Genomic DNA, 55,011 nt, shown 5'->3' on the forward strand with positions numbered 1-55,011 from the left:
GGCGAACAGCAGCGGGAGCGGGAGCGGCGCGTCGAACTTCGTCCCGATGCCGGGGTGGGCGGCGACGAGGCCCGTCCCGGCGAGCAGGAAGGCGAGCGCGGTGCTCGCGAGTGTGACCGGACGCGCGAGGGACGGACGACCCATGCCGGCGACTCCTCGCGGGACGGGCATGAGGATGCTGGTCGGGCGGTGTGTGGCGGCGCTGGTCCGGTCGTCGAACGCCGCGAGGGAGTGGACAGCGACTTTAGCGCCGCGGCCCTACGGGACCCGTGCGTCTCCCGACCGTCCTGGCGCTGGTCGCGCTGGTCGTCGTCCTCGGCGGGGTGGGTGCCGTCGCCGTCGTGGACTCCGGGTCGACCCTGAACGAGCGCTGGGTGAGCGACACGCCCAGCGACATCGAGGGGAACCACCACGCGGTCGCCGCCGCGCGCATCGACGGGCAGGGGTACGTCTTCGCCCCCATCGGTGGCCGGTCGGGCGAGACGGGGTGTATGCTGGCCGCGCTCGACGACGAGGGGGCCGTGCTGTGGGACGACCCGGTCCCGCCCGCCGACTGCACCATCCACGCCGTCGCCGACCCCGCGGTGGCGACGTGGCCGGGCGAAGAGCCGGCGGTCCTCTCCTCGACGACCGAGGACCGCGTCTACGCCCACGACCCGGCGAGCGGGACCCTCACGTTCTCGTTCGCCCTGCGCGACTACGGCTACACCAAGCCCGTCGTGGCCGACGCGACGGGCGACGGCGACCCCGAGCTGGTCGTCCTCGACGTGACCGGGTCGGTGTTCGTGGTCCGTGCCGACGGCGACGGCCGGGAGCGCCCCGCGAACGGCACGACGGTCTGGGACCGGCGGTTCGGCGCGTACACGTGGGCCCAGCCGGTCGTCGCCGACCTCGACGCCGACGGCGACCCCGAGGTGGTCGCGGGGTTCGACGACCGACAGGTCCGGCTGCTCGACGGTGCGACCGGGCGCACGGAGTGGAACGCCTCCGCCGGCGGCGCGGTGACGTGGATGACGACCGGCGACGCCGACGGGGATCCCGCGACCGAGGTGTTCGTGGCGACCAGCAACGGCCACGTGGTCGCGTTCGACGGCGCGACCGGCACGGTCGAGTGGAACCGGACGTTCGACCGACTGGCCGCGGTCCGGGCGTTCGGCGACGCCGACGCCGACGGCCAGCCCGAACTCTACGCCGTGGCGCGTGACGGCGTCCTGCGGGCGCTCGACGCGAGCAGCGGCGAGACGGAGTGGACGACGACGCTCACCACCGGCGACGTGCAGATGACGCCGCCGCCGTCGCTGGGCGACGTCGACGGCGACGGGGACGACGAGGTGGTGGCGGTCACGAACGACGGCATCGTCCGGGTGCTGGACCCGGTCGACGGTGCCGTCCTCGCCACGTACGAGCGGGACTCGACCGTCTACACGCACGTCACGCTGGCCGACCTCGACGGCGACGGGGCCGACGAGGTCTACGTGCCGTACGGCGACGGGCGGGTCGTGTCACTCGGACTCGGGTGAGTGGTCGCAGAGAAGTGAGTACGGTCGGCCGCTACGTGAGGTCTATCTCCTCGTCCTCGTAGAGTTCCTCGAAGTCGACCTCCTCGTCCCCACGTTCGAGAGCGAGTTCGATCTCGCGTTCGGTCTGCCGGCGCTCTTCGCGGTGGTACTTGCGCACGCGGCCACGCTTCGTGTCGGCCATACCCACCACACATCCGCTCCGAACTTAACCCTGTCGGACGTTATCACACTGCGTGAAACGGGGGCCGGGGTTCGTCAGCGTCTGGCGACCTCGCTGGTGCTATCTGTGTGGTGTGTCTACATCTCTGGTCGAACGTCACATTCGGTGCCGAACGCGCCGGTTCGACACTCGGGGCGCAGTCCGGTCCGTCCAGTCGCTCGTCTCCGTTCAGTCGCCTCTCGGCGTCGGCGCCAGTTCCGCCGGCGGGCCTCCCGGGAGTTCGTCCCGGCCGTGGGGCGCCTCGAAGTCGAGGTCCGGACCCACCGCGACGAACCCGGTCGGGTTGATGTCGGTGTGGGTCGTGTAGTAGTGCTCCTTGATGTGGTCCACGTTGACCGTCTTCGCGATGCCCGAGGTCTGGTAGAGGTCGCGGACGTACGGCCAGAGGTGGTCGTACTGGCTCACGAGCCTCCGGTTGCACTTGAAGTGCGTGTGGTAGACGTGGTCGAACCGGACCAGCGTGGCGAACAGGCGGAGGTCCGCGAGGGTCAGGCGTTCGCCGTCCGCGACGAGGTAGCGCTGGTCGGCCAGTCGCTCGTCGAGGGCGTCGAGCGCGTCGAACAGCCGGTTCACGTTCTTCTCGTACACCTCCTGCGTGCCCGCGAAGCCCGCCCGGTAGACGCCGTTGTTGATGGGCTCGTAGATACGGTCGACCATCTCGTCCACCTCCTCGCGGACGTCTTCGGGGTAGAGGTCGACACCGTTACCGAGCTCCTGCATCGCCGTCGAGAACGTCTCCATCACCTCGATGGACTCGTTGTTGACGATGGTCTCTCGCTCCCGGTCCCACAGCACGGGCACCGTCACGCGCCCGGTGTAGTTCGGGTCCGCCTCGGTGTAGAGTTCACCGAGGTAGTCCGCCCCGAGGATGGAGTCCTCGGTGCAGTCGTCCTTCTCGGGGGTGAACTGCCAGCCCATCTCGTCGCGGTACGGGTCGACGATGTCCATGGAGACGTGGTCCTCGAGTCCCAGCAACGAGCGGACCATCGAGGCGCCGTGGGCCCACGGGCAGGCCCGCGAGATGTAGAGGTGATAGCGGCCGGACTCCGCAGGGAACGCCTCGGTGCCGAGTCGGTCACGGAACGACGTGGGCTGGCGGTCGAACTCACCCTCCTCGTCGTTGAACTCGTAGGTGTCCGTGCGCCACTCGCCGTCGACGAACATGTTGACCATCGGTGGTCGTGCGTTGGGCTGGGAGACGCATAGGTTCGGTGGCGACACCGGTGTAACTCGGTGTACCCGGGGCCGGTGGGGTGGTGGGTTCGCCCCGGCGGCGGGTGCGCGAACCACGGTGCGGTGTCTCGGGTGGGGTGGTCACGTGGTGTCTCGGGTGGTGCGGCCAGCAGGCAAATGCGCGAGTCACGGTACAACTGACTCCGCCGCCGGACCAGCGAGCGGCCGGTCGCCCGCGAACGCGGGCGATACGGCTGCCGACCCTTCCCCACCTCGGACACACGCGGCGGCGCCGCGTGGTCCTCGGCGGCCAGTCGTGTCGGAGAATCGAATCGAACCCGGTGGCCCGCGGCGGCGCTCGTGCCGCCGCGCGGGGGAGGGCAGGGCCAGCCGTGTCAGCCCGGCAGGGCTGACCGGCCGCTCGACTGGGCGGGGCTGGGCGGTACACGTTGTACCGCGCTAGCTCCTCCGCTTCTCGACACGGGAGAGGGGATAGCCACTTCTCGACCGGGAGACGCGGCGACAGCCGCACTCCACGCCACGCCGCCACACACCACGCAGCCCCTAGACTTCGAAGCGTTCATTAACGCGCTTGCCGTCCGATTCGACAATATGAGCGACAAACCCGCCTCGATGTACCGGGACATCGACAAGCCGTCGTACACGCGACGGGACTACATCACCGGCATCCCCGGCTCCAAGGTCGCACAGTACAAGATGGGACGAATCGACAAGGACCCGGAGGAGTACCCGGTCCAGATCAGCCTCATCGTCGAGGAGGCCGTCCAGATCCGCCACGGCTCGCTCGAGTCCGCGCGCCTGTCGGCCAACCGCCGCCTGCTGAAGGTGCTCGGTGAGGAGGGTGACTACAAGATGATCCTCCGGAAGTTCCCCCACCAGATCCTCCGGGAGAACAAGCAGGCGACCGGTGCGGGCGCCGACCGTGTCTCCGACGGGATGCGCCAGTCGTTCGGCAAGATCGTCGGGACCGCGGCCCGCATCCAGGCCAACGAACAGCTGTTCACCGCGTGGTGCCACCCCGAGGACGCCCCCGAGGTCAAGGACGCGTTCCGCCGCGCGTACAACAAGATCACGCCGCCGTGCCGCATCAAGGTCGAGCGCGGGCAGGACCTCCTCGTCTCGTAATCCGGCTCGTTTCTCTCTCCGTTCTTCGCGTCTCCCAGCGGTGCGACCGTCCCGACTGCCGCACTCGCCGTCTTCATATCCTCGCCGGCCGAGTCACCGACCCGTGAGCGACCCGGACGCCGACACGGACCTCAGACTCGCGGTAGCCACCGACGCCGAGACGCTGGCCCGGATCCGCGACCCGCTGGCCGAGCGTGGCATCGAGGCCGAGTTCGTCCCCACCAGCGAGCGCACGCTCGCGCTGACCGCCGACCTCGGGGCGTTCGACGTCGGCTTCGTCTTCCCCTCCAGACTGGCCGAGGGCGGCGTGGTCGACGCCCTGCTCGAGGTGCCGTGGGTCAACGGCCGCGAGGCCATCCAGCGCTCGCGGTACAAGGCCGAGACGCTGGCGCGGCTCTCGCGGGCCGGCGTCCCGACACCCGAGACGACGATGGTGTCGAACCCCGTGAGCGAGGCCGACCTCGTCGCGGTCTGGGAGTCGTTCGACCCGCCCGTCGTCGTCAAGCCCAACTCCACCACGCGCGGGACGGGCGTGGCGAAGTGTGCGGACCTCGACTCCTTCCTCGGCGTCGTCGACTACCTCGACCTGGTCCACGACTACCGCGCGACCGGCGACCGCTCGTTCCTCGTCCAGGAGTACCTCGCCGACGCCGTCGACTACCGCGTGATGTGCGTCGAGGGGGAGTACGTCGGCGCCGTCGAACGCCGGCTCACCGACGCGGCGCTCGCCGAGGGGCGCTGGAAGCACAACGTCCACCGCGGTGCCGAGGCGGCTGGCGTCGCCCTGCCCGCCGACCTCCGCGTGCTCGCCGAGGACGCGGCCGACGCGCTCGGCGTCGACTGGCTGGGCGTCGACCTGCTCGTCACCGACGACCGGGCCGTGGTCAACGAGACGAACGCACGGCCCACGGTCGACAGCGCGACGAAGTACGAGGACGGGTTCTACGACCGGCTGGCGGGGCTGATCCGGGCCACCGCTCGGGGCGAGCGGTAGTCAGCCCTCCCGCGCGACCAGCAGGAAGATGCCGGCGAACAGCCACGAGAGCAGCGCGACGTACCAGCCGACGCCGGCGTCGACCACCACGAGCGCACCGGCGCCGACCGCGAGGAAGAGGACGGCGAGACCGACGCTCACGCCCCTGACCGCCGGATTCGGGTCGCGTCCCGCCCGTGCCTCGCGCTCCGCCCCGGCCGCGACGGCCTCCAGCGCGTCGGCCACGCCGTCGAGCCGGGTGACCGGCACGCGCACGAGCGACGGCGTGACGAACTGGCCCGGTCGGTTCGGCGTCCGGAGCGTGACGAACGCCACCGGCCCGACCCGGCGGGCCCGGTAGCCCGTCACCCGACCGAGGTCGAACTCGCGGGTCGGGGTCTCCAGCGTGGCCGTCGCCGGGTCGAGTCGCCCGCGCGTGGCGAACGCGAGGTACGTCACGCCGGCCAGCGCAGCGAGGCCGGCGAGGCCCGCCGCGAGCGCGGGCGACAGCCAGAGCGCCCCACCCAGGACGGCTGCCCCGGCCACGCCGAGTGTCACCCGGCCTCGCCGGGTCAGTGGCCGCTCGACGCCCTCGACACCGAACGACGGGCGCCCCTCGGGGTCGGCGAACGCCGGGACGAGGTAGAGCAGGGAGAACGGCCCGCCGACGAGCGCGAGGACGACCACCACCAGCCGGAGCGTCCACGACCCTCGCCACAGTACCCACACGAGTGCCGCGAGTGCCGCGGCGAGCAGGAGGGTGAAGGCGCCGTAGAGGAGCGCCCCGCCGGTCAGGAGTGCCACCCGGAGCCACGGCTCCGTGGTCGCGTCGTGGCGCCACTCGACCGCGCCGCTCATGCCTACCGCTTCGCGCGCGTGAGGTGAAGAGTCCGACGCCGGTGGCGGCTCAGCCGTCTGCCGACTCGATGCCCGAGACGACGAACCGGGCGCCGCCGAGCGAACTCCCCTCGACGCCGACCGTCCACCCGTGGGCCTCGGCGATCTGTTGGACGATGGCGAGCCCGAACCCGGTCCCCGACACGCTGGTGGTGTGGCCGGCCTCGAACACCTCCCGCCGGCGCTCGGGCGGGACGCCGGGGCCGTCGTCCTCGACGACGAGGCGGTCCCCCTCGAGGGCGACCCGGACCGTGGGTACGGGGTCTGCCTCTCCGTCGGCCGCAGTGCTCGTCGCCCCGTGTTCGACCGCGTTGGCGACGAGGTTCTCGACGAGCTCGGAGAGTCGCTCGGGGTCCGCGAGCACGGTTCGCCCGGCCGGGCAGTCGACGGTGACCTCGGCGCCGTCCGTGTGGACGCTCTCGACGGCCCGCCGGAGCACGGCGCGCGCGGTCACCGACTCGGGGTCGTCGACGACCCGCCCGTCGGCCGCGAGCGCGAGGACGTCCTCGATGAGGTCTCCCATCCGCTCGACGGCGGATTGGGCCTGCCCGATGGACTCCTCGTTCGGGTCCTCGCGCGCGAGTACGAGGTGTCCCTCGGCCGCTCCCAGCCGGTTGCGCAGGCCGTGGCTCAACACGCCCGCGAACTCCTCGAGGCGCTCGTTCTGCCGGCGGAGTTCGCGCTCGCGGGCTTTCAGTTCCGAGATGTCGCGCCCCTCGAGGACGAGCAGGTCGACCTCGCCGTCGGCGTCGTAGAGCGGTCGCGCCGAGAAGTCGACGATGGCACGGTCCTCGGCACCCTGCACCTCGAGTTCGTCCCTGACGAACTGCCCCTCGGCGGCCCGCTGGACCGCCTCCCGTGCCCGGTCGCGGGTCGCGGGAATCTCGCTGAACCACGGCGCCGCCCACATCGGCTCGCCGACGACCGTCTCGCGCTCGAAGCCGCCGAACTCGAGCGCCGTCTCGTTCGCCTCGAGCAGCGTCCCGTCGGGGGTGGCGAGCCCGGTGAACTGGTAGGTGTTGTCGAAGATGGCCTCGAACCGGCGTTCGCGCTCGCGCCGGTCCGAGAGGTCACGGCCGACCCCGACCAGTCCCACCGGGTCGCCCGCGGCGTCGGTCAGGAGCGCCCCCGTGAACTCGTAGGGGATCCGCTCGCCGTCGGCGGTCAGCAACTCGCTCTCGACAGTGGTCGCCCGTCCCTCCTCGAACACCGTCTCGATGGCCTCCGCGACAACGCTGCGCTCGTTCGGGGAGACGAACTCGAGCGGGCCCATCGCGTCGATCTCGGTGGCGTCGTAGCCCGTCACCGCCTCCAGTCGGTCGTTCCAGCGGAGGAGCGTCCCCGAGTGGTCGAACGCGTAGAGGACGTCCGGCAACCCCTCGAGGAGGGCGTCGGTGAACGCCCGCTCCTGGCGGAGGTCGCGTTCGCGCTCTCGCCGGTCGGTCACGTCCCGGAAGTAGACGGAGACGCCGTTCTCGTCGGGGTAGGTCCGGAACTCGTACCAGCGGTCGACCGCCTCGAGGTGTGCCTCGACCGTCGTCGGCTCCTGTCGCTCCATCGCCTCGCGCATCCCCGTCCCGAGGGCCGTCCCCTCGAGGAACGGGAAGAGGTCCCAGATGCGCTCGCCGAGCAGCGACTCGGCCGCCCGGTCGACCAGGTCCTCGGCTCGCTCGTTCATGTAGGTGTAGCGCCACTCGTCGTCGAGGGCGACGACGGCGTCGGTGATGCGCTCGTGGACCTCTCGCGCGCGGCGTTCGGCCCGGCGCTGGGAGACGGTGTTCTCGACGCGGTTGGCGAGGACGGTGAACTGCTCGTTGCTCGTCCCCTTCTGGAGGTAGTCGGTGACGCCCGCCGAGATGGCCCGGCCGGCGATCTCCTCGCTCCCCCGGCCGGTGAACAGGACGAACGGGAGGTCGGGGTAGCGCTCGCGGACCGCCTCGAGGAACTCGAGTCCGTCCATCCCCGGCATCTGGTAGTCACTCACGACACAGTCGACGTCGCCGGTCTCGACGTGTTCGAGTGCCGTCTCGGGGTCGGTCGTCGACAGGACGCCGAGACGGTCTGACTCGGCTTCGAGGCGGTCGGCCGCCAGCGCGAGGAACGCACCGTCGTCGTCCAGCTGGAGCACCGTTATGTCCTGGTCTGCCCAGTGGCTCCCCTCGGCCCCCACCGCTCCCCTGGTGTGCATCTGCCACAGGTAGAGCATCTGCTACTGATAAGGGGTCGTCGACACTCGAAATCTGAGTCGGCCGAGCGTCCGGCCGCCGTCGGCCGGCCTCAGCCGAGGTTGATGCTCTTCGAGGAGTCGGTCCGCGCGAGCTCCACCTCGAGGACGCCGTTGTTGAACGTCGCGCGGGCGGAGTGTTCGTCCACCTGCGCGGGGAGGTCGATGCGCTCCTCGTAGCTCTGGCGGTCCGTGTCCGCGACGACGGTCACCCGACGGCCGTCGCACTTGATCTCGATGTCGTCTTTCCCCATCCCGGGCAGATCGCCCACCACGCGGAGCCGGTCGGGCTCCTCGTAGACCGTGAAGTGTGCGTCCGTCCCGAACCCCGTCTCGTCCATCCGGACGTCGCCGCCGGTCATGTCGTCCATCATCCGCTCAAGCTCGCGGAAGAAAGACGAGAAGTCGGTGGTGTCGTCCCGGTCGTCGTCGAATGGCCTGCGACTCATTGTTGTGTACTACCTCGCCGCTGCGCGACGGTTCCACGATTCCCACCCGTCCGGAGCACGTCCGAGACCGGCTCGTGTTCGCGGTCGTCCCGACGCATAGGTTTCGATAGGGTCCGCCCAGTTCAAAAGGGTTCTGTCCGTTACACCAGCAGAACGTCCGTCTCCGCCGCCACGGCGTCTGACGGGCGACCGACAGGTGTGGCGTCGCGTCGTCCCGCGTTCCGTCGCTACGGCAGACCGACGCCCATCGTCTCGTCGGTCCGGGCCATCGACTCGCCCCGGTCGGCCTCGCCGAGGACCGCGCGGATGGCGTCGACGTTCTCCGGCACCACGTCGGACTCCTGGTGGATGGCCTGGAACAGGTAGAGGTCGTCGCCCTCGATGGAGACCGACTCCTCCCAGATGCAGTTCTCCCAGAGGTCACCGCGCGGCCGGCCGATGTCGTAGGCGTACTCCTTCAGTTTGCCCGCCCCGTCGATGTCGTGACGCTCGGGGATGAGGAACAGGCGCGACTCCTCGGCCAGCAGGTCGCGGACTTCGTCGGCGGCGTCGGGCGCGTCCTCGAGCGTGACGTTCACCGAGTGGGTGTGCATCAGCGTCGCGGGCACCTTCATCCCGAGCGTGTCGATGTCCAGGTCCGGGAAGATGGTGTTCACGTCGGGGCCGTGGTGCGAGGGCAGGGTCACCGGGTTCGGCAGGATGTCGTTGATGGGACCACGGCCGGTCTGGCCGGGGTCGCCGCCACGCCGGACGAGGGTGACACGGGCCTTCTCGACGCCGTAGGCCTCCTCGACGGGGGCGAGCAGGCGGGAGAGCCCGGTCGTGTTGCAGGAGACGACGCGGACGTGGTCGGCACCCTCGGCCTCGTCGTAGTTGCCCCGTGCGTTGAACGAGACGTCCACGAGGTCCGCCGACTCGCCGCCCTGGTACAGGGCCGGCGTGTCGTAGGCCTCGTACATCGCCTTGTTCTCCGCACCGATGCCGGAGGGGCAGGCGTCGACGACGACGTCGGCGGCCTCGACGAGTTCCTCGACGGTGCCGGCGAGTTCGATGCCCGCCTCCTCGAACAGGTGGACGCGGTCCTCGATGGCGGCGTAGAGCGGGTAGCCCTTGCGCACGGCTGTCTCGGCCTCGTGGTTGGGTCGTGTCTTGGCGACGCCGACCAGTTCCATGTCCGGCTGGAGGGTGACGGCGTCCGCCACGCGCTTGCCGATAGTTCCGTACCCGTTGACCGCGACTCGAATCATACCTGACGGTGAATCGCCCCGGAGGGTAAGCGTTTCGAGGGTTAGGCAGTGACGAAATAAGCCCCCGGGCGCCGAAGTCGGACGGGCCACGCACACCGGAGTGACAAGGGCTAACCGCGCGCCGGTCGGAGACGGGGTATGACCGAGGACGAACTGGGGGCGGCGGCGCGCACGGCCGTCGAGCAGTGTCTCGCGCTCGAGGCCGACGAGTCGCTGGTCGTCGTCACCGACGACGAGCGCGAACCCATCGGGGAGGCGCTCTACCGCGCCGGCCGCGACGTGACCGACGACGTGACGATGGTCCGCTACCCGCCGGGCGGGGAACACGGCGAGGAACCGCCCGCGGCCGTCGCGAGCGCGATGCGACACGCCGACGCCTTCCTCGCGCCCACCTCCAAGAGCCTGAGCCACACCCGTGCCCGCGGGGACGCCAGCGATTCGGGCGTCCGTGGCGCCACGCTCCCGGGCATCACGGAGGCGGTGTTCACGGCCGGGCTGGACGCCGACTACGACGCCATCGCGGCCGAGTGCGAGACGATGCTGGAGCAGGTGGCCGAGGCCGAGGAGATACGGGTCACGTCGCCGAGCGGGACGGACATCACCTTCCGGCCCGGTGACCGCGAGTGGTTCGCCGACACGGGCGTCATCCACGAGGCGGGCGAGTTCGGCAACCTCCCCGCCGGCGAGGTGTTCGTCGCCCCCGAGGACGCGAACGGGACGTACGTCGTCGACGGGACCATCTCACCGCACGGCCTGCTGGAGGAGGGCCACACCGTCGAGATAACCGTCGAGGACGGATGGGTGACGGCCGTCTCGGACGACGAGGTGCGGGCCGCGCTGGAGGCTGCCGCGGAGAAGGGCGGCGACGGCGCGTACAACCTCGCGGAACTCGGCATCGGGACGAACACCGCCGTCACCGAACTGGTCGGGAGCGTCCTGCTGGACGAGAAGGCCGGCGGCACCGTCCACATCGCCTTCGGCGACGACATGGGGCTGGGCGGGGACACGGACGCGGCCATCCACGCCGACGGCGTCCTGCGGGACCCGACCGTTCTCGCCGACGGTGTGGAGGTGGCGCTGCCGACCGTCGAGTAGTCAGCCGAGGCGCAACACCACCCCCAGCCCCGCGAAGCCGACGACGACGAGACCGAACAGCGCGACCAGTCCGAGTGGGCCGCCGACGCTGAACAGGACGAACGCGCCCGCGACGGCCAGCAGGCTGGCCAGCGAGTAGGCGACGTAGAGGCGGAGGCCGGTACCGAGGAGGGACACGGTGGGAGGTGTCGGTGGGCGGTGATGGCTCTTGTGGGGACCGAACGGCCAGCGTCGGCCGCGCGAGCGCAGGGAGCGCGTGGCGGCGCAGGGGGCAGGCCCGCCGTGGCGCGGTCCCGTCGCCCTCGGCATCACCGCGGTGCGGTCGCTGTCTCCCGTGTACCGTGACTCGCCCGCCGCTCGCCGTCACAGCGTTCCGTACCGCGCACCACCACGGCCCACGCCCACGCACTGCTCACCCCACTCGCCACACCATAGCACCCGCGTACTCGGAGCCACGGGCTTATACGTCCCGACGAGAAACGAGTGGCAATGAGCCACGCTACGGACCGCGTCGCGGTCCCCTGCCCGTCCTGTTCGCCGGGCGCCGAGACCGCCCACGAGGTGCTGAACGAGGGGGGCCACGCGACGGTGCGGTGTTCCGAATGCGGCCACGTCCACAAGACCGAACTCGAGGAGGAACCGAGCATCGAGCGCCGGGTCGTCGTCTCGCAGGACGGCGACTCCTTCACGGCCTACGGTGAGATGCACCCCGACGACGAACTGGAGCGGGGCGACGAGTTCCTGCTCGAGACCGACGAGGCCATCTTCCAGGTGCGCATCACGGACATCGAAGTCGCGGACGGGGGCCGGACCCACCGGGCCGACGCCACCGACGTGAAGACGGTCTGGACCCGTGCGGTGGGGAACGTCGCCGTCGACCTGACGCTCCACCCCCGGAACGGGAAGCACGACTCCTCGCGGAGCGTCAAGATACAGGTCCCCGGCGACGACGAGTTCGTCGTCGGCGAGACGACCGAGTACGGCGAGGAGGAGTTCACCGTCCAGCAGATACTCGTCCGCGACGACATCTACGACTACAAGTTCCAGCGACTGGAGCAGAACGGGGACGCCGTCCTCGCGAAGGACGTCAAGCGCGTCTACGCCATCGACGAGAACGCCACCAGCGCCTGGTCGGCCTGGTGAGGTGAGCCGATGGCGGGCGACCCGAACCCGGACGCCGGCGGCACCGACCGGGCGACCGACCGTGACCGGATGGTCGACCGACTGGTCGGCGCGGGCCACATCGAGCGCGAGTCGACCGAACGCGCCCTCCGAGCGGTCCCGCGCCACGCGTTCGTCCCCGAGGGCCACAGGGACGCCGCCTACGCCGACCGACCGCTCCCCATCGGCGGGGGGCAGACCATCTCTGCGCCGCACATGGTCGCCGCGATGTGTGATCTCCTCGGCCTCGACCCGGGCGAGCGCGTCCTCGAGGTCGGGACCGGGTGTGGCTACCACGCCGCCGTCACGGCCGAACTCGTCGGCGACGGGAACGTCTACAGCGTGGAGTACGACCCCGAGCACGCGCGGGCGGCCCGCGAGCGACTCGCCCGGCTCGGGTACGACGTCCACGTCCGGGCCGGCGACGGCCACGACGGGTGGCCCGAGGGCGCGCTCTACGACGCGGCGTACCTGACCTGCGCCGCGGGCGAGTTCCCGTCGGCCGTCGTCGAACAGGTCCGACCGGGTGGCCGACTGCTCGGCCCGCTCGGCGGGCAGGTCCAGACGCTGGTGCTCGCCCGGAAGCGTGCGGACGGCAGGCTCGAGGAGACCGAGCACGGCGCGGTCAGGTTCGTCCCGATGCGCGGCGGGGGGTGAGGGGCGCCCACGGCTCCCGCCGCAGGCGCGCGGTTCAAGTGCCTCCACACCAATCCCCGAGCAATGGACCCCGCGGTGCTCCGTGACGACATGGTCGACAGCCTCGAACACGAGGCCAAGCGGTGCATCCGCTCGGCGACGGTCAGCGTCGCCATGCGGGAGGTGCCGCGCGAGGCGTTCGTCGGAGACGAGTACGCCTACGCCGACCGGACCGGCGAGTGTCACGGGACACGCGTCCTCGCACCCAGCACCGCGGCCCGCCTGCTCGAAGCGCTCGCGCCCGACCCGGACGACAACGTCCTCGTCGTCGGCGTCGGCGTGGGGTACACCGCCGCCGTCCTCGCCGAGATCGTCGGGGCGGCGAACGTGCAGGCGGTCGACATCGACCGGCGACTCGTCTACGAGGCGCGCTCGAACCTCGAACGCGCGGGCTACGGTGCCGTCCTCGTCGACTGTGCCGACGGCGCCGACGGCCTGCCCGCCTACGCCCCCTACGACAGGGTGCTCGTGGAGGCAGCGGCCATCGAACCGCCCGCGCGACTCGTCCGCCAACTCGCATCCGACGGCCGCCTCGTCCTGCCGCTCGGCGGGGGCGAACAGACCCTGAGCGTCGTCGAGCGCGGCGACGGGTCTGGCGAGGTGGTCGAGCGACTCGGGACGACGGCGTTCTCCCCGATGCTCGTCGACGGCGAACAGGCCAACACCGTCGAGCGCAACCGGACCCACCGCGAGGACCGCGAGTTCGCCCAGCGCGCCCACGAGCGGCGCAAGGGCTGGGAGCAGGACTGGATCGACTGGGACCGCTACTGAGTCCCCGTCCCGGCCGTCCCGCGCTCACTCCCGGACCACGAGCACCGCCGTGTTCTCCCGCCGGTCGGCGTAGCTCCCACCGGCGGGTGGTTTCACCTCGAACCGGAGCGTGCCGGTCGCCCGGTTCGGCGGGAGCGAGGGGGCGAGCTCGAGCGTCGCCCCCCCCGACCCGTTCGTCCGAGCGGTCGCTACGCCGTCGATGCGGGCGGTGTCGCCGCGCGCGACGACGGTGGCGTTCGAGACGGCCCGGCCGTCGCTCCCGACCACCCGGACGGTCACGGCCTGCGCACCGGGGCTGGTCACCTCCGGGGTCGGACGGACGTCGAGTTCGGTCACGCCCAGCCCCGAGAGCCCCGACAGCATGTTCAGCATCACACTCAACCCCGCGACACCCACCACCAGCGCCACGACGAGTCGGATGGGGAGCCCCTCGATGGCCCGTTCGTCGCCCGCGAGTCCGTCGGTTCGGAACACGGGCGGTCTGGTCCCGCCTTCCGGTATGAACCCTCGGTCCGGGGCCGGCGAGGGTTCTTGTCGGATGCCGAGCCAGCCCCGCCGTGCACGTACTCGGGCGACGTGAGGGGACGGCGCGCGAGAGGGTGAGGAGCGACGGGCCGGCCGGGCGACTCGGCACCTTCCGCGCGCGAGACGGGAGCGCGGGTGCCCCCGTCGGCGTCGACTTCGACCGGCCGCACGCGGCCTGCGTGGTCGGCAAGCGCGGGTCGGGCAAGTCACACACCCTCGGCGTGCTGGCGGAGGGGCTCGCCGCGACACCGGGGGTGACACCGCTCGTCTGCGACCCGATGGGGGCGTTCGACGGTCTCCAGGCGGGTGGCTTCCACGTCCGCGAGCCGCAGGTTCGGGCGAGCGCGCTCCCGCCGCGAGCGTGGCCGCCGCTCCTCGGGCTCGACCCGGCCGGCGGCCCGGGCGCGCTCGTCTGGCGTGCCGCGGCCGACCGCGAGACGCTCCCTGGAATGACCCGATTCGTCGCCGGGAGCGACGCCCCCGACCGGACGCGGCGCGCGGCCGCGAACCACCTCGCGCTGGCCGACGCGTGGGGGGTGTTCGCCCCCGACGCGCCACCTGCCGAGGCGTTCCTCGAGCGGGCGACGGTCTGCGCACTCGCCGGGCTGTCGGCGGCACCCGCGAACGCCGTCGTCCGGGTGCTCGCCACGGCGTGCTACCGCGCCCGCCTCGACGGTCGACTCGACACCCTGCCGTGGCTCCTCCTTGACGAGGCCCACGTGTTCCTCGATGGGCTCGCCCGCCCGGCACTCGAGCGACTCCTCACGCGCGGGCGGGCGCCGGGCGTGAGTCTCGTCCTCGCCACGCAGCGCCCGACGGCGCTCCCCGCGGTGGCGCGCTCACAGACCGACCTCGTCGTCGCCCATCGACTCACGGCGGCGGTCGACCGCGAGACGGTGCGTGAGGTCCGGCCTGCCGGCGGCGAGGCGCTCGACGGCCGGTGGCCCACCGAGCGCGGGACGGCGCTGGTGTTCGACGACGCCGCCGAGCGTGTCGTCTCGGTCCGCGTGCGCGAGCGACGGACGCCCGGTGGTGGGGCGAGTCCGCGCGCGAGCGAGGTCGGCGACGCGGCCACGAGCGACGATACCGGCCCGTCCGCCCCGGAACCGACACGCACAGGTCACCTCGGGGGACACGGTGGGCCGTGAGCGACCACGCCCACCGGGTCGAACCGCTGGTCCTCGTCGCCCTCGGCGGGTTCGCGGGGGCCACCTGCCGGTACCTCGTGGACCTCGCCGCTCCCGTCGGCTTCCCGTGGGGCACCCTCGCGGTGAACGTGGTCGGCTCGTTCCTGCTCGGCGTCCTCCTCTACGAGTCGCGGCTCGTGGGGGCGCTCTCCGCCGAGACACGACTCGTCGTCGGCACCGGCTTCCTCTCCTCGTTCACCACCTACTCCACGTTCGCGGTCGAGACGGCGGCGCTCGGCCCGACGCTGGCGGTCGTGAACGTCGCCGCGAACTACGCGCTCGGCCTGCTGGCCGTGCTCGCCGGCCGACTGCTCGCCCGGGTGGTCGCCTGATGCCCGCCGTCGACCCCGTCCTGTTCGTCGGCCTGGGCGGCACCGCGGGCGCGCTGGCGCGCCACCTCGTCGGCGAGCGCATCGAGCGCGGGACCCGCGACACGCTGCTGGTGAACGTGGTCGGCTCGTTCCTGCTCGGCCTGCTCACCGCGCTCGCGGTCCCGGAGGTGGCGCTGCTGGCGCTCGGGACGGGGTTCTGCGGCGCGTTCACCACGTTCTCGACGTTCGCGTTCGAGACGACGCGGCTCGTCGAGGAACGCGACCTCCGTGGCGCGGCGCTGAACGCGGGGCTGAACCTCGGTGGGGGACTCGCCGCGGTCGCGCTGGGCGCGCTGCTCGCGGGACTGCTCTGAACGAGTGGTGCGGTGGGCGAGTCGCTACGAGCTGTTGGCGACGAGTCGCCGGAGTGTGACCTCGAAGTCACGCGCGTCGAGCTCGGCGACGGTCTCGTCGAGTTCGCCGCGTAACTCCGCGAACCGCTCGTCGAGTCGCTGGTAGGCCTCGTTGGTCTCGAGTTCGGTGGGGTCCTTCTGGGTCATCAGCGCGGCGCGTTTCGACGCCAGCGAGAACAGCTCTCTGACCTGCGCGTCGTAGGTGCCGCGCGTGAGCAGTCGGCCCACGGTCTCGCGCAGGTCGTCGCGCAGGACGGGCTTGACGAGGTACGCGTCGAACCCCATCTCGATGATGTCGAAGTCGGGCTCGACGGCCGTCACCATCGCCACCTGACAGTCGTAGCCCCGGTCACGGACCGTCGCGAGCACCTCGTCACCAGAGCGTTCGGGCATCAGGCGGTCGATGAGCGCGACGTCCACCGTCTCGTCGACGAGGCCGACGGCCTCCTCGCCGCCGTAGGCGGTCCGGACCTCGTAACTATCCCCGAGCCAGGCTGTGTACAGGTCCGCCAGGTCTGGCTCGTCGTCCACGACGACCACCACGGGCTGGTCGTTCACGGACTCTCCCCCTCCCCGGTGGGCCGACGGCCGGCCCTGGGCGACTCGATTCGCATCTGAATTGGACCGTTCGATTACTGAGACATTAATCTGTGGGCCGTTACGGGAGAGAAAATTCAACTCTGTGACAATTGAATGTTACGTCTAGCGGCCGCCAACGGGGCGTTCTGTGGAAGCGCCCGGATGGGGATTCGAACCGGAGCCAGACGGGCTCACTCGCATTCGCTCGTTGCGCGCGACTGGGAGGGTCCAGACTCCTTCAGGTGGCGTTCTGCGACTCACCGACGGGGCGAGCGAACGTGACGCGTCGCTCGCCGGGTAGTTCGTCGCGAGAAGCGCCCGGATCGGGATTTGAACCCGAGTCACGACCGTGACAGGGTCGTATGATAGGCCACTACACCATCCGGGCGTTCGCATCTCTACGTATCGGGGTGTTACGCTTAAGCCTTTCCAAGACAGGGCGCCGGCGGGCGTGTTCCCGTGACGCACGGTCGCACGACGTTGATGCCGACGGTACCCCTTCGACCGGGGGTGCGACGCCGACGCTACCTCGCGGCGCTGGGGCTGGCCGGAGCGACCGGACTCGCCGGCTGTGCCGGCTACGTCGGGTCGACGGCGGAGGAGACACCGACTCGTTCGCCCTCGTCCGAGCCCGTGCAGGTCGGGGACGTGACCCTCCCAGTCGACCGTTCGGAGCTGTTCACCGCCCTCCACCGGGACGGCATCCCAGCTATCACCGACCCCGCGTTCGGCGCGGACTGGACCGACTGGTCGGCGGTCGCCGTCGAACACCGCCCACCCGCCGCAGAGCGCCCGACGCTCCCGGACGAGTTCGCGGTCGTCGGCGTCGAGCGCGGTGGGGAGGCCCGGGCGTACCCGCTGGCGGTGCTGGACTGGCACGAGGTGGTGAACGACGTCTTCGAGCCACCGTCGACGGCTCGTCGGCCGACGGCCGACGGTGCGCTCGGCGGGGCGCTGCTCGTCACCTACTGTCCGCTCTGCGGGAGTGGGGTGGTGGCCGAGCGGGTCGTGGACGGCGAGCCGACGACGTTCGGGGTCAGCGGGATGCTCTGGCGCGACGACCTCGTGCTGTACGACCGGGCGACCGATTCGCTGTGGTCGCAACTGTTGGCGACGGCCATCCGGGGGCCGAAGACGGGGACACAGCTGCGCCTCGTCCCGTCGACGCTGTCGTCGTGGGGCGAGTGGCGGACTGCGCACCCGGAGACGCGGGTGCTCCTCCCGCCGCCGGGGTCGGTGGCCGTCGACGGTCGGCGTGGGCAGGTCCGGGACTACGGCGACTCGAAGTACGGCTACGAGACCCAGTCGCAGCTGGTCGGGTTCGACTCGGATGGCGAGGGACTCGGGGAGCGGACGCTCGTCGCGGGTGTCGACCACGAGGGGGTCGCGCGAGCCTACCCGTTCCCGGTGGTCCGAGGGGAGGACGTGGTGAACGACCGGGTCGGCGGGCTGCCGGTCGTGGTGGCGCTCGCTCCCGGAGGGACACTGGTCGCGTACGATCGGCGGGTCGACGGGGGGACGCTGCGGTTCGAGGCGGCCGACGACCGGCACCTGTGTGCGGGTGGGTCGCGCTGGGAGCGGACGACCGGCCGTGCCGCCGACGGGCCGTACGACGGCGCGAGACTCGCTCCCACGGCAGCACACACCGCGATGTTCTGGTCGGCGTGGGTGGCCTTCCACCCCGACACGACCGTCTACGGCCGGTGAGCGGTCGTTCAGCCGGGACGAACCGCCGATTCCGGCGTCTGACGGGGCGCCACGTTTTTTACACTCCCCCACCTGATAGGAGGTGTGTCCGTTCCGGGCCGCGTCCGGCGGCCCGGTCGTCGGTAGCGGTAGCCGTCGCACCCGCGATAGGAACTCTTATGTTCGGCGGCCCTGTACCGCGCTGTAGTATCCTGTGACAGCTTCTCCGAGTCAGCACACATGGTAGACGTAAGCCAACACGAACTCGTCCCCGAGCACACGCTCCTCGACGAAGAGGAGCTCGCCGAGGTGCTCGACGAGTACGACATCGACAGAACCGACCTCCCGAAGATCAAGCGCAAGGACCCCGGTACCCCGGAGGGTGCGGAGCCGGGTGACGTCGTGAAGATCGTCCGGGACTCCCGAACGACCGACCGCGCAGTCGTCTATCGACTGGTGATCGAATGAACAGAGAGAAACGACGCTCAATCTCACGACAGTACTTCTCCCGCGACCGACTCGCGGAGCACCACTTCCGCTCGTTCAACGCCTTCCTCAACCGTGGTATGCAGGAGGTCGTCGACGAGAAGGAGACCATCGACACCGACATCGGCGACAAGGAGGGCCAGGAGCCGGTGTGGGTCGAACTCGGCAACGTGCGCATCACGACCCCGCGGGTGCGCGAGGCCGACGGCAGCGAGGAACTGCTCTACCCGCAGGAGGCACGCCTGCGCAACATCACCTACTCCGCGCCGGTGTTCATGGAGATGACCATCATGCGCGGCGGCGAGGAGGAGGAACCGCACATCGTCGACCAGTCCGAGACGAAGGTGGGCCGGATGCCCATCATGATCGGCTCGGACGCCTGTAACATCGTGGAGTTCGACGACGACGAACTCATCCAGATCGGCGAGGACCCCGCCGATCCCGGTGGCTACTTCATCGTCAACGGCTCCGAGCGCGTCCTGATGACCAGCGAGGACCTCGCGCCGAACAAGATCCTCGCGGAGTACGACACCAAGTACGGCGACGAGATCCAGGTCGCCAAGACCTTCTCCCAGCGCCGTGGCTACCGCGCGCTCGTCCTCTGTGAGCGCAACCGCTCGGGCCTGCTCGAGGTCTCGTTCCCGTCGGTCTCGGGGAGCATCAACTTCGTCACGCTGGTCCGGGCGCTCGGGCTGGAGTCCGACGAGGAGATCGTCCACCGCGTCAGCGAGGACCCGGAGGTCGTGAAGTTCATGCTGGAGAACCTGGAGGCCGCCGAGGTGGAGACGACTCACGAGGCCATCGAGACGCTGGGCAAGCGCGTCGCCAGCGGCCAGGGGAAGAACTACCAGCTGAAGCGGGCGAACTACGTCATCGACCGCTACCTCCTGCCGCACCTCCACGAGGAGGGCGTCGACGAGGAGGAGACCCGGTTCAACAAGGCGTACTACCTCTGCCGGATGGCGGAGGCCTGTTTCGAGCTCGCGCTGGGACGGCGCGAGTCCGACGACAAGGACCACTACGCGAACAAGCGCCTGAAGGTCAGCGGCGACCTGATGCGTGACCTGTTCCGCACCGCGCTGAACAAGCTCTCTCGCGACGTGAAGTACCAGCTCGAGCGCGCGAACATGCGCAACCGCAAGCTCTCGGTGAACACCGTCGTCCGTTCGGACGTGCTGACCGAGCGGCTCGAACACCCCATCGCCACCGGGAACTGGGTGGGTGGGCGCTCCGGCGTCTCCCAGCTGGTCGACCGCACGGACTACATGGGGGTCCTCTCTCACCTGCGGCGCCTGCGGTCGCCGCTCTCCCGCAGCCAGCCCCACTTCGAGGCGCGTGACCTGCACGCGACCCAGTGGGGTCGTATCTGCCCCTCCGAGACGCCGGAGGGACCGAACTGTGGGCTGGTGAAGAACTTCGCCCAGGCGATGGAGCTGTCACAGAACGTCGCCGACGAGCAGGAGCTCAAGCGAGAGCTGTCGAACATGGGGGTCCAGGGTATCCCCGGCATCGAGACGCCGCAAACACCCGCCGACGATTAGCATGAGTCAGGGACGACAACGAGAAGCCAAGATCTACGTGAACGGTTCGCTGGTCGGCACCCACCCCGACCCGCACGAGCTCGCCGAGAACATCCGGACGGCCCGCCGACGCGGCGAGGTCAGTCAGATGGTCAACGTCTCGGTGAAAGACCGGACGAACGAGGTCATCGTCAACGCCGACGCCGGCCGGGCGCGCCGCCCGCTGCTGGTCATCGAGGGCGGTGAGCCGCTCATCTCCGAGGAGGAGATACAGGCGGTCAGCGAGGGGGACCTCGAGTTCGAGGACCTCGTCGACCGCGGCTACATCGAGTTCATCGACGCCGAGGAGGAAGAGGACATCCTCGTCGCCGTCGACGACGACGACCTCACGGAGCGCCACACGCACATGGAGGTCGACCCGCAGCTGATGTTCGGTATCGGCGCGGGGATGATTCCCTACCCGGAGCACAACGCCAGCCCGCGCATCACGATGGGGTCGGGGATGATCAAGCAGTCGCTGGGGCTCCCCTCGGCGAACTACCGCATCCGGCCCGACACGCGCCAGCACCTGCTGCACTACCCGCAGCTCTCGATGGTCAAGACCCAGACCACCGAGCAGATCGGCTACGACGACCGCCCGGCGGCCCAGAACTTCGTCGTCGCGGTCATGAGCTACGAGGGGTTCAACATCGAGGACGCGCTCGTGCTCAACGGCGGCTCCATCGACCGGGCACTCGCCCGCTCGCACTTCTTCCGCACGTACGAGGGCGAGGAACGGCGCTACCCCGGTGGGCAGGAGGACCGCTTCGAGATGCCGAGCGACGACGTGCGCGGTGCTCGCGGCGAGGACGCCTACGCACACCTCGACGAGGACGGCCTCGTCAACCCCGAGACGCGCGTCGGCGAGAACGACGTGCTCCTCGGGAAGACGTCGCCGCCGCGGTTCCTCGAGGAACCGGACGACATGGGCGGCCTCTCCCCGCAGAAGCGCCGCGAGACGAGCGTGACGATGCGCTCGGGCGAGAGCGGTGTCGTCGACACCGTGACGCTGATGGAGGGTGAGGACGGCTCGAAGCTCTCGAAGGTCTCCGTGCGCGACGAGCGCATCCCCGAACTCGGGGACAAGTTCGCGTCGCGCCACGGCCAGAAGGGTGTCGTCGGCCACATCGCGCCGCAGGAGGACATGCCGTTCACGGAGAACGGCGTCGTCCCGGACCTCATCGTCAACCCGCACGCGCTGCCGTCGCGGATGACGGTGGGCCACGTCCTCGAGATGCTCGGCGGCAAGGTCGGCTCGCTGGAGGGTCGCCGCGTCGACGGGACCGCCTTCACCGGCGAGGACGAGGCGGAGCTCCGCGACGCCCTGACCGAACACGGGTTCAAGGACTCGGGCAAGGAGGTCATGTACTCCGGGGTGACCGGGGAGAAGATCGAGGCCGAGATCTTCGTCGGCGTCATCTTCTACCAGAAGCTCTACCACATGGTCTCGAACAAGATCCACGCCCGCTCGCGTGGGCCGGTGCAGGTGCTCACGCGCCAGCCGACGGAGGGGCGCGCCCGCGAGGGTGGCCTCCGTGTCGGTGAGATGGAGCGTGACGTGCTCATCGGGCACGGCGCCGCGATGGCGCTGAAGGAACGACTGCTCGACGAGTCCGACCGCGAGCAGATCCACGTCTGCGGCCAGTGCGGGATGACGGCCGTCGAGAACGTGGAACAGCGACGTGTCTACTGCCCCAACTGCGGGGAGGAGACGGACGTCCACCAGGTGGAGATGAGCTACGCGTTCAAGCTCCTGCTGGACGAGATGAAGGCGCTCGGCATCGCCCCGCGCATCGAACTGAAGGACGCAGTGTAACCATGGCAGGACAATCACCCAAGGACATCGGGTCGCTCAGTTTCGGGCTGATGGACCCCGAGGAGTACCGCGACATGTCGGCCACGAAGGTCATCACGGCCGACACCTACGACGACGACGGGTTCCCCATCGACATGGGGCTGATGGACCCGCGGCTGGGGGTCATCGACCCCGGGCTGGAGTGCAAGACCTGCGGCAAGCACAGCGGGTCGTGTAACGGACACTTCGGTCACATCGAACTCGCGGCGCCGGTCATCCACGTCGGCCACGCGAAGCTCATCCGGCGACTCCTGCGCGGGACGTGCCGCGAGTGCTCGCGGCTCTGTCTCACCGAGGACGAGCGCGCGGAGTTCCGCTCGCGGCTCGACCGGACCCGCCAGCTCGGCGAGGACGTCAACGACGTGACGAAGGCGGCCATCCGGCAGGCGCGCAAGAAGAAGCGCTGTCCGGAGTGTGGCGAGAAGCAGTACGACATCAACCACGAGAAGCCGACGACGTACTACGAGGTCCAGGAGGTGCTGGCGGCGGACTACTCCGAGATGATCGCGGCGGCGATGCAGGGCAAGCCCGTCGGCGACGAGGACGAGGAGGACGCCGAGGACCGCGAGCCCGTCACGCCGGACGAACTCTCCGAGGCCACCGGCATCGAACTCTCGCGCATCAACGAGATCATGGGCGGGGAGTTCCGCCCGGCCAAGGAGGACCGCGAGTCCCTGGAGAAGGCACTCGGCATCGACCTCACCGAGGAGGACATGAACAAACTGATGCCGAGCGACATCCGCGACTGGTTCGAGGACATCCCGGACGAGGACATCCGGGTGCTGGGCATCAGCGCCGAGAAGTCCCGACCGGAGTGGATGATCCTGACCGTCCTGCCGGTCCCGCCGGTGACGGCCCGGCCGTCCATCACGCTGGACAACGGCCAGCGCTCCGAGGACGACCTGACCCACAAGCTCGTGGACATCATCCGCATCAACCAGCGGTTCATGGAGAACCGCGAGGCGGGTGCCCCGCAGCTCATCATCGAGGACCTCTGGGAACTGCTGCAGTACCACGTCACCACGTTCATGGACAACGAGATATCGGGGACGCCGCCGGCCCGCCACCGTTCGGGCCGACCCCTGAAGACGCTCTCCCAGCGCCTGAAGGGCAAGGAGGGGCGCTTCCGTGGCTCGCTGTCCGGTAAGCGCGTGAACTTCTCCGCGCGTACCGTCATCTCCCCGGACCCGACGCTCTCGCTGAACGAGGTCGGGGTCCCGGACCGCGTGGCGACGGAGATGACCCAGACGATGAACGTCAACGAGCGGAACCTCGACGACGCGCGCCGGTACGTCCGGCAGGGGCCGGAGACCCATCCCGGCGCGAACTACGTCCGACGTCCGGACGGCCGACGCCTGAAGGTGACCGAGAAGAACTGCGAGGAGCTCTCGGAGAAGGTCGAACCCGGCTGGGAGGTGGCGCGCCACCTCATCGACGGCGACATCGTCATCTTCAACCGACAGCCGTCGCTCCACCGGATGTCCATCATGGCCCACGAGGTCGTGGTGATGCCGTACAAGACGTTCCGGCTGAACACCGTCGTCTGTCCCCCGTACAACGCCGACTTCGACGGGGACGAGATGAACATGCACGCGCTCCAGAACGAGGAGGCGCGTGCCGAGGCCCGCGTCCTGATGCGGGTCCAGGAGCAGATCCTCAGTCCCCGCTTCGGTGAGAACATCATCGGCGCCATCCAGGACCACATCTCGGGGACCTACCTGCTGACCCACGAGAACCCGCAGTTCAACGAGACGCAGGCACTCGACCTGCTCCGGGCGACGAGCATCGACGAACTGCCCGCGGCCGACGGCGTCGACGAGGAGACCGGCCAGGAGTACTGGACCGGTCACACGCTGTTCTCGGAGCTGCTGCCCGACGCGCTGAACCTCGAGTTCGTCGCGGAGTGTGGCGACACGGTCGTCATCCAGGACGGCCAGCTGATCGAGGGGACCATCGACGAGGGTGGCGTCGGCGCGTTCGGCGGCGAGATCGTCGACACCATCTGCAAGACGCACTCGAACACGCGGGCCCGCCAGTTCGTCAACGAGGTTGCGACGCTCGCGATGCGCTCGATCATGCACTTCGGCTTCTCGCTCGCCATCGACGACGAGTCCATCGACGCCGACGGCGAGGAGCAGATCGAGCAGGCCATCGAGGAGGCCTACGAGCGCGTGCAGAACCTCATCGACTCCTACCAGCAGGGCGACCTGGAGTCCCTGCCCGGCCGGACCATCGACGAGACGCTCGAGATGAAGATCATGCAGACGCTCGGGAAGGCCCGCGACTCGGCGGGTGACATCGCCGGCGACCGGTTCGCGGACGACAACCCCGCGGTCGTGATGGCCAAGTCCGGCGCGCGTGGGTCGATGCTGAACCTCACGCAGATGGCCGGCTGTGTCGGCCAGCAGGCGGTCCGGGGCGAGCGCATCAACCGTGGCTACGAGGACCGCACCCTGAGCCACTACGAGCCGAACGACCTGAGCGCCGACGCCCACGGGTTCGTGGAGTCCTCCTACCGCAAGGGGCTCTCCCCGCGTGAGTTCTTCTTCCACGCGATGGGTGGCCGCGAGGGGCTGGTCGACACCGCGGTCCGGACCTCGAAGTCCGGCTACCTGCAGCGTCGGCTCATCAACGCCCTGTCGGAACTGGAGACGCAGTACGACGGCACCGTCCGGGACACCTCGGACACCGTCGTCCAGTTCGAGTTCGGCGAGGACGGCACCTCGCCGGTGCGTGTCGCCTCCAACGAGGAGTTCGACATCGACGTGGAGGGCATCACCCAGCGCGTCCTCGACGAGGCGTTCGACAGCGACGTCGAGCGCGAGCAGTTCCTCGGTCGCAAGGAGCCCGACACGAACCTCTCGGAGCACATGGACAGCTGGAAGACCGCCGCGAGCACGGAGGTGGAGTCCGATGACTGAGGTCCGGGACATCGTCGAGAACACGGACTTGCCCCGGCGGCTGAAAGAGCGCGTCTACGACGCCATCACCGCGACGGACGCGACCGAGGCGCAGGCGAAGGACATCGCGCAGGCCGTCGAGAGCCAGTACCTCGACACGCGCGTGGACCCGCTGGACCCGGTCGGCACGGTGTCGGCCCAGTCCATCGGTGAGCCGGGGACGCAGATGACGATGAACACGTTCCACTACGCGGGCGTCGCGGAGATCGACGTCACGCAGGGGCTCCCCCGGCTCATCGAGCTGGTCGACGCCCGCAAGACCCCGGACACGCCGATGATGACGGTCCACCTCGAGGGCGAGTACGCGACCGACCGCGAGCGTGCCCACGAGGTCGTCTGGGCGCTGGAGGCGACGAAGATCCTCCAGCTCGGCGACGTCTCCACGAACGTGGCGGACATGCTCGTCCGCATCGACCTGAACGAGGAGACGCTGCGCGAGCGGTGGCCGACCGTCGAGACCCTCGACGAGGTGAGCGAGGAGATCGCCGAGACCATCGAGTCGAAGCTCAAGGTCGAGACGGTCCGCCCGGAGACGACGGTCATCGAGTTCGGTCCGGAACAGCCCTCGTACCGCGAACTCCTCCAGCTCGTGGAGGAGCTCCGGGACGTCGTGTTCAAGGGTATCGAGGAGGTCTCGCGCGTCGTCATCCGCAAGGAGGAGCTCGACGACGGCAGCGAGGAGTTCATCCTCTACACGGAGGGGTCGGCGTTCGGTGACGCCCTCGAGATCGAGGGCGTGGACGCCTCGCGGACGACGTGTAACAACATCCACGAGGTGTACCGCCAGCTCGGTGTGGAGGCCGCCCGCGAGGCCATCATCGAGGAGACGATGAACACGCTGGAGGAGCAGGGGCTGGACGACGTGAACGTCCGGCACCTGATGCTCGTCGCGGACATCATGACGAACCGCGGCGAGATCGAGTCCATCGGCCGGCACGGCATCTCCGGCAACAAGGAGTCGGTGCTGGCGCGGGCGGCGTTCGAGGTCACCGTCAACCACCTGCTCGACGCGGCCATCCACGGCGAGGTGGACGACCTCGACGGCGTCACGGAGAACGTCATCGTCGGCAAGCCCATCCGGCTGGGGACCGGTGACGTGGACCTCCGGATGGGGACCGCCGATCGGGACGAAGCCCCCAGCGACGACTAGGGGATGCGGGTCACCCTCTCGGACGAGGCGCGCCAGCTCATCGCCCTGTTCGAGGACGAGACGGACGTAGCGGCACGGGACTGTCTGGTCGACGAGGCGTTCGACCGGCTGGTGTTCGTCGTCCCCGCGGGCGAGATGGGGAAGGCCATCGGCCCCGGTGGGCGTGTCGTCAGACGGGTCGAACAGCGGGTCGGCCGCTCGGTCGAACTCGTCGAGGACGCCGACACCGCGGCCGACTTCGTCGCGAACGCGCTCTCGCCCGCGGCCGTCTACAACGTCACCGTCAGCGAGAACGACTCCACCGTGGCGTACGCCGAGGTGGCGAGCGAGGACCGTGGGGTCGCCATCGGCTCGGACGGCAAGACCATCCACCGCGCCCGCGAACTGGCCAAGCGCCACTTCGACGTGGACGACGTGCAGCTGACGTAGAACAGCGGCTCTCTCTCTCTCGGTCCCGTTCTCCGACTACCGCCGCCGGAGCTGGGACACCAGGTCTCCGACGATGGCGACGACGATGACGAGCAACATCAGCCCGCCCGTCGAGTAGAGGATACCGACGACGACGCCGGTGAAATCGGAGGCGGGCTGGGACCGGGTGATGACGAACCCGAGGGCGATGAGGGCGAGTGCCACGGCGACCATCTTGAGGACGAAGGTGCTGACGCCGATGTCGATGCCTCCGTCGGTGGCGTTCGCGGTCATGCCCTCGGGTTGCGAGCGGCTCCTTATGAACCTTGCCGGGTCCGGGCGGTGTGTGTCGGCGCGACACGCCCCGGCGGGCCGGTTTTCGAAACGGGAGCCTTAACTACCTCGATGGGGAAAACACCTACACTATGGCGAACGGCAAGTACGCCGCGCGGAAACTGAAGAAGGACCGCCAGAAACACCGGTGGTCCGACTCGAAGTACGCGCGACGCGCCCGTGGACTCGGCAAGAAGTCCGACCCCCTCGAGGGCGCCCCGCAGGGTCGGGGCATCGTCCTCGAGAAGGTCGGAATCGAAGCGAAGCAACCCAACTCGGCCATCCGGAAGTGCGTCCGGGTGCAGCTCATCAAGAACGGGAAGCAGGTCACCGCGTTCTGTCCCGGTGACGGTGCCATCTCGTTCATCGACGAGCACGACGAGGTCACCATCGCCGGTATCGGTGGGGCCAAGGGTCGTGCGATGGGCGACCTCTCGGGTGTCAACTACAAGGTCGAGAAGGTGAACGGTGTCTCGATGATCGAACTCGTCCGCGGGAACGCGGAGAAGCCGGTGCGATGAGCGGCGAAGAGCCCGAGGTCGAGGATCCGGAGATGGAGGCGCCCGAGCCGGACGCCCCCGTCGACGAGGACGAGGCCGTCGAGCGCGCCCAGCTGTTCGGCGTCTGGGACGTCTCGGACATCGAGTACTCCGACCCGTCGACGAAGCGCTACATCACGGTGACGCCCGTGGCGCACACGATGGGCCGGCACGCCTCGAAGCAGTTCAAGAAGAGCGAGATCTCCATCGTCGAGCGGCTCGTCAACCGGCTGATGCAGACCGACGAGAACACCGGCAAGAAGCAGATGGCGATGCGCATCGTGCGCGACGCGTTCGACGTCGTCCACGAGCGGACCGAGGAGAACCCGGTCCAGGTGCTCGTCCGTGCCGTCGAGAACAGCGGCCCGCGCGAGGAGACCGTCCGCCTGAAGTACGGTGGCATCTCGGTCCCGAAGGCCGTCGACGTCTCGCCCCAGCGCCGCGTCGACCAGGCGCTCGGCTTCATCGCCAAGGGGACCTACTCGGCCTCGCACAAGACGACGACCACCGCCGCCGAGGCGCTCGCCCAGCAGCTCATCGGCGCGGCCAACTACAACCTCCAGACCTACGCCATCTCCCAGAAGGAGGAACTGGAGCGCGTCGCGGCCGCCGCGCGGTAAGCCCTCCCCGTCTGCGACCTCTCTGTTCTCCGGATCCCGACCGCCAGCGGTGACGCCGCTGCCGGTCGCACTTGCCGGCGCTCCCGGCCTCTTGTGTCTCACGTGACAACGGGGACCATGGAACCCAACGAGCCACTGCTACGGGAGGCCGGGCAGCGGAGCGAGTACCTGCGACCGCGTGACCTCGTCTCGCTGGTCGAGCGCCACGTCGGCGACGGTGGCGGCGTGACTCGCGCGGCCGTCGACGTGCACGTCGAGGCGCTGGCCGAGCGGGGGAGCCACGTCGACGCCGACTCGTTCGGCGCGGCGCTGGCCGAGGCGACGACCCGGTCGCGCGAGTGGGTGGACGACCGGGCGGTCTACGAGGTGGACGACCACCACCTGAGCGCGTACCCGGCCGCGTGGCACGCCGCCCTCGACGGGACGGAGACACTCCCCGAACTCGTCCGGTTCCTCGTGGAGCGGACGGCCTACACGCCCGTCGAGGCGGGGGCCGGCGACGGGGTGCCAGAGGCCGACCTCCTCGACGTCGCGGCGGCCGTCGTCGACGTCGACCGCGAGGAAGCGAAGGTGGAGCTGGAGGCGTGTCGGGAGGATGGCCGGCTGGTACAGGACGCCGACCAGCACCCGGAGGCGAACGTCTACCTACCGGACGGGGACCACGGCCAGCAGCAGGACCCGGACCTCTAAGCGGTGACCGGCTCGCGGTCGCGCCGCGTCCAGACCGCACGCCGGTCGGCGACGTACGCGGCGAACGAGCGCGGCGGCCGACCGAGCACCGCCTCGACGGTGTCGGTGGTCCGCGCCGACAGTCCCAGCCGAGCGATGGTGTAGAGCCCAGCCATCACCGCCACCTGCGCTGGCGGGGTCCCCTCGCGGAGCGACCGCCCAGCGAACCGGAGGAGACCGGGGGCGGCGTACGTGACCGGGTGGTCGAGGTGGGCGTCGAGCGTGGCGGCCAGCTCGCCGAACGTGAGCGCCTCGGGGCCGGTCAGGTCGTAGGCGCGCCCGCCGTGGCCGCCGCGGAGCGCGAGGGCGGCCACCGCCGCCACGTCACGCGCGTCGACCACCCCGACCCGGCCGCCGCCGGCGGGGACGAACAGTTCACCGCGGCGGAGCTCCTCGCGGTGGGTGGTCTCGAGGTTCTGCGCGAAGTACGCGGCCCGGAGGAACGTCCACGAGAGCGGCGAGCGTTCGAGTCGCCTCTCCAGTCGCCGGTGCGGGAGGAGCGGGTTGCGCTCGGCGCCGAGCACCGAGAGGAGGACGACCCGCTCGACGCCGGCCCGTTCCATCGCGTCGATGGCCGGGAACACGTCGCGTTCCACGCGGCCGAGCGCGGGTGGGCGGACGAGGTAGACCGCGTCGACCCCGTCGAACGCGTCGTGGGTCGCGGGGTCGGTGAAGTCGAAGCGGACGGGTGTCGCGGGGCCGTCGTAGGTGGTCGGGTCGCGGACGGCGGCCCGGACCTCGACGTCGGCGTCGCCGGCGAGTTCGCCGACGACGGCGCCCCCGGTGGTCCCCGTCGCGCCCGTGACGAGCACTCGTCGGCTCACGCCGGCCCCACCTTCGGCATCTCGCGAACGTGCAGGTCGTCCTCGACGCAGTCGAGGCAGAAGGCGGCCACGTCGGCGCGGGCGACCGACTCGAACCCGAGGTCGATGTCGCCGGCCCGGTAGCCCGACGCGTCGCCGTCGACGAGTCGCGGTGCGCGCACCACCGTCCACTCGAGGTCGGTCGCCCGAACGCGGCGGACGTGCTCCTCGGCGTCGGCGAGCACCTCCTTCGCGACGAGTCGCAGCAGGGTGCCCATCACCTTCCCGGAGAGGGAGGGTGACTCGCCCGCCTCGCGGACGCCAGCACCGACGAGGGTGACGTAGCGGGTGACGCCGTGCTCGGCCATCGCCCCGGTCACGTGGTCGCCCGCGACGGTCAGCAGGTCGTCCGGGCCGTCGCCCGTCTGCCCGAGCAGGCTGACCACGGCGTCGGCCCCCGCGATGGCTTCGGCGACCCCCTCCCCGGTGTAGACGTCTCCCTCGACGACCACGAGTCGCTCGTCGGAGAACGGGAGTTTCGAGGGGGTCCGCGCGTGTGCGACCACCTCGTGGCCGGCGTCGAGTGCCCGACGGACGAACGGGACGCCGGTGCGCCCCGTCGCCCCGAAGACGGTGATCCTCATGCACCCCTCGTAGGCGTCGGGCCGACATATACTACTGACTTCGAAGTATCGAAGTATCGGGTGTCTGGGGGCTCGTGCGTCACGACTTCGAACGCGTAAGCATAAGGATTCACGAGTCGTAGTGCGGAGCGTGACCGAGGGAGACAGCGCGGACGAGACCACCCCGTCCTGCACGGGGGCGACCGACGGTGGCGGTGCCGAACCAGACCGGGGGCGCGAGGCGGCCCGTGCCCGCCGGGACGCACTCTCGCCGGCGGAGCGCGAGCGCGTCGAGCGGACCGTCGTGGACCTGCTCGACCTGCTCGGGAAGGCGCACACGATGGCGATCCTGAAGACGTTCGCGTTCAGCGAGGGGCCGTTACGCTTCTCGGAACTGGAGTCGCGGGTCGGCGTCGCGCCGAACACGCTGACCGAGCGGCTGAAGGAACTCACGGCGGCCGGGTTGCTCCACCGCGAGGCGTTCGACGAGGTGCCGCCGCGGGTGGAGTACGAGGCGACCGAGAAGGCGCGCGCGCTGTTCCCCGCGTTCGGGCACTTCTACCGCTGGGCCGAGGAGCACCGACTGGACGAGCGGACCGGGACCACGCTCCCCACCGGCGAGACGGCGGGAGACGGACGATGACGGGCGAGACCGACGCGGCACGACGGAACGGACGAGGGACCGAGGCGGCCATCGAGGCCGTGGGCGTCGAACTCACCTACGCCGACGGCACGCGGGCCGTCGATGGCGTGGACCTCCGGGTCCCACGGGGCGAGTTCTTCGGCTTCCTCGGCCCGAACGGGGCGGGGAAGACGACGACCATCAAGACGCTGGCGACGCTGCTCTCGCCGACGGCCGGGACGGTCCACGTGAACGGCTTCGACGTGGTGCGCGAGCCACGGAAGGTCCGCCAGTCCATCGGCTACATGGCACAGGAGACGAGCGTCGACCCGGAGTTGACTGCCGAGGAGAACCTCCGGTTCGCGTGCGAGGCCTACGGCGTCCCCCGGGCCGACCGCGACGAACGCATCGTCGAGTTGCTGGACCTCGTCGACCTCGCGGACGTGGCGGACAAGCGTGCCGAGGAGTTCTCCGGCGGCATGAAGAAGCGGCTGGACGCGGCGACGGCGCTGGTCCACTCCCCGCCGCTCGTCTTCCTCGACGAGCCGACGACCGGGCTCGACCCGAAGGCGCGCAACCGCCTCTGGGCGTACTTCCGCGAGATGAACGACGCGGGCACCACCATCTTCCTCACGACCCAGTATCTGGAGGAGGCCGACCAGCTGTGCGACCGGCTCTCGGTCATCGTCGGTGGCCGCATCGTCGCCACCGGGTCGCCCGCCGACCTGAAGCGCGAGGTGGGCGGCGAGATACTCGACATCGACCTCGAGGACGGTGAGGACGCCCGCGAGCGGGCGGTCGAGGTGGCCGAGTCCTCGGGGCTGTTCGAGGCGTCGGCGACCGTCGAGTCGACGGCCGAGGGTGTCACCGTCACCTCGCGGCGGGCGCGCGAGCGCGGGACCGACCTGCTCGTGGCGCTCCGCGACGCCGGCCTCGACGTGGTCGGGTTCAACGTCCGGGCGCCCACGCTCGACGACGTGTTCCTCGCCATCACGGGCGAGCACCTCGACGGCGAGGACGACGGTGAGGATGCGGACGGGACGGCGGACGAGGGGGCCGCCGCGGCCCCGGAGGTGGGCCGGTGAGTACGCCCACGGAGACGGCAGACCGGGCGGCCGGGACCGTCGAGCGCACCTCGAACACGTTCCTCGGCGACCTCTGGGTGAACTACAAGCGCTGGAACCTGAAGGCGGTGCGCAACCCGTTCGTCCTCGTCGTCTCGCTGGTCCAGCCCGTCATCTTCCTCGTGCTGTTCACGCAGGTGTTCGGCGGCGTCGTGGAGGGGACGTTGCGGGGGCCGGCGGGTGGCATCAACTACGAGACGTACCTCGCGCCCGCCATCGCCGTGCAGGTGGCCATCGCCGCCGCGGTCACCTCGGGCATCGGCCTCGTCAACGACATCGAGAACGGCATGTTCGAGAAGGTGCTCGTCAGCCCGATGAACCGGACGGCCGTCTTCCTCGGGAAGACGCTGGCCGAGGTGACCCGCATCGCCGCGCAGATCGGCATCATCCTCGTCCTGAGCGTGGCACTGGGAGCGGAGATAGCGACCGGGATCCCGGGAGCACTCGGCATCGTCGCGGTCGGCGTGCTGTTCTCGCTGTCGTTCGCGGCGTTCTCGAACTCGCTGGCCGTGCTCACGCGCGACCAGGAGTCGACCATCATCGGCGCGAACCTGCTCCAGTTCCCCCTGCTGTTCTTGTCGAGCGCGTTCATCCCGCTCGAGGCGCTGCCGGGCTGGATACAGACGTTCGCGGCGGTGAACCCCGTCACCTACGCGGTCGACGCCGCCCGGGCCATCATGCTCGACCGCGACGTCATCACCGTCCTCGACGTGCCGGGACTGGAGGGAACCGCCCACACCGTGGTCCCCGCGGTGGCCATCCTGACGGCGCTGGCGCTGGTGCTGGGTGCCGTCGCGGTGTTCCTGCTCTCGCGGGCGTCCTCCTCGGAGGTCCAGTAGGCCCCGCCTGTCACCACGACGCGACCGTGGACCGACGAAACACATATGTTGCCGCTTGACAGTCTGCCAATATGAACCACATCTCACGGCGAGCGGTGCTGGCGGCCGGGAGCACGGCACTCGTCGGGCTGGCGGGGTGTACGGGCGACGGCGCCGACGGGGGTGGCGACGGCGACGGCGACGGAGGGGGCGGCACGACCCCCATCCCCGGGAGCGCGTACCCCGCCATCGACGAGTGGTTGACGGAGACCGAACTGGGCGGGGCCGCAGACAACTACGACGGGACGCTCGTCGACCTGACCGGACAGGACACCGTGACGGTGGACGTGGGTGCGGAGGGGAACGGCGGGGCGTTCGCGTTCGGCCCGGCCGCCGCCGTGGTCTCGGCCGGGACGGAGGTGGAGTTCTCGTGGACCGGTGAGGGGAACCCACACAACGTGGAGGCGCTCCCCGAGGAGCAGCTCGGCGAGTCGGACTACGAGTTCAGTTCCGGCGAACCCGAGGGTGGGTCGGGGGTCAAGTACACGCGGACGCTCGACGAGCCGGGGATCGTCCTCTACCACTGCGAGCCGCACTTCTCGCTGGGGATGAAGGGCGGCATCGCGGTCCGCTGAGACGGCGTTGCCGGCCCCCGGTCTCAACGTCTGAAACAGCAAACTTACACCGGGGTAGTCCTGAACCGGACGTAACAGATGTCACCGGACGACACACCGGAGCCCTCCGACCGCCCGAACCGCCGGCGCCGACGACTGCTCGCGGCGCTCGGTGCGACAGGGACGGCCGGTCTCGCCGGCTGTACGAGCGTCCTGCCCGGAAGCGACACGCGAACGCCTACCACCTCTCCCTCTCCCCGGCCCACGCAGGGGCTGGAGGCGTGGGAGCAGTACGACCCGGACTGGGAGGCTCCGACCACCTCGCCCCTGCAGGGTGTCGAGACGGAGACGGTGGTGGAGAAGTTGAAGGTGCCGTGGGACTTCGCGTTCGCGCCCAACGGCGAACTGTTCCTGTCCGAGCGGATCGGACGCATCCTCCGCATCGAGGACGGCGTGACGGAGGTCGTCGCCGAACCCGAGGCCGTCGTCGACGCCTCGGCCATCGACCCCGGCGACGAGGGTGGCTGGTGGTCCACGGGCGGCGAGGACGGCCTGCTCGGGATGTCCGTCCACCCCGCGTACCCCGGTCAGCCGTACGTCTACGCCTACTACACCTACCGCGACCAGGACGCCCCGAACGGGGAGACCAACCGCGTCGTGCGCTACGACGTGACCGCCGACGACATCACGGGGACCGAGGAGACCATCGTCGACGGCATCCCCGGCAACCAGTTCCACAACGGCGGGCGCATCGCGTTCGGCCCGCGTGGCTACCTCTGGGTGACGTGTGGCGACGGCGGCCTCCCGGACGACGCGGGCGACCCGTCGTCGTTCGCCGGGAAGGTACTCCGCCTGCGCCCGGACGGCGAGCCGGCGCCCGAGAACCCCGACTGGGGCGGCGACGGCGACCGGCGGGTGTTCACCGTCGGCCACCGGAACCCGCAGGGCATCACGTGGCTCCCGGACGGCACGCCCGTCGTCACCGAGCACGGTCCGAACGCGAAGGACGAGGTGAACCTCCTGTCGGCGGGCGACGACTACGGCTGGCCGGAGGCTCGCACGCAGGAGCAGTACGAGGCCAGCGACTACCACCGGCCCGTGGTCAACACGGGCAACGAGACGTGGGCACCGACCGGGTCGGTGTTCTACACCGGCGAGCAGGTGCCCGCGCTGCAGAACCGGCTGCTCGTCGGGGCGCTCCGGGGGCAGCACGTCAACGCCGTCACGCTCTCGCCCCGTGACGCCGAGTTACCCCCCGTCGACGACGAGCACGCCCGTCGGTTCGAGGGCTGGTACGACACCCGTTTCACCGCGACCTCGCACAAACTGTTCGTGAACGAGCTCGGCCGCGTCCGGTGCGTGGGTCAGGGGCCGGACGGCAACGTGTTCGCCATCACCTCCAACCGTGACGGGCGGGCCTCGGGCGACCAGTTCCCCCGTGAGGGTGACGACCGGCTGGTGCGGCTCGTCCAGTCCTGAACGGTCCGCTCACCTCCTCTCTGTCGTGTCCACGGGACTGAACGACGGGGTAGCGTTATCTCCCCGAACGACGGTGGTCAGCGTATGGCGGGGGCACCCCTCCCGATTCGACTCCTCCACGTGGACGACGAGCCGGGCTTCGCGGCGCTCGCCGGTGCCAATCTGGACCGGCTGGGTGGGTTCGACGTCCACACGGAGACGGCCCCGACGGCGGCGCTCGCGTACCTCGCGGCACACGACGTCGACTGCGTCGTGAGCGACTACCAGATGCCGGAGATGGACGGCCTCGAGTTCCTCCAGGAGGTCAGGGCGCGCTCCCCGGACCTCCCGTTCGTGCTGTTCACGGGGAAAGGGAGCGAGGAGATCGCCAGCGACGCCATCGCCGCCGGCGTCACCGACTACCTCCAGAAGGCGACCGTCCCCGACCACTTCGCGGTGCTGGCCCACCGGGTCCGCCGGGCGGTCGAGCACCACGAGGCCGAGAGACGCCTCACCGAGAGCGAACAGCGGTACCGGTCGGTGGTCGAGGAGAGTGGGCTCTCGGTCGTCATCTACGGCCCAGCGGGACTCCGCTACGCCAACGAGGCGGCCTGCGAACTGACCGGCTACGACCGAGAGACGCTGCTGTCGATGGAACTCCGGTCGCTCGTCCACCCCGAGGACCGGGCACTCGTCGACGAGCGCGTGACCGCGCGGTTGCTGGGCGAGGACCCGCCCCCTCGATACGAGGTGCGACTCCTCGACGCCGACGGCGAGGTGCTCGAGGTGGAGATGACCGGTCGGCGACTCGACGGTCCCGACGGACCGACGGTGCTGGGTATCGCTCGTGACCGCACCCAGGCACGTCGGCAGGAGCGCGAACTCGTCCGGCGCGAGCGCCAGTACCGGACGCTCGCGGAGCACGTCCCCGACGGTGGTGTCGCCCTCGTCGACCGCGACCTGACCTACGCACTGGCGGCGGGCCGCGTGTTCGAACTGGTCGACCTGGACGTCGACGACGTGGCCGGCCGGCCGTTCGAGGAGGTCCACTCCCCCGAGTATCTCGCGGCCGTCGCCGAGGAGTACGAGGCGGCGTTCGACGGGGAGGAGCGGAGCTTCGAGTTCTCCTACGACGGCCGGGAGTTCGAGGCCAGCCTCGTCCCCATCCGGGGACCGGCCGGGATCGACCAGGTGATGGTCCTCACCCTCGACGTGACCGAGCGGAACCGCCGTGCCAACGAACTCGAACGGCAGAACGAGCGTCTCGACCGATTCGCCTCGACGTTGAGCCACGACCTGCGGAACCCGCTCGCCGTCGCACGGGGGACCGTCGACGTCCTGGAGACGGACCTCGGGGGGCCGCGAGCGGAGACGCGGCGCATCCGCGAGGCGCTCTCGCGGGCGGACGACCTCGTCGACAGCGTCCTCGCGCTCAGCCGCGAGGGCGACGCGACGCTCGACCCGACGTGGCTCGTCCTCGAGGAGGTCGCCCGCGAGGCCTGGACGACGGTGGAGACGGGGACCGCGCGGTTGCGCGTCGCGCCCGAGACACCCACCGTGGTGGCCGACCCGCGCAGCCTGCGGACGCTGCTGGAGAACTGCTTCCGTAACTCCGTCGAACACGGCTCCGAGGGGGTGGACACGTCGGTCACGGTCGAGGTCGGAGCGCTCTCGGGCGCGGACGGGTTCTACGTCGTCGACGACGGTGCCGGTGTCCTGGCGTCGGACCGGGAACGAATCTTCGAGTACGGGGTCTCCGGTGACGGGGGGCTGGGGCTGGGCCTCGCCATCGTCACCGAGGTGGTGCACAACCACGGGTGGACGGTGGCGGCCGAGACGGGTGCCGACGGGGGCCTTCGACTGGTGTTCGACGGCGTCGAGGTGAGAGACACCTCGACGGCCTGATCGGTCAGGCCGCGCGCGCCGCCGCCGCCCACCTCGCCCCGGCCCGCGCGTAGAGGTAGAGGCCGACGCCCCCCGCGAGCAGGGAGAGAACGACGCTCCCGGCCGAGAGCGCGAGCGGTGCCAGCGGGAGCGCGATGGCCGCGACGACGAGCGGGACGAGGACGGCCATCATCGCCGCGGTGAACAGCGCGAACGTCGGCGTGTCGAACAGGAGGTCCGTCGGCGCGAAGCCGGCGAGGTAGCCCGTGACGCCGAAGACGTAGAGCGAGAGCGGGACGAACACCGCGACGCCGACGAGCATCGAGCGCAGACCGAACAGGTAGCCACCGAGTGCGAGGTACGCGAGGCCCACCGGGAGCGCCAGCAGGCAGAACGCCAGCAGTTTCGAGCGGAACACCGTCTCCAGCGACACCGGGTAGCGGAGGTAGAACGTCTCGTCCTCGAAGGAGAACAGCCAGTTGTAGGTGGTGAACGTACCGAGCGAGAGGATGGTGGCGACGGTGAGGCCGGGGGCGGGACGGACGGGGACCACGTCCGGCAGGAACGTCAGGAGCACCGCGAGGACGCCGAAGACGAGCCCCTGCGAGAAGACGAGCTTCCAGAGCCCGCCCGACGAGCGCATCACGTCGAGCACCGACTTCGAGAGGGTTCCCTGACCGTCGAAGCGGCCGAACCGGCGGTGGAGCACGCGGAAGCGGTCGCGGGCGGTCCGGGTGGCGCTCCGCCGGTCGAAACTGAACAGCGCACTGCCGAGGGCGGTGAACGCGACGGGGAGGAGGACGCTCCCGGCCACGGCGAGCGGGGTGGGCCGGAGCCACAGCTGGTAGGGCGTCACCGAGAGCACCGTCGCGCCGCGCAGGAGGAGGCCCCCCACGACGGCACCGACGACGGCGAGCGCCGCCAGCCGCGAGCGGGTGTAGACGCCGACGAGCGCGAGCGACCCACCCACGCCGAGCGCGAACATCCCCGCCGTCGTCACGAAGAGGACGGGGAGCCGTGCGAGCGCGAGGTCACCCAGCACCACGAGGGGGACGGCACCGACGACCAGCGGCAGGACGAACAGGAACTGGTAGTAGAGCACGTCCTTGAGGACGAACGCCACGACGAGCCGCTCGAAGGAGACGGGGAGCGTGCGCGCCGAGTAGATGAGCAGCGTCGTGTCGCCCAGCAGGTCCTCGATGGCGTCGCGGCCGACGAGGCCGACGGTCCCCACCTGCAACCCGAGCAGGCCGACGACGAGGTGCAGGCCCGAGACGAGGAGGCCGTCGTCGGCCCCGCCGAGCGCGAAGAACGTCGCCGTGCCGGCGGCGAACAGGGCGACGAACAGCGGGAACGCGGCGAAGCGCGCCCCGCCGAACAGGGTGGTGTGGAGGCGCCACTCCTCGAGGACGAGCTTGCTGAACAGGTAGCGGTAGGAGAGCGCCACGGGTCAGTCCTCGCTCGCGGCCTCGACCTCCCCTGCGGCCGAGTCGGCGCCCGGCGCGGCCGGGTCGGCCGCCAGCCCCGACTCGACAGCCGCGCCCTCGCCGCTGTCGGCGTCGACCGTCTCGAAGAAGCGGTCGAGCAGGCTGTCGCCGTCGAGTTCGCTCGGGCGTATCTCCGCCAACAGGCGCCCGCGGTTGATGATGCCCACCCGGGTACAGACCTCCTCGGCGGTGCCGATGAAGTGCGTCGACAGGAAGAGCGTGTTGCCGGCCTCGCGGTAGGTGCGGAAGAACCGCTTGACCCGCTCCTGCATTATCGGGTCGAGGTTCGTCAGCGGCTCGTCGATGAACACCACCTCGGGTTCGTGGATGAACGCCTGCGTGACGAGCACCTTCTGGCGTTCGCCCTGCGAGAGGTCCGTACAGAGGGTGTCGAGCTTGTGGCGGAACTCCAGTCGGTCGGCCCAGGCGTCGACGGCCTCGGCGACCCGTTCGTCCGAGAGGCCGCGGGTCGCCCCCGCGAACTCGAAGTACTCGCGGACGGTGAGGAACGAGGGCGGCCGACCGTTCTCCGGGAGGATACCGACCGCCGCGCGGGCCTGCACGGGGTTCGCCACGGGGTCGATACCCGCCACGCGAGCGCTCCCCTCGTCGGGTTCCAGTTGCCCGGTGAGGACGTTGATGGTCGTCGACTTGCCGGCCCCGTTCGGCCCGAGGAAGCCGTAGAGTTCTCCGCGGGGGACCGTCAGGTCGAGCGCTGAGAGTGCGGTCACGTCGCCGTAGCGCTTGGTCAGCCCACGGGTCTCGATCGCCGGGGCCGAGCGCTCGCCGTCGGTCATCGAGTTCACTACGCCCCTCCCCGACGTGAAACCTGTGTCCGGCTCGGCTACTGGGCCTCGGTCGTCAGCTCCACGTCGACGCTCGTCTCGTCGACGGCCGGCGGTCGGTCGGCGCCGAACCGTCGGGCCGCGAGGAACCCCGCCGCGACGCCCAGCGCGACGAAGACGGGGACCAGCGCGAGGACGGCACGAGGCACGCCCGTTCGCGACGGCTCCGGCTCGGGCGTCACGGGTTCCGTGCTCGCTATCGCCTCGCGCTCGCCACCACTCAGTGCCAGCGCGACGTCGTCCAGGTGTATCTCGAAGACGGTCAGTTCCATGCGCCACGCACGCTCGCGTCGGTGGTAGCCGTCACGTTGGCGTGTGCCAGTCGCGGGGCCTCACGCCGCGGTGCTCGCCTCGCGCACCTCGAAGCGGGCGCCGCCGTCGTCGCTCTCGGTGACCGAGACGGTCCAGCCGTGGGCCTCGGCGATGGAGCGGACGATGGCGAGGCCGAACCCCGTCCCGTCCTCGCGGGTGGTCACCCCCGAGCGGAACACCGTCTCGCGCCGCTCCGACGGGATACCAGCCCCGTCGTCGGCGACGTAGAACCCGTCGCCGTCGGCGAACGGGCCGACCGTGACCGTCAGCGGGTCCCCGTCCCCGCGGGCGTGGTCCAGTGCGTTCCGGAACAGGTTCTCGAAGAGCGCACGGAGCCGTTCGCCGTCCCCCTCGACGGTGGGCAGGCGGTCGGCACCGACGAGCGTGGCCCGGTCGCCCGCGTCGCCGACGGCACGCCACGCCGCGCGAGCGGCCCCCGCGAGGTCGACGGGTCGCGGTTCGCCGACGACGCGGCCCTCACGTGCGAGCGCCAGTACCTCCTCGATGCGCTCGTCCATCCGGTCGTGGGCGCGTTCGACGGCCGCGAGGTGTTCGTCCACCTCGTCGGTCGCCAGTTCGCGGGCGAGTTCGACACGGCCGATGGCGACGCCGAGCGGGTTCCGGAGGTCGTGGCTGACGACGCCCGCGAACTCGTCGAGGCGCCCTCGCTCGCGTTCGAGTCGGCGCTCGCGCTCTCGCAACCGGCGCTCGCGCTCGGCCCGGTCCAGCGCGGCGGTGACGTTCCGGCCCAGTAGCTCCGCCCTCGTCACCTCCTCGCGGGTGAACTGCCCGGTCCGACGGCCGACGCTCAGGACGCCGTGGTCCCCGAGGGGGACGTACATCGTGTGTTCGAAGGCGTCGAGGCCGTACGGGCTGTCTGGCGCGACCTCGTGGAGCACCGTCTCGCCGGTGCGGAACGCCTCGCCGTGCGGGCTGTCGTCGACGGGGAACGGCGGGCGACCGTCGAGGCCCGTCGACGCCTCCCCGCCGACGCTGGCGCTCACGAGGTGGTCGCGGTCGGCGTCGTGTAGCCGGACGCCCGTGCCTTCGAACCCCAGTACCTCGCTCGCGGCGTCGACGGCCCGCGACGCGATGCACCGCTCGTCGGTGGCACTCATCAGGTCGCGCGTCGCGCCGTGCAGCGCCCGCAGTACCCGACGTTCCCGCTCCACCGCCGACTCACCATCTCTGCCGTTCGCACTCCCCATCCCCGACACTCTGCCGAGACGAACGGCGCGCGACGTATAAATCATCGGCCTGACAGGCCGTCATCCCCGCCCTCTCAGCCGTAGAACCGTGTCAGCGCGTCTCGTGCGCCATCTCGTGTCACGAAGTAGCGCCGGCCGCCCTCCGGCGTCCGGACGGTGTAGTCGTAGCGCTCGCTGTCGGGGACGTACCACCGGTCGGCGAACCGGTCGAACGGGTCGGCCGCGGCGACCTCGTCGCGGCGCTCGTCGGTGTCACCGTCGTCCTCGGCGTCCGGCCGCGGCTCGACGAGCAGTTCGCGGCCCACGTCGGGGTGGTCGGGGACGATGCCACGGTGCTCCCCCTCCGCCTCGAGAGCCGCCCACGTACGGTCCATCAGCACCGCTTGCGTGTCGACGACCCGCTCGTCCTCGTCGGGGCGGACCTGTTCGTACTCGCCGTCACTGTCCATCACCCAGCGTCGGCGGTTGTCGGCGAGGACGAGTTCGAGGTTGAACCGGAGTTGCTCGCGTATCTCCGGGTCCTCGACGGGGGCCACGGCCTCGACGCGCTTGTCGAGGTTCCGGGTCATCCAGTCGGCGCTCCCGAGGTAGTACTCGGGGTCCCCCGCGTTCTCGAAGTAGTAGATGCGGGAGTGTTCGAGGAACCGCCCGACGACGCTGTGGACCCGGACGTTCTCGCTGACGCCCTCGAGGCCCGGCCGGAGCCGACAGATGTCGCGTACGATCAGGTCGACGTCGACGCCGGCCATCGAGGCGCGGTAGAGTTCGGCCACCATCTCGGGATCCTCCAGCCCGTTCACCTTGACGACGATGCGTGCGTCGCGGCCCGCGCGGGCGTGCTCGGCCTCGCGCTGGACGTAGCGGGTGAACTCCTCGCGCATCGTGACCGGCGCGATGAGCAGTTTCCGGAACGACTCGTCGAGCGACGGCCCGGTGAAGAAGTTGAACACCTTCACGAGGTCGTCGCCGACGTCACGGTCCGCGGTCAGCAGGCCGAGGTCGACGTACCCCTTCGCGGTCCCGGAGTGGTAGTTGCCGGTGCCGACGTGGGAGTAGAGCTGGACGCCGTCGGGTTCGTCGCGGACGACGAGCGCCGTCTTGGTGTGGGTCTTCAGGCCGACGGTGCCGTATGCGACGTGGATGCCCTCCTCCTCCAGCGTGCGGACCCAGTCGAGGTTGTTCTCCTCGTCGAAGCGGGCCTTCAACTCGACCATCACCGCCACCTGCTTGCCGTTCTCGGCGGCCTCGATGAGCGACTCGATGACCTTCGAGTCGCTGGCGGTCCGGTAGATGGCCGCCTTGATGGCCAGCACGTCCGGGTCGCTCGCGGCCTCGTCGAGGAACCGCTGGAACGTGGCCTCGAACGAGTGGTAGGGGTGGTGGAGCAACACGTCGTCACGGCGTATCTCCTCGAACACGGAGACGGGGTCCTCGTCGCCCGCGCCGGCGAGGGCGTGCCCCGTCGACCGCTCCAGCCGCGGGTGTGGCTGTGGCGTCCACGACGGCAGCGACAGCTCCGGCCGGTCGAGGTCGGTCAGCTCCTCCAGCGGCCGGTAGTCGAGCGGCCCGGCCAGCCGGTACACCTCCCGCTCCTCGAGTTCCAGTTGCTCCGTCAGCAGGCCCACCACCGCCTCGGGGGCGTCCTCGCTCACCTCGAGGCGGACGACGGTGGCGAACCGCCGCTGTTCGAGCACCTCCCGGATCATCTCGATGAGGTCCTCGGCCACCTCCTCCTGCCGGCGTACCTCGGCGTTCCGCGTCAGCCTGAACAGCGCCGTGTCCACCACCTCCACGTTCGGGAACAGCAGGTCGAGGTTCGCGCGCATCACCTCCTCGAGACGGACGTAGCGACCGGGCTCGAGTTCGACCAGTCGGGGCCGGTTCTGCGGGATCTTCACCCGCGTGAACGTCGCCTCCTCCTCGTCGGGGCCGCGCGTCAGCACCGCCAGCGAGAGCGACCGATTCGAGATGAACGGGAACGGGTGGGCGGGGTCGAACGCCAGCGGCGTCAGCGTCGGCAGGACCGACGACTCGAAGTACGAGCGCATCCGGTCCCGCTCGTCGGCCGTCAGCGCCTCGTAGTCCCCCACCACCTCGATACCCGCCTCGGCGAGCAGGTCGTCGACCACCGCCCAGCAGTCGGACTGGGCCTCGAACATCGGCCGGGCCGTCGCGAGCACCTCCGTCCACTGCTCTCGCGGCGTGCGTCCGTCCGGCGTCCGCTCGGTGACGCCGGCCTGTATCTGCTGTTTCAGTCCACCCACCCGCTTCATGAAGAACTCGTCCATGTTCCGGGTGAAGATGGCGAGAAAGCGGACCCGTTCGAGCAGCGGGTTGCGCTCGTCCAGCGCCTCGTTCAGGACCCGCCGCTGGAACGCCAGTTCGGAGAGTTCGCGATTGAGATAGAGCGACGGGTCCGAGAGGTCGACCGTCGACTCGGCCGCCGCTCCCGCCCCCGTCGTCGCCGCACCGTCCCGTGACATCTGTTGAACGTCAGGAGCACCGCGCGCTACTAAGGCGTTCTTCTCCCGATATCCGGAGTGAACTGCCGACGTACATCGAAAACAGAGAACTATGTAGACGAACGTCCGTCGGGGGTCAGTCGGCCCGCTCGACGCCCGTGAACTCGAAGCGGGCGCCGCCGTCGTCGCTCTCGGTGACCGAGACGGTCCAGCCGTGGGCCTCGGCGATGGAGCGGACGATAGCGAGGCCGAACCCGGTCCCCCCATCGGCGGTGGTGAAGCCGGAGTCGAACACCTGGTCGCGGTCCTCGAAGCGGATGCCGACGCCGTCGTCGGCGACGTAGAACCCGTCGCCGTCGGCGAGCGCGCCGACCGTGACCGTCAGGGTGTCGCCGGCGTCGTGGCTCGTGGAGCCGTGTTCGACCGCGTTCGAGAGGAGGTTCTCCAGCAACTGCGAGAGCCGGTCGCGGTCGGCCACCACCGTCGGGAGCGGCCCGTCGAGGACGAGTTCGGCCCCCGCCCCCTCGACGCTGCCCCACGCCACCTCGGCGGCGTCGCCGAGCGAGACCGCACCGGTCTCGCCCAGTCGCCGGCCCTGCCGCGCGAGTTCGAGTAGCCCCTCGATGAGACCGCGCATCCGCTCGTGTGAACGCTCGACGGCGTCGAAGTGCTCGTCCGCACCCGTCTCGCGGGCGAGTTCCAGCCGTCCCTCGGCGACGTTCAGCGGGTTGCGCAGGTCGTGGCTGACGACGCCCGCGAACTCCTCGAGGCGCTCGTTCTGTCGCTCCAGCTCCCGCTCTCGCTCCTTGCGCTCGGTGATGTCTGTGTAGATGGCGTACCCGACCGTGGCGTCCTCGTCCTCGCCGACGACGACGCCGCGTCGGTAGGGGACGACGTGGAGGATGAAGTCCCGGAGGCCGTCGGCGGTGACGCGCCGGACCTCGCCGTGGAGTCCCTCGCCCTCCAGGATGCGGTCGTTGTACTCGGCGGCCGCCGCGCGGTCGCTGGGGGGGACGATGAACTGGTCGAGCGACTGCCCAAGGAGCCGTGCCTCCTCGTAGCCGAACGTCTCCTCGAACGCCGGATTCACCGCCTCGACGACCGGTTCGTCCCCGTCGTAGCGGACCCGGACGGTGGGGTCGGGGATGTTCTCGAACAGCGCGGCGAGACGGTCGCGCTCTGCCTCCAGGTCGCTCTCGCGGACCGCCCGGTCCAGCGCGACCCCGGCGTTCCCCGCGAGGACCGCCGCGAGCTGGCGGTCGGTCTCGCTGAACGCGTCGGGGCTCAGCGCGCCGATGCTGAGCGTGCCGTGGCTCCCCAGCGGGTAGTAGAGCGCCGAGCGGACGGGCTCGGCGGGGCTCGTCGCGCGGCCGTCCGTCCGGGTGTCCTGGACGTACACCGGCTCGCCGGTCCGGAACGCCAGCGCGGGGTAGCCGTCGGCCCCACCCTCGGTCGCGTCGTCGGTCACGTCGTACACCGGCCGCTCGCCGAGGTGGTTCTGGGTCTCGTCGGTGGTCGCCAGCGGGACGAGCACCTCGCGGGCCGTGTCGCAGATGCGGACGCCGGTGATGGGGTAGCCGAGCACCTCGCGGGTGGCGTCGGCCGTCGCGCGGGCCACTGCCGCCACGCTTCGTGCGCCGACCAGTTCGCGGGTGGAGTCGTGGAGCGCCCGCAACCGCGACTGCTCGTCGACCGTCTCCCCCGCCGGGACGATGAACCCCTCGACGGCCGTCGGGTCGTCCAGCGGCACCCCGCGGCCGTAGTTCGACACCTGACGGATCTCGCCGGTCCCGGTGCGGATGCGGTAGCGCAACTCGAACGGTTCGGCGGCCTCGAGGGCGTCACCGACGGCCTCGGTCACCCACTCCGTGTCGTCCTCGTGGACGAGGTCACGCCACGTCATCTCGCCGTCGGTGAACCGGTCGGGCGGGAACCCGGTGAGGGACTCGACCCGTCCCTCGAGACTCTCGGTCCGGTCGTCCTCGACGCGGGTCCGGTAGACGAGCCCGGGGAGGTCCTCGACGAGCGCGCGGAGCATCCGCTCGTTCGCGTCGAGCCTGTGTTCGGTGCGACGTTCGGCCACCGCCCGCTCGACCCGGTTGGCGAGCACCTCGAACTGGGGGGTGCCCCGTTCCTTGCGGAGGTAGTCGGTGACGCCGGCGGCGATGGCGTCGCTGGCGATCTCCTCGCTCCCCTCGCCCGTGAACAGCACGAACGGGAGGTCCGGGGAGCGCGTCCTGACCTCCTGGAGGAACTCGAGGCCGTCCATCTCCGGCATCTGGTAGTCGCTCACGACGCAGTCGAACGACTCCGTCTCGAGCAACCGGAGTCCCTCGGCGGCCGACTCGGCCGTCGTCACCGACAGGCCGTGTTGGTCGAGGAACGCCGCTGCGAGGTCCAGCAACGCCGCATCGTCGTCGACGTGGAGGACCCGCGTCTGCCTCATCTTCCGCACGTAACCCGTCCGGCGTCATAAACGCCGTGGCGTCGTCCGACGGGCGGCACGCGACTCGTCTCGCCGATTGATTTATGTACCACCAGTCGTCACCCCCGCTCGGGGACCGTGACGACGGCCCCCGACCGCGAGACGCCGGCGACACCTGGGCGCGGACGCTGCGCGGGTGGACGGTGCCCCCACCCGCCACCGTACGGTTTTAGTGTCCCTCACCCCCCTGTCGGCTGTGCAGCGTGCCGTCACCTTCGACCTGTTCGGTACCCTCGTCGTGGCCACCCGGCCGGCCGACCCCGCCGCGGCGGTAGCCGCGGAACTCGCCGCCCGCGACGTGACCATCCCCGACGACTGGGCCGCAGCCTACCGTGAGGTCCACGTCGACGCCCCCGAGGGCGCCGAGGTCCCGCTCCCGGCACACGTCGCGGCCGCCCTGCGCTCGCGCGGCGTCGTCCCGCGAGGGAACGCGGCCCGCCGAGCGGTCGTGGCGGCCTTCGACCCCGAGGTGACGGTCCGCGAGGGCGCGCACGAGGCCGTCGCGGCCGCCGCCGAGCACGGCCCGGTCGGCGTGCTGTCGAACTGCTCGGCGCCGGAGGTCGTCCGCCGGACACTCCTGCGCGCCGACCTCCGGGGCGCGTTCGACGTGACGGTCACGAGCGTGGGCTGTGGCTGGCGGAAACCCCACCCCGCGGCGTTCGAGTCCGTCGCCGAGCGCCTCGGGGTATCCCCGGCGGATCTGGTCCACGTCGGCGACGACCCGGCGACCGACGGCGGCGTCACCGAGGTCGGCGGCCGGTTCGTCGACGTGGGCGAGACGCCGCTGTCGGCGCTCCCGGCGTGGTTCGACCGGCCGCCGGCCGACGGGTGAGTCGCGTTCACGTCTCCCAGGCAGATGGGTCGACCACGGGAAACGGCTTTACCACAGGCCGTCTGAGTCGGTGCCATGCGGGAGTTCACCTTCGACCTCCAGTACGAGCCGTGGGTCGACGGGTTGGCGGGGCTCTTCGTGGAGCACGAGGACCTGCTCGTGCGGTCGCTGAACGCGCCCGCGAACGGCTGGTACTGGCGGCTCGCGCGCGCGACCGGTCCCGCCGACGCGCTCGAGGGGCTCGAGGGACTCCGTACCGAGGACGACGTCTCGGCCGCACAACTCGACGTCGACGCCGCCCTCACCATCCACCACGACGTCATCGAGCGTGCGGCTCGCCGCCGCGTCTTCTACTCGTTCGTCCAGGACCCCGGCGGGCAGACCGTCCACGGCCTCATCGCCCAGCGGTTCCAGCCGGGGGTCGTCGTCGAGACGGTCCGGCAGGGTGACAGCCAGCACTGGCGGCTGCTCCTCCGGCCGGGCGAGACGGTCGGCGAGTTCCACGACGAACTCGTCGACAGACTGCGCGAGGGGGTCACGTTCCGGATGGGGGCGATACGCGACGCGACGATGTGGCGCGAGCAGGCCGACCCCGGCGACCTGCCCGAGGAACAGCGCCGCGCGGTCCGGGCGGCGGTGAAGGCGGGGTACTACGAGTCGCCGCGCGCCGCCACCCTCGACGAGATCGCCGCGCACCTCGGCATCCCACGTTCGACGCTCTCCTACCGCCTCCGGAAGGCCGAGGCCCACCTCGCCCGCGCGTTCGCCACCACGGACGGGCAGGACATCGAGTGAGATTCGCGGGCCGGTAGCGTCTCACAGTCAGACGAAGAGCGGACGCGATAGGACGGTCGCAAGACGCGAGTAAGACACGAACGGACAAAGCCTATTACGGAGCCGTCACGCGATTCTGGTGGAGGATCGGGGACACACGCTCCTCCCCTCGTGGTGGGGGTCACACGCCCCCGACGGGAGGCACACTATCCCCTTCGGACACCGCCGGAAGGCGGGCTCGTTCTAGAAGGCCTCGGGCGCCGAGCCACCGCTGGCGCGAGCGGCGACCACGTCGTCGATGCGCAGCAGCAGTTCGACGCACTCCGTCGCCCCCTCGACCGCCTGTAGCTTCACGGCGAGCGGCTCGACCACCTCGAGGTCGTACATGTCGCTGACCTCGCCGGTGTAGGCGTCGAGACCGGCGGCGGTCTCGCCGCGCTCGTGGGCGGCCCGGAGCGCGACGACGCTGTCGATGGGGTCGAGGCCGGCGTTCTCGGCCAGCGTGCGGGGGATGACCTCGACGGCGTCGGCGAACGCCTCGACCGCGAGTTGCTCGCGCCCGGCGACGCCGCTCGCGAACTCGCGGAGCCCGCGTGCCAGTTCGACCTCGGGGGCGCCGCCACCGGGCAGGACGAGGTCGTCGCGCATCGCGACCCGGACCACGCCGAGGGCGTCCTCGACGGCCCGCTCGACCTCGCCAACGACGTGCTCGGTGCCACCGCGCAGGAGGATGGTGACGCTGGCGGGTTCGGCACACTCCTCGACGAAGACGAACGTGTCGTCGCCGACGTCGCGTTCCTCGACGAGGCCGGCCGCGCCGAGGTCCTCGGGGGTGAGGTCGCTCACGCTAGAGACGCGCTTGGCACCGGTCGCGCGGGCGAGCGCCCGCATCTCGCCGTCCTTCGCGCGCTGGACGACGAACACGCCGGCCTTCGCGAGGAAGCCCGCGACGAGGTCGTCGACCTTCTTGCGGGTGACCAGCACGTTCGCGCCGGCGTCGGTGACCGCGGCGGCCATCGCGCGGAGTTCGGACTCCTCGTGGGCGAGGAACGCCTCCAGTTGCTCGGTCGTCGAGAGGTCGACGTGGGCGTCGACCTCCGTCCCGCGGACCTCGACGGGGGCGTCGACGAGGGCGACGCGGGCGTCCCCGACGCGTCGGGGCATCGTCTCGCGCATCCGCTCTTTCGAGAGGACCACGCCCTCGACGAGGCTGGCGTCGTCGACGCTGGCGCCGACGACCGTCTCGATAGCGACGTTCTCGAGGTCGACCTCGCCGTCGGCGTCACGCACGGCCTCGACCGCCCGGAACACGAGGTCGGCGAGGTGCTCCTTCGCGGCCTCGGGTCCCTTGCCCGTCATCGCGGTCCGGGCGGCCTCGAGGACGCGCCCCTCGTCGGCGGGCGTCGCCATCCCCTCGAGGATGGACCGGGCCTCGGCGGCGGCGAACCGGTAGCCGTTGGCGACGACGGTCGGGTGGACGTCGTTCTCGAGGAGGTCCTCGGCGCGCGAGAGGAGTTCACCGGCGAGGACGACGGCGGTGGTGGTGCCGTCGCCCGTCTCGGCCTCCTGTGTCTCGGCGACCTCGACCATCATCTGGGCGGCGGGGTGTTCGACGTCCATCTCGGTGAGGATGGTCGCCCCGTCGTTCGTCACGACGACGTTCCCACTCGCGTCGACGAGCATCTTGTCCATCCCCTTCGGCCCGAGGGTGGTGCGGACGGCGCTGGATACGGCGCGACCGGCGAGGATGTTCCACCGCTGGGCGTCCCGCCCGGAGGTCCGGCGGGTGTTCTCGCTCAGGATGTAGATGGGCTGGTCGTACAGGTACATAATCGGAGCTAGGAACGGTCGGAACGGAGATAACTATAGCGTGAGTCGGCGTGTCAGTGGCTTTACGTACGGTTCAGGCGGGTCGGGCCGTGCCGGGGTCGGACTCGACCTCGGCCTCGTCGGTCGGCGCCGACTCGACGTCGTCCGCCTCGTCCTCGCCATCGAGTGTCTCCGCCCGCGCGGCCCGGATCTCCGCCTCCACGGCCTCGCGGCCCTTCTCGAACTCACCCATCGCCTGCCCGGACGAGCGGGCGAGTTTCGGGAGGCGGTCGGCGCCGAACAGGAGCACCACCAGCAGGAGGATGACCAGCAGTTCCGGCCCACCGGGGATACCGACGAACGTGTAGACGTGTGGGTGCATACCGACGGAAGCGGAGGCGACGAGCGGATATCAACGTATCACTGGCGGACGACAGAACACGGCGAGGGGGGCGCCGCTCGGGAACAACGCCTATTAGACACGACGACGACCCCCGAACCGTGACGGTCCTCATCGTTGGCGCAGCCGTAGAAGGGGGTCCCCTCGACACCGTGGTCGCCACCGTGGGGGCCGACCGCGAGGTCCGCCGGGCCACGTCGCTCGCGGCGGTCCGGGAGGCTCTCCCGGACTGTTCGGCCGTCGTGGTCGGGGCCTCGGCCTCGGCGTCGGCGGTCCGCGAGACGGTCCGGAGCGGCGTCTACTGCGACCCGACCACACCCGTCGTCCGACTGGTGAGCGACCCGGACGAGTCGGCGGAGGCCGACGACTACGACGGTACCGTCCCGGCGGACTCGCCCGAGGCGGTGCTCGAGGTGCTCCGTGCCATCGAGCGGACCGACGACTACCGCGACGCCGTCGAGGACCTCTACGAGGCGTGCCGCGCGAACGCTCGGGGGGAGGACGTCGACGGGGCGGACCTGGCGGCCGCGTTCGAACGCGCCGACCGGGCGTTCGAGTCGCTACCCGAGGTGGCCGGGTGGACGCCCTACGGGCGCGTCTTCGCCGACGCGGCGGCCGACCGACCGGCGGGTGACGACGAGGCAGCGGACGAGAGAGACGAGACAGAGGAGGACTAGAGCAGGCCGAACGGGTCGTAGAGGGTGAGCGCCACCCCCCCGTAGAAGGCGACGTTGAGGAGCAGCGCCAGGCCACCGATCTTGAACAGGAACGTCAGGTAGGTCTGGTGCCCGAGCCACTCGCCCAGACTCCGGGGGGAGGAGGCGGGTGAGACCACGCCGACGGCCCGCTCCGAGTCCATCGGCCCGACCGGCTCCTCGGTCCCGACCGGTCCGTCGGCGGCCACCGTCGCCTCGGGGGAAGGCGTGCGCTCGGGCGACTGGTCCCCCCGACGCGTGGCGCTCGTCGGGCCGGCCGTGGTCCGTGTCGACGACTCGGCCGGGCTCTCGTCTGCCGAGGGTTCGGGCGTGTGCCCCCCGCTCCGGAATTGCTCGCAGGTGTGGTGGGGGAGTTCGTGGCGCTGGCAGAACCGCCGCTCGCAGTGCCGACAGGTGAACAGGAGTTCGTCGTCGGCGCCACAGGCGGCGCACGCCCCGGTCATACGTCCGTGGGTTCGGGTGGAGACACAAGAAACTATCTCGAGAAACGGAGCGTTAGTCGCCGACTTCCGGAGTCCGAGGACGCCCCGAGCCCCTCGTAGACGAGCCGAGGCGGGCCGCTCGGTCCCGAAGCGGGCACGGCCCTCCGGTACGGCCAGACCTATGAACACCCCACGCACAGGCCGGGACATGAGTGACCCGGAGACGGTCCACGAGAACATCGGGAACCGGAAACTGAAGGAGATCTACCGGAAGGGGATGCTGGAGGGCGAGGCGCCGGACCTGCCGGTTTCGTTCGAGGACATCCGCGAGGCGGCGTGGGAGAACATGAGCGAGGAGGGCCGCGCGTACGTCCACGGGGGGTCCGGGGGCGAGGAGACGTTCGAGCGGAACAAGGACTTCTCGAAGTGGCGCATCGTCCCGCGGATGCTGCGTGGGGTGGCCGAGCGCGACCTCTCGGTCGAGTTCCTCGGCGAGGAGTACGACTGGCCGCTGCTGGTGACCCCGCTGGGGGTGCAGACGCTGCTCCACGACGACGCCGAACACGCCACCGCGCGGGCGGCGTCGGACCTGAACGTCCCGTTCATCCTCTCGTCGCTCTCCTCGACGCCGATGGAGGAGGTGGCCGAGGAGCTGGGTGACACGCCGAAGTGGTTCCAGTTCTACTGGTCCTCGAACCACGACATAGCGAAGTCGTTCCTCGACCGCGCTGAGGCGGCGGGCTACGACGCCATCGTCCTCACCGTCGACGCGCCGACGCTCGGGTGGCGCGAGCGACTGGTCGCGCGCGGGTACTACCCGTTCATGGCGGGTGAGGGCGTCGCGAACTACTTCTCGGACCCCGAGTTCCGCGCGGCGCTCGACGAGACGCCCGAGGAGGACCCCTCGGCGGCCGTCGACTACTTCCTCGACATCTTCGGTGACTCGTCGCTCCAGTGGGACGACCTGGAGTTCGTCTTCGAGAACACCGACCTGCCCGTGATAATCAAGGGCGTCCTACACCCCGAGGACGCGCGCCTCGCCATCGAACACGGGGCGGCCGCGGTGGACGTCTCCACACACGGCGGCCGACAGGTCGACGGCTCCATCTCGGCCATCGAGGCGCTCCCGGCCATCGTGGAGGAGGTGGACGGCGAGGTGCCCGTCTTCTTCGACTCGGGCGTGCGGCGCGCGAAGGACGCGTTCAAGGCGCTCGCGCTCGGTGCGGACAGCGTCTTCCTCGGCCGGCCGTGGGCCTACGGGCTGGCGATGGCCGGCGAACGCGGGGTCCGGCACGTGCTGGAGAACTTCCTCGCGGAGCTGGACCTCACGATGGGGCTGGCCGGCTGTGCGAGCGTCGACGAGGTGGACCGCTCCACCCTCAAGCACGAGACGGAACTGGAGCCGTAGGCGCCACCCACCACCGTTTCGCGTCGAACCGACACCGTCCACCCGGAGCGGCCGCGCGACGCGTCGCTCGGGAGCTGGTGAACACGAGAAGGCGCTGGCGTTATCGGAGGTCGGGGACCATCGGCGCGTCGAACTCCGGGTCGTCGAACGTCTTGCGGCCACGAGCGCGCCGCACGGCCACGGCGTCGCCCCCGTCGGTTCGGAGTTCGCGCGGCATCATCGGGACCATGGGTTCGATCTCATCCATCATCATTGTTCATCGGGTTCCACAGCGCGCCACTACATAAACCTACACGATTGTTCCTGAGAGTTCCGGCAAGGGTTGCCAGCGTTAGGCGCCCAAGGTTTAAATTCGGGTGGGCGGCACGACGAATTAAGAGATGGTTGAGGCGCTCGCCGTCGCCAGCGGCAAGGGCGGCACCGGGAAGACGACGAGTACGCTCGCGCTCGGGATGGCGTTAGCGACGGACTACGACGTGACGGTCATCGACGCGGACACGGGGATGGCGAACCTGCTGTTCCACGCGGGACTGGACGACGTGGAGACGACACTCCACGACGTGCTCATCGAGGGCGGGGCCGCGGTCCGCGAGGCGACCTACGACCGGTTCGGGATGCGGGTCGTCCCCTGCGGGACCAGCCTCGCGGCGTTCGAGGCGGCCGACCCCGAGCGCCTGCGCGCCGCGGTGGCGGACCTCGCGAGCGACACCGACGTACTCCTGCTCGACTCCCCGGCCGCCCTCGGGTCGAAGTCCGCGGTGCTGCCGGTCGTCCTCGCCGACCGCGTGGTGGTCGTCCTCCAGCCCACGATCCCGGCGCTCTCGGACGGCCTGAAGGTCCAGGAGTACGCCACCTCCTACGGGACGGGGACGGCGGGTGTCGTCTTCAACCGCGTGCGCGAGGACGAACCCATCGAGCGTATCGCCGACCGCGCGGGCGAGTACTTCGAGGGACCGACGCTCGCCGCCGTCCCCGAGAGCGACGCCGCCCGTGGCGCTCGCCGGGCCGGCCTCCCCCTGCTCGAACACGCCCCCGAGAGCGACGCCGCCCGCGCGTTCCGGGACGCCGCGCGAGCCCTCGACGTCCGAGCGGGCGACTCCGACGCGGTGGCCGACCGGTTCCGCCACGCCGTCATCCCCCAGCCGCCGTGACGATGGACGTCCCGCCGGGGCGACTGGTCCGCTCGCGCGTGCAGTGCGACGCCAGCGCGGTGCTCCGCGAGGCGCTGGACACGAGCCTGACGGGGTACGCCGCGCTCGAACCGCGCGACGCGCTGCTCGGCGGTGGCGGCCGCGGCCTGCTGGTCTTCCGCGACGGCGTCCCGACGATGGCGTACCACCCCGACTCCGGGGCGGGCGGGGCGGCGGCGCTGGCGAAACTCGCGGGGCCGGGGCCCTGTCGCGCGGAACTCCACGCCGTCGACGCGGCGGCGCTCCCCGACGCCGACGGTGCGGCCGAGTTCCGCGTGCCGCCGGGGATGCCGGCCGAGCGACTCGCCGGTGCGCCCGAACTGGCCGCCCGCGCCCGGCGGCTGGCGACCGAGGAGGCACCCGAGACGGACTCGGCCGTCCTGGCGTTCCTCGAGGACGAACGGAAGGTCGAGGCGATACGCGAGAACGCGCGAGAAGAGGCCGAACGGCGCGCCGAGGAGTGGGGCTTCGACGACGCGCTAGCCGAGTAGCCCGGCGAGCCACGCCGGGACGGGCGCGCTACCGGGGTCGAACAGGCCGTCGCCGACGAGACTCGCCAGCGGCAGGCCGTACGCGAGGACGACCAGCAGCACCGCGATGCCGGCCCAGAGCCAGAGGTTGTCGAGCACCTTCGGGCTCGCTTCGGGCCCCGAGAGCGCCGCGGGCAGTTCGCTGTTGACCGTCAGCCGCCCGCCCTTCGGGTTCATGTAGGTGTCCCACATCACCGCGAGGAACATCAGCAGCGAGACGAACAGCAGGACGCCTCCCAGTGCGATCTGGATGCGCATCTCGGCGTAGCTCCCGTAGGCCGAGACGTACTCGAACCCCTCGTACTGCGGGACGGCGGTCCGGCGCGGGACGCCCGCGAGGCCGGCGCGGTGCATCGCGTTCGACATCAGCACCATCCCGATGAACCAGACGAACGGCTGGGCCGAGGCCCACGAGCGCAGGCCGAGCGGCCGGCCGGTCACCTGCGGCACCAGCCAGTAGGAGATGCCCATGAACGTCAGGGCCGCCGCGGTCCCCACGGTGAGGTGGAAGTGGCCGGGCACCCAGAGCGTGTTGTGGACGAGGTAGTTGATGTTCATGCCGGCGTTGATCATGCCGGAGAAGCCGCCGGCGGCGAACATCAGGCCGGCGAGCGCACTCGCCGAGAACGCCGGGTTGTCCCACGGCAGCGCCTTCAGCCAGCCGAGCAGGCCGGTCCCGCCGCGCTGGCGCGCGCCGTGCTCGATGCTGGCGACGACGGTGAACGCCGTCAGCAGCGACGGCAGCAGGAGGAACATCGTGTTCGTCATCGCGACGAACTTGAAGCCCTCCGGGATGCCGGGGTCGACGTACTGGTGGTGGAAGCCGACCGGGGTCGACAGCAACAGGAACAGCACGAACACGATGCGTGCCAGTCCGTCGCTGAACAGCCGCCCGCCGGCCAGTTTCGGCAGGATGGTGTACCAGACGAGGTACGCCGGCATCAGCCAGAAGTAGACGACCGGGTGGCCGAAGAACCAGAACAGCGTCCGGGTCAGCAGCGGGTCGACCTGCGAGATGAGCCCCAGCGACCACGGGATGAGGAAGAACACCACCTCGACGGCGACACCCATCGTGGCGATGAACCACATCAGCATCGTCACCAGCACCATGAACGTCCGGAGCGGGATGCGCGCGTCGGCGTTGTCCTGCCGCCACGAGAAGAACGTCCGGAAGTAGTTGATGCCGGCGACCCACGAGCCGACGATGATGAGCGCCGCCCCGATGTAGAAGATGGGGTGGGCCGCCAGTGGTGCGTAGAACGTGAACAGCACG

At 70.4% G+C, this 55,011-nt stretch carries 56 protein-coding genes and 1 tRNA gene (2 of these 57 only partly in view); 32 read left to right on the forward strand and 25 right to left on the reverse strand.

The window, feature by feature from the left end:
* Positions 1-144, reverse strand: the beginning of a protein-coding gene (locus N0B31_RS18915) for a hypothetical protein (protein ID WP_260593170.1). It extends 1,248 nt beyond the left edge of the window; only the first 144 of its 1,392 coding nucleotides appear in the window; the start codon lies at positions 142-144; its stop codon lies off the left edge, out of view.
* Positions 145-269: 125 nt separating this feature from the next.
* Here N0B31_RS18915 and N0B31_RS18920 point away from each other — a divergent pair, with 125 nt between their 5' ends.
* Positions 270-1,520: an FG-GAP-like repeat-containing protein gene (locus N0B31_RS18920; RefSeq protein WP_260593171.1), complete on the forward strand. Its 1,251-nt coding sequence runs from the start codon at positions 270-272 to the stop codon at positions 1,518-1,520.
* A gap of 31 nt (positions 1,521-1,551) precedes the next feature.
* Here N0B31_RS18920 and N0B31_RS18925 read toward each other — a convergent pair whose 3' ends face one another.
* Together N0B31_RS18925 and N0B31_RS18930 are read right to left on the reverse strand one after the other, a co-directional pair.
* Positions 1,552-1,701: a hypothetical protein gene (locus tag N0B31_RS18925; RefSeq protein ID WP_260593172.1), complete on the reverse strand. Its 150-nt coding sequence runs from the start codon at positions 1,699-1,701 to the stop codon at positions 1,552-1,554.
* Between the two features lie 207 nt (positions 1,702-1,908).
* Complete coding sequence (locus N0B31_RS18930) at positions 1,909-2,913, reverse strand: glutathione S-transferase family protein (RefSeq protein WP_260593173.1); 1,005 nt, start codon at positions 2,911-2,913, stop codon at positions 1,909-1,911.
* Positions 2,914-3,525: 612 nt separating this feature from the next.
* On the opposite strand from N0B31_RS18930, the gene N0B31_RS18935 reads away from it, so the two are divergent.
* Both N0B31_RS18935 and N0B31_RS18940 read left to right on the forward strand, forming a co-directional pair.
* Positions 3,526-4,059: a 50S ribosomal protein L16 gene (locus N0B31_RS18935; RefSeq protein ID WP_260593174.1), complete on the forward strand. Its 534-nt coding sequence runs from the start codon at positions 3,526-3,528 to the stop codon at positions 4,057-4,059.
* 103 nt (positions 4,060-4,162) lie between these two features.
* Positions 4,163-5,053 carry an ATP-grasp domain-containing protein gene (locus tag N0B31_RS18940; protein ID WP_260593175.1) on the forward strand — a complete coding sequence of 297 codons (891 nt, stop codon included), beginning with the start codon at positions 4,163-4,165 and terminating at the stop codon, positions 5,051-5,053.
* Here N0B31_RS18940 and N0B31_RS18945 read toward each other — a convergent pair whose 3' ends face one another.
* The 4 genes from N0B31_RS18945 to N0B31_RS18960 form a co-directional block, all read right to left on the reverse strand.
* Positions 5,054-5,890 carry a hypothetical protein gene (locus N0B31_RS18945; protein ID WP_260593176.1) on the reverse strand — a complete coding sequence of 279 codons (837 nt, stop codon included), beginning with the start codon at positions 5,888-5,890 and terminating at the stop codon, positions 5,054-5,056.
* A 49-nt stretch (positions 5,891-5,939) separates the two neighbouring features.
* Positions 5,940-8,117, reverse strand: coding sequence for a PAS domain-containing protein (locus N0B31_RS18950; RefSeq protein WP_260593177.1), 2,178 nt, complete (start codon positions 8,115-8,117; stop codon positions 5,940-5,942).
* 89 nt (positions 8,118-8,206) lie between these two features.
* A complete protein-coding gene (locus N0B31_RS18955; protein ID WP_260593178.1) occupies positions 8,207-8,602 on the reverse strand; it encodes an Hsp20/alpha crystallin family protein in 396 nt (131 codons plus the stop codon).
* A 227-nt stretch (positions 8,603-8,829) separates the two neighbouring features.
* Positions 8,830-9,849, reverse strand: a complete 1,020-nt coding sequence (locus tag N0B31_RS18960) for a type II glyceraldehyde-3-phosphate dehydrogenase (protein ID WP_260593179.1) — start codon at positions 9,847-9,849, stop codon at positions 8,830-8,832.
* A gap of 138 nt (positions 9,850-9,987) precedes the next feature.
* Between N0B31_RS18960 and N0B31_RS18965 the strand changes: the two genes are divergently transcribed.
* Positions 9,988-10,944 (forward strand): aminopeptidase, encoded by a 957-nt coding sequence (locus N0B31_RS18965; protein ID WP_260593180.1) that lies wholly within the window; start codon positions 9,988-9,990, stop codon positions 10,942-10,944.
* Here N0B31_RS18965 and N0B31_RS18970 read toward each other — a convergent pair whose 3' ends face one another.
* Complete coding sequence (locus tag N0B31_RS18970; RefSeq protein WP_260593181.1) at positions 10,945-11,121, reverse strand: hypothetical protein; 177 nt, start codon at positions 11,119-11,121, stop codon at positions 10,945-10,947.
* Positions 11,122-11,433: 312 nt separating this feature from the next.
* Here N0B31_RS18970 and N0B31_RS18975 point away from each other — a divergent pair, with 312 nt between their 5' ends.
* The 3 genes from N0B31_RS18975 (at position 11,434) to N0B31_RS18985 (ending at position 13,572) form a co-directional block, all read left to right on the forward strand.
* Entirely contained in the window at positions 11,434-12,087 is a 654-nt protein-coding gene (locus N0B31_RS18975; RefSeq protein WP_260593182.1) for an HVO_0476 family zinc finger protein, read from the forward strand.
* Positions 12,088-12,096: 9 nt separating this feature from the next.
* On the forward strand, positions 12,097-12,762 hold the full coding sequence (locus N0B31_RS18980) for a protein-L-isoaspartate(D-aspartate) O-methyltransferase (RefSeq protein WP_368389202.1): 666 nt from the start codon (positions 12,097-12,099) through the stop codon (positions 12,760-12,762).
* A 63-nt stretch (positions 12,763-12,825) separates the two neighbouring features.
* A complete protein-coding gene (locus tag N0B31_RS18985; RefSeq protein WP_260593183.1) occupies positions 12,826-13,572 on the forward strand; it encodes a protein-L-isoaspartate O-methyltransferase family protein in 747 nt (248 codons plus the stop codon).
* A 24-nt stretch (positions 13,573-13,596) separates the two neighbouring features.
* Here N0B31_RS18985 and N0B31_RS18990 read toward each other — a convergent pair whose 3' ends face one another.
* Positions 13,597-14,046 carry a DUF7382 domain-containing protein gene (locus N0B31_RS18990; RefSeq protein ID WP_260593184.1) on the reverse strand — a complete coding sequence of 150 codons (450 nt, stop codon included), beginning with the start codon at positions 14,044-14,046 and terminating at the stop codon, positions 13,597-13,599.
* Positions 14,047-14,129: 83 nt separating this feature from the next.
* Here N0B31_RS18990 and N0B31_RS18995 point away from each other — a divergent pair, with 83 nt between their 5' ends.
* Genes N0B31_RS18995 through crcB (N0B31_RS19005) form a run of 3 tightly spaced genes read left to right on the forward strand, consistent with a single transcriptional unit; the run spans position 14,130 to position 15,969 of the window.
* The gene (locus N0B31_RS18995) at positions 14,130-15,245 is read left to right on the forward strand and encodes an ATP-binding protein (protein WP_260593185.1); all 1,116 of its coding nucleotides are present in this window, start codon (positions 14,130-14,132) and stop codon (positions 15,243-15,245) included.
* Positions 15,242-15,616, forward strand: coding sequence for a fluoride efflux transporter CrcB (gene crcB, locus N0B31_RS19000; protein WP_260593186.1), 375 nt, complete (start codon positions 15,242-15,244; stop codon positions 15,614-15,616). Before N0B31_RS18995 ends, crcB (N0B31_RS19000) begins: the two co-directional genes overlap by 4 nt.
* A complete protein-coding gene (gene crcB / locus N0B31_RS19005) occupies positions 15,616-15,969 on the forward strand; it encodes a fluoride efflux transporter CrcB (protein ID WP_260593187.1) in 354 nt (117 codons plus the stop codon). The genes crcB (N0B31_RS19000) and crcB (N0B31_RS19005) overlap by 1 nt, the downstream gene beginning before the upstream one ends.
* Before the next feature lie 24 nt (positions 15,970-15,993).
* Here crcB (N0B31_RS19005) and N0B31_RS19010 read toward each other — a convergent pair whose 3' ends face one another.
* Both N0B31_RS19010 and N0B31_RS19015 read right to left on the reverse strand, forming a co-directional pair.
* Positions 15,994-16,566 (reverse strand): response regulator transcription factor, encoded by a 573-nt coding sequence (locus N0B31_RS19010; protein WP_260593188.1) that lies wholly within the window; start codon positions 16,564-16,566, stop codon positions 15,994-15,996.
* A gap of 336 nt (positions 16,567-16,902) precedes the next feature.
* A tRNA-Asp gene (locus tag N0B31_RS19015) sits at positions 16,903-16,975 on the reverse strand.
* A gap of 122 nt (positions 16,976-17,097) precedes the next feature.
* Between N0B31_RS19015 and N0B31_RS19020 the strand changes: the two genes are divergently transcribed.
* From N0B31_RS19020 to N0B31_RS19050, 7 genes are all read left to right on the forward strand, one after another.
* Positions 17,098-18,294: a DUF3179 domain-containing protein gene (locus N0B31_RS19020; RefSeq protein WP_260593189.1), complete on the forward strand. Its 1,197-nt coding sequence runs from the start codon at positions 17,098-17,100 to the stop codon at positions 18,292-18,294.
* Between the two features lie 219 nt (positions 18,295-18,513).
* The gene (locus N0B31_RS19025) at positions 18,514-18,741 is read left to right on the forward strand and encodes a DNA-directed RNA polymerase subunit H (protein WP_260593190.1); all 228 of its coding nucleotides are present in this window, start codon (positions 18,514-18,516) and stop codon (positions 18,739-18,741) included.
* Positions 18,738-20,300 (forward strand): DNA-directed RNA polymerase subunit B'', encoded by a 1,563-nt coding sequence (locus N0B31_RS19030; RefSeq protein ID WP_260593191.1) that lies wholly within the window; start codon positions 18,738-18,740, stop codon positions 20,298-20,300. The genes N0B31_RS19025 and N0B31_RS19030 overlap by 4 nt, the downstream gene beginning before the upstream one ends.
* Before the next feature lies 1 nt (position 20,301).
* Positions 20,302-22,134, forward strand: coding sequence for a DNA-directed RNA polymerase subunit B (gene rpoB / locus N0B31_RS19035; protein ID WP_260593192.1), 1,833 nt, complete (start codon positions 20,302-20,304; stop codon positions 22,132-22,134).
* A gap of 2 nt (positions 22,135-22,136) precedes the next feature.
* Complete coding sequence (locus N0B31_RS19040) at positions 22,137-25,094, forward strand: DNA-directed RNA polymerase subunit A' (RefSeq protein ID WP_260593193.1); 2,958 nt, start codon at positions 22,137-22,139, stop codon at positions 25,092-25,094.
* Positions 25,087-26,283 (forward strand): DNA-directed RNA polymerase subunit A'', encoded by a 1,197-nt coding sequence (gene rpoA2, locus N0B31_RS19045; protein WP_260593194.1) that lies wholly within the window; start codon positions 25,087-25,089, stop codon positions 26,281-26,283. Before N0B31_RS19040 ends, rpoA2 begins: the two co-directional genes overlap by 8 nt.
* A gap of 3 nt (positions 26,284-26,286) precedes the next feature.
* Positions 26,287-26,712, forward strand: coding sequence for a NusA-like transcription termination signal-binding factor (locus tag N0B31_RS19050; protein ID WP_260593195.1), 426 nt, complete (start codon positions 26,287-26,289; stop codon positions 26,710-26,712).
* A gap of 36 nt (positions 26,713-26,748) precedes the next feature.
* Here the strand turns inward: N0B31_RS19050 and N0B31_RS19055 are convergent, their stop codons facing one another.
* Positions 26,749-26,985: a hypothetical protein gene (locus N0B31_RS19055; protein WP_260593196.1), complete on the reverse strand. Its 237-nt coding sequence runs from the start codon at positions 26,983-26,985 to the stop codon at positions 26,749-26,751.
* 131 nt (positions 26,986-27,116) lie between these two features.
* Between N0B31_RS19055 and N0B31_RS19060 the strand changes: the two genes are divergently transcribed.
* From N0B31_RS19060 to N0B31_RS19070, 3 genes are all read left to right on the forward strand, one after another.
* On the forward strand, positions 27,117-27,545 hold the full coding sequence (locus N0B31_RS19060; RefSeq protein ID WP_260593197.1) for a 30S ribosomal protein S12: 429 nt from the start codon (positions 27,117-27,119) through the stop codon (positions 27,543-27,545).
* Positions 27,542-28,183, forward strand: coding sequence for a 30S ribosomal protein S7 (locus N0B31_RS19065; protein WP_260593198.1), 642 nt, complete (start codon positions 27,542-27,544; stop codon positions 28,181-28,183). The genes N0B31_RS19060 and N0B31_RS19065 overlap by 4 nt, the downstream gene beginning before the upstream one ends.
* A gap of 117 nt (positions 28,184-28,300) precedes the next feature.
* Complete coding sequence (locus N0B31_RS19070) at positions 28,301-28,873, forward strand: hypothetical protein (RefSeq protein WP_260593199.1); 573 nt, start codon at positions 28,301-28,303, stop codon at positions 28,871-28,873.
* On the opposite strand, the gene N0B31_RS19075 is transcribed toward N0B31_RS19070, so the two are convergent.
* Positions 28,870-29,736, reverse strand: coding sequence for an NAD(P)H-binding protein (locus N0B31_RS19075; RefSeq protein WP_260593200.1), 867 nt, complete (start codon positions 29,734-29,736; stop codon positions 28,870-28,872). The genes N0B31_RS19070 and N0B31_RS19075 overlap by 4 nt on opposite strands.
* Complete coding sequence (locus N0B31_RS19080) at positions 29,733-30,359, reverse strand: NAD(P)-dependent oxidoreductase (RefSeq protein ID WP_260593201.1); 627 nt, start codon at positions 30,357-30,359, stop codon at positions 29,733-29,735. Before N0B31_RS19080 ends, N0B31_RS19075 begins: the two co-directional genes overlap by 4 nt.
* A 130-nt stretch (positions 30,360-30,489) precedes the next feature.
* Between N0B31_RS19080 and N0B31_RS19085 the strand changes: the two genes are divergently transcribed.
* The 6 genes from N0B31_RS19085 (at position 30,490) to N0B31_RS19110 (ending at position 36,879) form a co-directional block, all read left to right on the forward strand.
* Complete coding sequence (locus tag N0B31_RS19085; RefSeq protein ID WP_260593202.1) at positions 30,490-30,981, forward strand: winged helix-turn-helix transcriptional regulator; 492 nt, start codon at positions 30,490-30,492, stop codon at positions 30,979-30,981.
* On the forward strand, positions 30,978-32,045 hold the full coding sequence (locus N0B31_RS19090) for an ATP-binding cassette domain-containing protein (protein WP_260593203.1): 1,068 nt from the start codon (positions 30,978-30,980) through the stop codon (positions 32,043-32,045). The genes N0B31_RS19085 and N0B31_RS19090 overlap by 4 nt, the downstream gene beginning before the upstream one ends.
* On the forward strand, positions 32,042-32,923 hold the full coding sequence (locus N0B31_RS19095; protein ID WP_260593204.1) for an ABC transporter permease: 882 nt from the start codon (positions 32,042-32,044) through the stop codon (positions 32,921-32,923). Before N0B31_RS19090 ends, N0B31_RS19095 begins: the two co-directional genes overlap by 4 nt.
* A gap of 71 nt (positions 32,924-32,994) precedes the next feature.
* The gene (locus N0B31_RS19100; RefSeq protein WP_260593205.1) at positions 32,995-33,537 is read left to right on the forward strand and encodes a halocyanin domain-containing protein; all 543 of its coding nucleotides are present in this window, start codon (positions 32,995-32,997) and stop codon (positions 33,535-33,537) included.
* Positions 33,538-33,615: 78 nt separating this feature from the next.
* Complete coding sequence (locus N0B31_RS19105; RefSeq protein ID WP_260593206.1) at positions 33,616-34,995, forward strand: PQQ-dependent sugar dehydrogenase; 1,380 nt, start codon at positions 33,616-33,618, stop codon at positions 34,993-34,995.
* A gap of 84 nt (positions 34,996-35,079) precedes the next feature.
* A complete protein-coding gene (locus N0B31_RS19110) occupies positions 35,080-36,879 on the forward strand; it encodes a PAS domain S-box protein (RefSeq protein WP_260593207.1) in 1,800 nt (599 codons plus the stop codon).
* Between the two features lie 4 nt (positions 36,880-36,883).
* Here N0B31_RS19110 and N0B31_RS19115 read toward each other — a convergent pair whose 3' ends face one another.
* The 6 genes from N0B31_RS19115 to N0B31_RS19140 all read right to left on the reverse strand — a co-directional run bounded on the left by N0B31_RS19115 (position 36,884) and on the right by N0B31_RS19140 (position 45,618).
* Positions 36,884-38,305 carry a hypothetical protein gene (locus N0B31_RS19115; protein WP_260593208.1) on the reverse strand — a complete coding sequence of 474 codons (1,422 nt, stop codon included), beginning with the start codon at positions 38,303-38,305 and terminating at the stop codon, positions 36,884-36,886.
* Positions 38,306-38,308: 3 nt separating this feature from the next.
* Positions 38,309-39,142, reverse strand: a complete 834-nt coding sequence (locus tag N0B31_RS19120; protein WP_260593209.1) for an ABC transporter ATP-binding protein — start codon at positions 39,140-39,142, stop codon at positions 38,309-38,311.
* Positions 39,143-39,189: 47 nt separating this feature from the next.
* Positions 39,190-39,462 (reverse strand): hypothetical protein, encoded by a 273-nt coding sequence (locus N0B31_RS19125; protein ID WP_260593210.1) that lies wholly within the window; start codon positions 39,460-39,462, stop codon positions 39,190-39,192.
* A 60-nt stretch (positions 39,463-39,522) separates the two neighbouring features.
* Positions 39,523-40,674 carry a sensor histidine kinase gene (locus tag N0B31_RS19130; protein WP_260593211.1) on the reverse strand — a complete coding sequence of 384 codons (1,152 nt, stop codon included), beginning with the start codon at positions 40,672-40,674 and terminating at the stop codon, positions 39,523-39,525.
* A 110-nt stretch (positions 40,675-40,784) separates the two neighbouring features.
* Positions 40,785-43,193 (reverse strand): polyphosphate kinase 1, encoded by a 2,409-nt coding sequence (gene ppk1 / locus N0B31_RS19135; protein WP_260593212.1) that lies wholly within the window; start codon positions 43,191-43,193, stop codon positions 40,785-40,787.
* Between the two features lie 115 nt (positions 43,194-43,308).
* Complete coding sequence (locus N0B31_RS19140; protein WP_260593213.1) at positions 43,309-45,618, reverse strand: response regulator; 2,310 nt, start codon at positions 45,616-45,618, stop codon at positions 43,309-43,311.
* Between the two features lie 235 nt (positions 45,619-45,853).
* Between N0B31_RS19140 and N0B31_RS19145 the strand changes: the two genes are divergently transcribed.
* Positions 45,854-46,489 carry an HAD family hydrolase gene (locus N0B31_RS19145; protein ID WP_260593214.1) on the forward strand — a complete coding sequence of 212 codons (636 nt, stop codon included), beginning with the start codon at positions 45,854-45,856 and terminating at the stop codon, positions 46,487-46,489.
* Positions 46,490-46,564: 75 nt separating this feature from the next.
* Complete coding sequence (locus N0B31_RS19150; RefSeq protein ID WP_260593215.1) at positions 46,565-47,284, forward strand: helix-turn-helix domain-containing protein; 720 nt, start codon at positions 46,565-46,567, stop codon at positions 47,282-47,284.
* 222 nt (positions 47,285-47,506) lie between these two features.
* Here N0B31_RS19150 and thsA read toward each other — a convergent pair whose 3' ends face one another.
* Together thsA and tatA are read right to left on the reverse strand one after the other, a co-directional pair.
* Positions 47,507-49,093, reverse strand: coding sequence for a thermosome subunit alpha (gene thsA, locus N0B31_RS19155; protein WP_260593216.1), 1,587 nt, complete (start codon positions 49,091-49,093; stop codon positions 47,507-47,509).
* Between the two features lie 73 nt (positions 49,094-49,166).
* Positions 49,167-49,454 carry a twin-arginine translocase TatA/TatE family subunit gene (tatA, locus tag N0B31_RS19160; protein ID WP_260593217.1) on the reverse strand — a complete coding sequence of 96 codons (288 nt, stop codon included), beginning with the start codon at positions 49,452-49,454 and terminating at the stop codon, positions 49,167-49,169.
* A gap of 119 nt (positions 49,455-49,573) precedes the next feature.
* Between tatA and N0B31_RS19165 the strand changes: the two genes are divergently transcribed.
* Positions 49,574-50,149: a hypothetical protein gene (locus tag N0B31_RS19165; RefSeq protein ID WP_260593218.1), complete on the forward strand. Its 576-nt coding sequence runs from the start codon at positions 49,574-49,576 to the stop codon at positions 50,147-50,149.
* On the opposite strand, the gene N0B31_RS19170 is transcribed toward N0B31_RS19165, so the two are convergent.
* Positions 50,146-50,631 (reverse strand): AN1-type zinc finger protein, encoded by a 486-nt coding sequence (locus N0B31_RS19170; RefSeq protein WP_260593219.1) that lies wholly within the window; start codon positions 50,629-50,631, stop codon positions 50,146-50,148. The genes N0B31_RS19165 and N0B31_RS19170 overlap by 4 nt on opposite strands.
* A gap of 187 nt (positions 50,632-50,818) precedes the next feature.
* On the opposite strand from N0B31_RS19170, the gene N0B31_RS19175 reads away from it, so the two are divergent.
* On the forward strand, positions 50,819-52,018 hold the full coding sequence (locus N0B31_RS19175) for a lactate 2-monooxygenase (protein WP_260593220.1): 1,200 nt from the start codon (positions 50,819-50,821) through the stop codon (positions 52,016-52,018).
* Between the two features lie 100 nt (positions 52,019-52,118).
* Here N0B31_RS19175 and N0B31_RS19180 read toward each other — a convergent pair whose 3' ends face one another.
* The gene (locus tag N0B31_RS19180; protein ID WP_260593221.1) at positions 52,119-52,271 is read right to left on the reverse strand and encodes a hypothetical protein; all 153 of its coding nucleotides are present in this window, start codon (positions 52,269-52,271) and stop codon (positions 52,119-52,121) included.
* Positions 52,272-52,398: 127 nt separating this feature from the next.
* Here N0B31_RS19180 and N0B31_RS19185 point away from each other — a divergent pair, with 127 nt between their 5' ends.
* Complete coding sequence (locus N0B31_RS19185; RefSeq protein WP_260593222.1) at positions 52,399-53,169, forward strand: nucleotide-binding protein; 771 nt, start codon at positions 52,399-52,401, stop codon at positions 53,167-53,169.
* Between the two features lie 2 nt (positions 53,170-53,171).
* On the forward strand, positions 53,172-53,699 hold the full coding sequence (locus tag N0B31_RS19190; protein WP_260644026.1) for a DUF8054 family protein: 528 nt from the start codon (positions 53,172-53,174) through the stop codon (positions 53,697-53,699).
* Here the strand turns inward: N0B31_RS19190 and N0B31_RS19195 are convergent.
* Positions 53,688-55,011, reverse strand: partial view of a b(o/a)3-type cytochrome-c oxidase subunit 1 gene (locus tag N0B31_RS19195; protein ID WP_368389257.1) — the 3' portion only. It continues 338 nt past the right edge of the window; only the last 1,324 of its 1,662 coding nucleotides appear in the window; its start codon lies off the right edge, out of view — the gene reads right to left on this strand; it ends in the stop codon at positions 53,688-53,690. The genes N0B31_RS19190 and N0B31_RS19195 overlap by 12 nt on opposite strands.

Source organism: Salinirubellus salinus (assembly GCF_025231485.1).
In the GTDB taxonomy this organism is placed as follows: Archaea; Halobacteriota; Halobacteria; order Halobacteriales; family Haloarculaceae; genus Salinirubellus; species Salinirubellus salinus.

What these genes read in the sequence shown, in the direction of transcription:
- N0B31_RS19030 (WP_260593191.1), top strand. Translation starts at nt 18,738, where the DNA reads ATGAACAGAGAGAAACGACGCTCAATCTCACGACAGTACTTCTCCCGC.
- N0B31_RS19025 (WP_260593190.1), top strand. Translation starts at nt 18,514, where the DNA reads ATGGTAGACGTAAGCCAACACGAACTCGTCCCCGAGCACACGCTCCTC.
- N0B31_RS18985 (WP_260593183.1), top strand. Translation starts at nt 12,826, where the DNA reads ATGGACCCCGCGGTGCTCCGTGACGACATGGTCGACAGCCTCGAACAC.
- N0B31_RS18935 (WP_260593174.1), top strand. Translation starts at nt 3,526, where the DNA reads ATGAGCGACAAACCCGCCTCGATGTACCGGGACATCGACAAGCCGTCG.
- N0B31_RS19125 (WP_260593210.1), bottom strand. Translation starts at nt 39,462, where the DNA reads ATGGAACTGACCGTCTTCGAGATACACCTGGACGACGTCGCGCTGGCA.
- N0B31_RS19175 (WP_260593220.1), top strand. Translation starts at nt 50,819, where the DNA reads ATGAGTGACCCGGAGACGGTCCACGAGAACATCGGGAACCGGAAACTG.
- N0B31_RS19065 (WP_260593198.1), top strand. Translation starts at nt 27,542, where the DNA reads ATGAGCGGCGAAGAGCCCGAGGTCGAGGATCCGGAGATGGAGGCGCCC.
- N0B31_RS18930 (WP_260593173.1), bottom strand. Translation starts at nt 2,913, where the DNA reads ATGGTCAACATGTTCGTCGACGGCGAGTGGCGCACGGACACCTACGAG.
- N0B31_RS19090 (WP_260593203.1), top strand. Translation starts at nt 30,978, where the DNA reads ATGACGGGCGAGACCGACGCGGCACGACGGAACGGACGAGGGACCGAG.
- N0B31_RS18980 (WP_368389202.1), top strand. Translation starts at nt 12,097, where the DNA reads ATGGCGGGCGACCCGAACCCGGACGCCGGCGGCACCGACCGGGCGACC.
- N0B31_RS18925 (WP_260593172.1), bottom strand. Translation starts at nt 1,701, where the DNA reads ATGGCCGACACGAAGCGTGGCCGCGTGCGCAAGTACCACCGCGAAGAG.
- N0B31_RS18965 (WP_260593180.1), top strand. Translation starts at nt 9,988, where the DNA reads ATGACCGAGGACGAACTGGGGGCGGCGGCGCGCACGGCCGTCGAGCAG.
- N0B31_RS18960 (WP_260593179.1), bottom strand. Translation starts at nt 9,849, where the DNA reads ATGATTCGAGTCGCGGTCAACGGGTACGGAACTATCGGCAAGCGCGTG.
- N0B31_RS19040 (WP_260593193.1), top strand. Translation starts at nt 22,137, where the DNA reads ATGGCAGGACAATCACCCAAGGACATCGGGTCGCTCAGTTTCGGGCTG.
- rpoA2 (WP_260593194.1), top strand. Translation starts at nt 25,087, where the DNA reads ATGACTGAGGTCCGGGACATCGTCGAGAACACGGACTTGCCCCGGCGG.
- N0B31_RS19185 (WP_260593222.1), top strand. Translation starts at nt 52,399, where the DNA reads ATGGTTGAGGCGCTCGCCGTCGCCAGCGGCAAGGGCGGCACCGGGAAG.
- N0B31_RS19080 (WP_260593201.1), bottom strand. Translation starts at nt 30,359, where the DNA reads ATGAGGATCACCGTCTTCGGGGCGACGGGGCGCACCGGCGTCCCGTTC.
- N0B31_RS19140 (WP_260593213.1), bottom strand. Translation starts at nt 45,618, where the DNA reads ATGAGGCAGACGCGGGTCCTCCACGTCGACGACGATGCGGCGTTGCTG.
- N0B31_RS19120 (WP_260593209.1), bottom strand. Translation starts at nt 39,142, where the DNA reads ATGACCGACGGCGAGCGCTCGGCCCCGGCGATCGAGACCCGTGGGCTG.
- ppk1 (WP_260593212.1), bottom strand. Translation starts at nt 43,193, where the DNA reads ATGTCACGGGACGGTGCGGCGACGACGGGGGCGGGAGCGGCGGCCGAG.
- N0B31_RS19105 (WP_260593206.1), top strand. Translation starts at nt 33,616, where the DNA reads ATGTCACCGGACGACACACCGGAGCCCTCCGACCGCCCGAACCGCCGG.
- N0B31_RS19060 (WP_260593197.1), top strand. Translation starts at nt 27,117, where the DNA reads ATGGCGAACGGCAAGTACGCCGCGCGGAAACTGAAGAAGGACCGCCAG.
- N0B31_RS19170 (WP_260593219.1), bottom strand. Translation starts at nt 50,631, where the DNA reads ATGACCGGGGCGTGCGCCGCCTGTGGCGCCGACGACGAACTCCTGTTC.
- N0B31_RS19180 (WP_260593221.1), bottom strand. Translation starts at nt 52,271, where the DNA reads ATGATGATGGATGAGATCGAACCCATGGTCCCGATGATGCCGCGCGAA.
- N0B31_RS18955 (WP_260593178.1), bottom strand. Translation starts at nt 8,602, where the DNA reads ATGAGTCGCAGGCCATTCGACGACGACCGGGACGACACCACCGACTTC.
- N0B31_RS19150 (WP_260593215.1), top strand. Translation starts at nt 46,565, where the DNA reads ATGCGGGAGTTCACCTTCGACCTCCAGTACGAGCCGTGGGTCGACGGG.
- N0B31_RS19050 (WP_260593195.1), top strand. Translation starts at nt 26,287, where the DNA reads ATGCGGGTCACCCTCTCGGACGAGGCGCGCCAGCTCATCGCCCTGTTC.
- N0B31_RS19100 (WP_260593205.1), top strand. Translation starts at nt 32,995, where the DNA reads ATGAACCACATCTCACGGCGAGCGGTGCTGGCGGCCGGGAGCACGGCA.
- rpoB (WP_260593192.1), top strand. Translation starts at nt 20,302, where the DNA reads ATGAGTCAGGGACGACAACGAGAAGCCAAGATCTACGTGAACGGTTCG.
- thsA (WP_260593216.1), bottom strand. Translation starts at nt 49,093, where the DNA reads ATGTACCTGTACGACCAGCCCATCTACATCCTGAGCGAGAACACCCGC.
- N0B31_RS18950 (WP_260593177.1), bottom strand. Translation starts at nt 8,117, where the DNA reads ATGCACACCAGGGGAGCGGTGGGGGCCGAGGGGAGCCACTGGGCAGAC.
- N0B31_RS19190 (WP_260644026.1), top strand. Translation starts at nt 53,172, where the DNA reads ATGGACGTCCCGCCGGGGCGACTGGTCCGCTCGCGCGTGCAGTGCGAC.
- N0B31_RS19055 (WP_260593196.1), bottom strand. Translation starts at nt 26,985, where the DNA reads ATGACCGCGAACGCCACCGACGGAGGCATCGACATCGGCGTCAGCACC.
- tatA (WP_260593217.1), bottom strand. Translation starts at nt 49,454, where the DNA reads ATGCACCCACACGTCTACACGTTCGTCGGTATCCCCGGTGGGCCGGAA.
- N0B31_RS19070 (WP_260593199.1), top strand. Translation starts at nt 28,301, where the DNA reads ATGGAACCCAACGAGCCACTGCTACGGGAGGCCGGGCAGCGGAGCGAG.
- N0B31_RS18945 (WP_260593176.1), bottom strand. Translation starts at nt 5,890, where the DNA reads ATGAGCGGCGCGGTCGAGTGGCGCCACGACGCGACCACGGAGCCGTGG.
- N0B31_RS18975 (WP_260593182.1), top strand. Translation starts at nt 11,434, where the DNA reads ATGAGCCACGCTACGGACCGCGTCGCGGTCCCCTGCCCGTCCTGTTCG.
- N0B31_RS19110 (WP_260593207.1), top strand. Translation starts at nt 35,080, where the DNA reads ATGGCGGGGGCACCCCTCCCGATTCGACTCCTCCACGTGGACGACGAG.
- crcB (WP_260593187.1), top strand. Translation starts at nt 15,616, where the DNA reads ATGCCCGCCGTCGACCCCGTCCTGTTCGTCGGCCTGGGCGGCACCGCG.